Origin of the sequence: Brevibacillus laterosporus, assembly GCF_030489605.1 — a bacterium.
In the GTDB taxonomy this organism is placed as follows: domain Bacteria; phylum Bacillota; class Bacilli; order Brevibacillales; family Brevibacillaceae; genus Brevibacillus_B; species Brevibacillus_B laterosporus_E.
The window spans coordinates 1-54480 of sequence record NZ_JAUKFY010000026.1 but is presented as its reverse complement, the minus strand read 5'-3'; the positions used below and the strand labels follow the sequence as shown (position 1 = coordinate 54480).

At 42.8% G+C, this 54480-nt stretch carries 48 protein-coding genes and 3 tRNA genes; 10 read left to right on the top strand and 41 right to left on the bottom strand.

Features of this window, described 5'->3' with window-relative positions; translation table 11 throughout:
* Positions 1-45: 45 nt before the first annotated feature.
* From QZ995_RS20690 to QZ995_RS20680, 3 genes are all read right to left on the bottom strand, one after another.
* Positions 46-121, bottom strand: a tRNA-Lys gene (locus tag QZ995_RS20690).
* A gap of 6 nt (positions 122-127) precedes the next feature.
* Positions 128-203: transfer RNA gene (locus QZ995_RS20685), tRNA-Thr, on the bottom strand.
* 162 nt (positions 204-365) lie between these two features.
* Positions 366-442 (bottom strand) — tRNA-Glu (locus QZ995_RS20680).
* Positions 443-861: 419 nt separating this feature from the next.
* Here QZ995_RS20680 and QZ995_RS20675 point away from each other — a divergent pair.
* Positions 862-2163 (top strand): NCS2 family permease, encoded by a 1302-nt coding sequence (locus tag QZ995_RS20675; protein WP_301811197.1) that lies wholly within the window; start codon positions 862-864, stop codon positions 2161-2163.
* A 126-nt stretch (positions 2164-2289) separates the two neighbouring features.
* Here QZ995_RS20675 and bluB read toward each other — a convergent pair whose 3' ends face one another.
* The 3 genes from bluB to QZ995_RS20660 form a co-directional block, all read right to left on the bottom strand.
* Positions 2290-2943, bottom strand: a complete 654-nt coding sequence (bluB, locus tag QZ995_RS20670) for a 5,6-dimethylbenzimidazole synthase (RefSeq protein ID WP_301811196.1) — start codon at positions 2941-2943, stop codon at positions 2290-2292.
* A 155-nt stretch (positions 2944-3098) separates the two neighbouring features.
* Entirely contained in the window at positions 3099-4304 is a 1206-nt protein-coding gene (locus QZ995_RS20665; protein ID WP_301811193.1) for a DNA-binding protein, read from the bottom strand.
* A 19-nt stretch (positions 4305-4323) separates the two neighbouring features.
* Positions 4324-8892 (bottom strand): immunoglobulin-like domain-containing protein, encoded by a 4569-nt coding sequence (locus tag QZ995_RS20660; protein WP_301811191.1) that lies wholly within the window; start codon positions 8890-8892, stop codon positions 4324-4326.
* A gap of 781 nt (positions 8893-9673) precedes the next feature.
* Between QZ995_RS20660 and QZ995_RS20655 the strand changes: the two genes are divergently transcribed.
* Entirely contained in the window at positions 9674-10048 is a 375-nt protein-coding gene (locus QZ995_RS20655) for a hypothetical protein (RefSeq protein ID WP_301811188.1), read from the top strand.
* A 23-nt stretch (positions 10049-10071) separates the two neighbouring features.
* Here QZ995_RS20655 and QZ995_RS20650 read toward each other — a convergent pair whose 3' ends face one another.
* Positions 10072-10944: a hypothetical protein gene (locus QZ995_RS20650; RefSeq protein ID WP_301811185.1), complete on the bottom strand. Its 873-nt coding sequence runs from the start codon at positions 10942-10944 to the stop codon at positions 10072-10074.
* 84 nt (positions 10945-11028) lie between these two features.
* Positions 11029-15006 (bottom strand): S-layer homology domain-containing protein, encoded by a 3978-nt coding sequence (locus QZ995_RS20645; protein WP_301811182.1) that lies wholly within the window; start codon positions 15004-15006, stop codon positions 11029-11031.
* A 662-nt stretch (positions 15007-15668) separates the two neighbouring features.
* On the opposite strand from QZ995_RS20645, the gene QZ995_RS20640 reads away from it, so the two are divergent.
* Complete coding sequence (locus tag QZ995_RS20640; protein WP_301811179.1) at positions 15669-16151, top strand: small multi-drug export protein; 483 nt, start codon at positions 15669-15671, stop codon at positions 16149-16151.
* 75 nt (positions 16152-16226) lie between these two features.
* Here QZ995_RS20640 and QZ995_RS20635 read toward each other — a convergent pair whose 3' ends face one another.
* Together QZ995_RS20635 and QZ995_RS20630 are read right to left on the bottom strand one after the other, a co-directional pair.
* Positions 16227-16559, bottom strand: coding sequence for a DUF1904 family protein (locus QZ995_RS20635; RefSeq protein WP_301811177.1), 333 nt, complete (start codon positions 16557-16559; stop codon positions 16227-16229).
* Positions 16560-16634: 75 nt separating this feature from the next.
* On the bottom strand, positions 16635-17609 hold the full coding sequence (locus tag QZ995_RS20630; RefSeq protein WP_301811174.1) for an aldose 1-epimerase: 975 nt from the start codon (positions 17607-17609) through the stop codon (positions 16635-16637).
* Positions 17610-17835: 226 nt separating this feature from the next.
* Here QZ995_RS20630 and QZ995_RS20625 point away from each other — a divergent pair, with 226 nt between their 5' ends.
* Entirely contained in the window at positions 17836-19089 is a 1254-nt protein-coding gene (locus QZ995_RS20625) for a hypothetical protein (RefSeq protein WP_301811173.1), read from the top strand.
* A 51-nt stretch (positions 19090-19140) separates the two neighbouring features.
* Complete coding sequence (locus tag QZ995_RS20620) at positions 19141-19572, top strand: EamA family transporter (RefSeq protein WP_301811170.1); 432 nt, start codon at positions 19141-19143, stop codon at positions 19570-19572.
* Between the two features lie 149 nt (positions 19573-19721).
* Here QZ995_RS20620 and QZ995_RS20615 read toward each other — a convergent pair whose 3' ends face one another.
* Positions 19722-20075 carry a hypothetical protein gene (locus QZ995_RS20615; RefSeq protein WP_301811168.1) on the bottom strand — a complete coding sequence of 118 codons (354 nt, stop codon included), beginning with the start codon at positions 20073-20075 and terminating at the stop codon, positions 19722-19724.
* 114 nt (positions 20076-20189) lie between these two features.
* Here QZ995_RS20615 and QZ995_RS20610 point away from each other — a divergent pair, with 114 nt between their 5' ends.
* On the top strand, positions 20190-21404 hold the full coding sequence (locus QZ995_RS20610) for a helix-turn-helix domain-containing protein (protein ID WP_301811165.1): 1215 nt from the start codon (positions 20190-20192) through the stop codon (positions 21402-21404).
* Here the strand turns inward: QZ995_RS20610 and QZ995_RS20605 are convergent.
* The 13 genes from QZ995_RS20605 to QZ995_RS20545 form a co-directional block, all read right to left on the bottom strand.
* A complete protein-coding gene (locus QZ995_RS20605; RefSeq protein ID WP_301811164.1) occupies positions 21370-22932 on the bottom strand; it encodes a site-specific DNA-methyltransferase in 1563 nt (520 codons plus the stop codon). The two genes, QZ995_RS20610 and QZ995_RS20605, sit on opposite strands and share 35 nt — an antisense overlap.
* Positions 22933-23172: 240 nt before the next feature.
* Positions 23173-23931, bottom strand: coding sequence for a metallophosphoesterase family protein (locus QZ995_RS20600; protein WP_301811162.1), 759 nt, complete (start codon positions 23929-23931; stop codon positions 23173-23175).
* Between the two features lie 224 nt (positions 23932-24155).
* Entirely contained in the window at positions 24156-24950 is a 795-nt protein-coding gene (locus QZ995_RS20595) for a PIG-L deacetylase family protein (RefSeq protein WP_301811160.1), read from the bottom strand.
* 49 nt (positions 24951-24999) lie between these two features.
* Positions 25000-25986, bottom strand: a complete 987-nt coding sequence (locus QZ995_RS20590; RefSeq protein WP_301811158.1) for an N-acetylglucosamine kinase — start codon at positions 25984-25986, stop codon at positions 25000-25002.
* A complete protein-coding gene (argH, locus tag QZ995_RS20585) occupies positions 25983-27503 on the bottom strand; it encodes an argininosuccinate lyase (RefSeq protein WP_301811156.1) in 1521 nt (506 codons plus the stop codon). Before argH ends, QZ995_RS20590 begins: the two co-directional genes overlap by 4 nt.
* Positions 27504-27604: 101 nt before the next feature.
* A complete protein-coding gene (locus QZ995_RS20580) occupies positions 27605-30139 on the bottom strand; it encodes an NEW3 domain-containing protein (protein ID WP_437124758.1) in 2535 nt (844 codons plus the stop codon).
* 158 nt (positions 30140-30297) lie between these two features.
* A complete protein-coding gene (locus tag QZ995_RS20575; RefSeq protein WP_301811152.1) occupies positions 30298-32046 on the bottom strand; it encodes an ABC transporter permease in 1749 nt (582 codons plus the stop codon).
* An 85-nt stretch (positions 32047-32131) separates the two neighbouring features.
* Entirely contained in the window at positions 32132-33265 is a 1134-nt protein-coding gene (locus tag QZ995_RS20570; protein WP_301811149.1) for an ABC transporter ATP-binding protein, read from the bottom strand.
* 88 nt (positions 33266-33353) lie between these two features.
* Positions 33354-34463 (bottom strand): extracellular solute-binding protein, encoded by a 1110-nt coding sequence (locus QZ995_RS20565; protein WP_301811147.1) that lies wholly within the window; start codon positions 34461-34463, stop codon positions 33354-33356.
* A 368-nt stretch (positions 34464-34831) separates the two neighbouring features.
* Positions 34832-35758: a GyrI-like domain-containing protein gene (locus QZ995_RS20560; RefSeq protein ID WP_301811144.1), complete on the bottom strand. Its 927-nt coding sequence runs from the start codon at positions 35756-35758 to the stop codon at positions 34832-34834.
* A 32-nt stretch (positions 35759-35790) separates the two neighbouring features.
* Positions 35791-36894 carry a C45 family autoproteolytic acyltransferase/hydolase gene (locus tag QZ995_RS20555; protein WP_301811141.1) on the bottom strand — a complete coding sequence of 368 codons (1104 nt, stop codon included), beginning with the start codon at positions 36892-36894 and terminating at the stop codon, positions 35791-35793.
* A gap of 82 nt (positions 36895-36976) precedes the next feature.
* The gene (locus QZ995_RS20550) at positions 36977-37411 is read right to left on the bottom strand and encodes a GNAT family N-acetyltransferase (RefSeq protein WP_301811138.1); all 435 of its coding nucleotides are present in this window, start codon (positions 37409-37411) and stop codon (positions 36977-36979) included.
* A 40-nt stretch (positions 37412-37451) separates the two neighbouring features.
* Entirely contained in the window at positions 37452-37607 is a 156-nt protein-coding gene (locus tag QZ995_RS20545; RefSeq protein ID WP_003339682.1) for a hypothetical protein, read from the bottom strand.
* Positions 37608-37912: 305 nt separating this feature from the next.
* Between QZ995_RS20545 and QZ995_RS20540 the strand changes: the two genes are divergently transcribed.
* The 3 genes from QZ995_RS20540 to QZ995_RS20530 all read left to right on the top strand — a co-directional run bounded on the left by QZ995_RS20540 (position 37913) and on the right by QZ995_RS20530 (position 40532).
* Positions 37913-38461: a hemerythrin domain-containing protein gene (locus tag QZ995_RS20540; RefSeq protein ID WP_301811137.1), complete on the top strand. Its 549-nt coding sequence runs from the start codon at positions 37913-37915 to the stop codon at positions 38459-38461.
* Between the two features lie 272 nt (positions 38462-38733).
* Positions 38734-39669 (top strand): helix-turn-helix transcriptional regulator, encoded by a 936-nt coding sequence (locus tag QZ995_RS20535; RefSeq protein WP_301811135.1) that lies wholly within the window; start codon positions 38734-38736, stop codon positions 39667-39669.
* An 80-nt stretch (positions 39670-39749) separates the two neighbouring features.
* Positions 39750-40532 carry a zinc ribbon domain-containing protein gene (locus QZ995_RS20530; RefSeq protein WP_301811132.1) on the top strand — a complete coding sequence of 261 codons (783 nt, stop codon included), beginning with the start codon at positions 39750-39752 and terminating at the stop codon, positions 40530-40532.
* Positions 40533-40594: 62 nt separating this feature from the next.
* Here the strand turns inward: QZ995_RS20530 and QZ995_RS20525 are convergent, their stop codons facing one another.
* The 4 genes from QZ995_RS20525 to QZ995_RS20510 all read right to left on the bottom strand — a co-directional run bounded on the left by QZ995_RS20525 (position 40595) and on the right by QZ995_RS20510 (position 44695).
* On the bottom strand, positions 40595-40975 hold the full coding sequence (locus QZ995_RS20525) for a MaoC/PaaZ C-terminal domain-containing protein (protein WP_301811130.1): 381 nt from the start codon (positions 40973-40975) through the stop codon (positions 40595-40597).
* Positions 40972-41790: a TrmB family transcriptional regulator gene (locus QZ995_RS20520; protein WP_301811127.1), complete on the bottom strand. Its 819-nt coding sequence runs from the start codon at positions 41788-41790 to the stop codon at positions 40972-40974. The genes QZ995_RS20525 and QZ995_RS20520 overlap by 4 nt, the downstream gene beginning before the upstream one ends.
* Positions 41791-42378: 588 nt before the next feature.
* Positions 42379-44559 carry an acyltransferase family protein gene (locus QZ995_RS20515; protein WP_301811125.1) on the bottom strand — a complete coding sequence of 727 codons (2181 nt, stop codon included), beginning with the start codon at positions 44557-44559 and terminating at the stop codon, positions 42379-42381.
* Entirely contained in the window at positions 44552-44695 is a 144-nt protein-coding gene (locus QZ995_RS20510; RefSeq protein WP_301811123.1) for a hypothetical protein, read from the bottom strand. The genes QZ995_RS20515 and QZ995_RS20510 overlap by 8 nt, the downstream gene beginning before the upstream one ends.
* A gap of 1008 nt (positions 44696-45703) precedes the next feature.
* On the opposite strand from QZ995_RS20510, the gene QZ995_RS20505 reads away from it, so the two are divergent.
* Positions 45704-46270, top strand: coding sequence for a DNA-deoxyinosine glycosylase (locus QZ995_RS20505; protein WP_301811120.1), 567 nt, complete (start codon positions 45704-45706; stop codon positions 46268-46270).
* A 254-nt stretch (positions 46271-46524) separates the two neighbouring features.
* Here QZ995_RS20505 and QZ995_RS20500 read toward each other — a convergent pair whose 3' ends face one another.
* The 13 genes from QZ995_RS20500 to QZ995_RS20440 all read right to left on the bottom strand — a co-directional run bounded on the left by QZ995_RS20500 (position 46525) and on the right by QZ995_RS20440 (position 54403).
* Complete coding sequence (locus tag QZ995_RS20500) at positions 46525-46947, bottom strand: GNAT family N-acetyltransferase (RefSeq protein ID WP_301811117.1); 423 nt, start codon at positions 46945-46947, stop codon at positions 46525-46527.
* A 429-nt stretch (positions 46948-47376) separates the two neighbouring features.
* Positions 47377-48102 carry an N-acetylmuramoyl-L-alanine amidase gene (locus tag QZ995_RS20495; RefSeq protein ID WP_301811115.1) on the bottom strand — a complete coding sequence of 242 codons (726 nt, stop codon included), beginning with the start codon at positions 48100-48102 and terminating at the stop codon, positions 47377-47379.
* 16 nt (positions 48103-48118) lie between these two features.
* Positions 48119-48385, bottom strand: coding sequence for a BhlA/UviB family holin-like peptide (locus QZ995_RS20490; RefSeq protein WP_003336539.1), 267 nt, complete (start codon positions 48383-48385; stop codon positions 48119-48121).
* Positions 48386-48514: 129 nt separating this feature from the next.
* On the bottom strand, positions 48515-48643 hold the full coding sequence (locus QZ995_RS20485) for a CD1375 family protein (RefSeq protein WP_003336538.1): 129 nt from the start codon (positions 48641-48643) through the stop codon (positions 48515-48517).
* Positions 48644-48645: 2 nt separating this feature from the next.
* A complete protein-coding gene (locus QZ995_RS20480; RefSeq protein WP_301811112.1) occupies positions 48646-48807 on the bottom strand; it encodes a hypothetical protein in 162 nt (53 codons plus the stop codon).
* Positions 48804-50231: a hypothetical protein gene (locus QZ995_RS20475; protein WP_301811111.1), complete on the bottom strand. Its 1428-nt coding sequence runs from the start codon at positions 50229-50231 to the stop codon at positions 48804-48806. Before QZ995_RS20475 ends, QZ995_RS20480 begins: the two co-directional genes overlap by 4 nt.
* 63 nt (positions 50232-50294) lie before the next feature.
* A complete protein-coding gene (locus QZ995_RS20470) occupies positions 50295-50567 on the bottom strand; it encodes a hypothetical protein (protein WP_301811109.1) in 273 nt (90 codons plus the stop codon).
* Entirely contained in the window at positions 50567-50848 is a 282-nt protein-coding gene (locus QZ995_RS20465; RefSeq protein ID WP_301811107.1) for a hypothetical protein, read from the bottom strand. The genes QZ995_RS20470 and QZ995_RS20465 overlap by 1 nt, the downstream gene beginning before the upstream one ends.
* Positions 50848-51435 (bottom strand): putative phage tail protein, encoded by a 588-nt coding sequence (locus QZ995_RS20460; RefSeq protein ID WP_301811105.1) that lies wholly within the window; start codon positions 51433-51435, stop codon positions 50848-50850. The genes QZ995_RS20465 and QZ995_RS20460 overlap by 1 nt, the downstream gene beginning before the upstream one ends.
* Positions 51432-52259, bottom strand: coding sequence for a baseplate J/gp47 family protein (locus tag QZ995_RS20455; RefSeq protein WP_301811102.1), 828 nt, complete (start codon positions 52257-52259; stop codon positions 51432-51434). Before QZ995_RS20455 ends, QZ995_RS20460 begins: the two co-directional genes overlap by 4 nt.
* Positions 52260-52400: 141 nt before the next feature.
* On the bottom strand, positions 52401-52484 hold the full coding sequence (locus QZ995_RS20450) for a CD1375 family protein (RefSeq protein ID WP_301811199.1): 84 nt from the start codon (positions 52482-52484) through the stop codon (positions 52401-52403).
* A gap of 18 nt (positions 52485-52502) precedes the next feature.
* Positions 52503-52718 carry a hypothetical protein gene (locus tag QZ995_RS20445; RefSeq protein WP_258426148.1) on the bottom strand — a complete coding sequence of 72 codons (216 nt, stop codon included), beginning with the start codon at positions 52716-52718 and terminating at the stop codon, positions 52503-52505.
* On the bottom strand, positions 52718-54403 hold the full coding sequence (locus tag QZ995_RS20440; RefSeq protein WP_301811095.1) for an Ig-like domain-containing protein: 1686 nt from the start codon (positions 54401-54403) through the stop codon (positions 52718-52720). Before QZ995_RS20440 ends, QZ995_RS20445 begins: the two co-directional genes overlap by 1 nt.
* Between the last annotated feature and the right edge of the window lie 77 nt (positions 54404-54480).

Genomic DNA, 54480 nt, shown 5'->3' with positions numbered 1-54480 from the left:
AGCTGAGCTAAGGGCACATCAAAATTTTAATTTACACAGTAAAAATGGTGAGCCATGAAGGACTCGAACCTTCGACCCTCTGATTAAAAGTCAGATGCTCTACCAACTGAGCTAATGGCTCTCAAAATGGTGCCGGCGATAGGACTTGAACCCACAACCCCCTGATTACAAGTCAGGTGCTCTACCAATTGAGCTACACCGGCAAATTCGGAATATAAACTTATCAAAAACGATGACGGATCTGACGGCACTCGAACCCGCGACCTCCGCTGTGACAGACTGGCATGAACTCCAGCTTCACCCCAACTCCCTAAAACGCCTCTTCAAAATCACAAGAAACCATCCATATATCTCAATGAAAGAAATGGTGACCCGTAGGGGATTCGAACCCCTGTATGACAGCGTGAAAGGCTGCTGTGTTAAACCGCTTCACCAACGGGCCGTATACAATTTTTTATGTATTTCTTGGGAACGAAATTTAGTCTACCACATGTAATTCATTATAGTCAATAGTTTTTTAAAATTTTCTTTTAAGCAACTTGTACAAAGAATTACTCTCCATGCTATAAGCCACAAAAAACGTACTAAAAAAGAGCGACTTGAACCAGTCGCTCTAAGAATAATCCACAAAATCAATTGTTACACTACACTTATCATATAAATTTATCATTACAATTGCTAGCTCCAATTAATGGGTTCATTCATGGCTGTACAACAATTAACATCTAACTTCTATAGCAACTTGATTTATCCTAACATGGTTTTCGACAGAAGAATGCTCCCCATCTTGCGCAAATAACAAATTACGTATAATATCTATTTTATTCTTGTTTAATATTCGTGTTTAAGGAGCTGTTCTACTTGTTTCAACTAGAAAAGCATAACTCCTCTTTCAGAAAAGAGTTAACTGCAGGATTTACTACATTCTTTACAATGGCTTATATCATGGTTGTCAATCCGCTCATCTTATTAGATGCGGGCGTTCCCTTTCAACAAAGCTTCACGGCAACAGTTATAGCCGCCATGCTCGGTACACTTATCATGGGACTTTATGCAAACTATCCTATAGCAATTGCACCTGCTATGGGTTTGAATGCATATTTCGCTTACTCGGTTGTAAAAACGAATCAAGGGCTTGATTATCATATTGCGTTTTCAGCAGTATTTGTGGCAGGGATATTATTTGTTATTCTCTCCCTTACACCTCTGCGCTCAAAATTAATTGAGGCCATTCCAAATAATTTAAAGCACGCTATTACTGCCGGGATCGGGCTTTTCATTGCGTTCTTAGGATTACGTATGAGCGGCTTAATTATTGCCCATCCGAGCAATTTGGTTGCGTTAGGCGATTTGCATTCTCCTTCTGTTATATTAGCTCTAATTGGTCTTTTAATTACTCTGATATTTTACTCCCTAAATCTAAATGGCGCTTTATTTTTTGGAATGATCCTTACTGGTCTAATCGCCTTTCTAACCGGCCAGCTTCAATTTACAAACGGATTTGTCTCTATGCCGACTCTTCCTGAGGGAATCCTAGTCTCCAATCCTGTCACGGCCTTTAGAGATGTCGTTGAGTACGGTCTATATTCAGTAGTATTTTCTTTTTTACTAGTGACGCTATTTGATACGACTGGCACAGTCCTTGGCGTAGCTGAACAAGCAGGACTTATGAAAGATAACAAACTTCCGAGAGCTGAGCGTGCTCTACTATCAGATTCTGTCGCTACTCTATTCGGTTCCATGTTAGGAACATCGCCAACCTCTGCTTATGTAGAATCTGCGTCTGGTGTTGCTGCTGGCGGTCGCACCGGGCTTACTGCCGTATTTATTGCTCTGTTGCTAGGAATCGGCGCTTTTTTTGGTCCACTAATTAGCGCTGTATCAGGATTGTCTGCCATCACCGCTCCTTCACTCATTATCGTTGGCTCCTTGATGGTTGGCAGTGTCCGCCACATTAATTGGGAACTACCAGATGAAGCTTTTCCTGCTTTCTTGGTTTTGTTGAGCATGCCGCTTACCTCCAGTATCGCTACCGGGATCTCTCTAGGGTTTATTTCATACCCACTGATGAAAATTTTAAGAGGCAAATGGCGCCAGGTTCATCCATTAGTCTATCTATTTGGTGTTTTGTTTGCTATTCAACTGATCGCTGTTCCTCATTAATAGAAGCAAAAATAAATACAAAAAAGAAGTCAGGATTTCATTTCTGACTTCTTTTTTTGTCGACACCATCCTACAGCCTGTATAAGAGAGATTCAGCAGCCTAAGGACTTGGCAGCAACTGCGGTCTTATTTTTGTACGCCCCACTCGTTTTGAAAAATTAATTCCTGCAAATTACGGCGTTTCTCCCATTGAAGAATTTCCAATAGCGGACGATCAGGGTATTCATTTGTATATCCTAATGAAAGCAAGGCTACTGGTTCAATGTGCGGAGGTATTCCCAAGATTTCACGGACATCCGCTTTCTTATAAAAGCTAACCCATCCAAGGGCAATTCCTTCTGCGCAGCTAGCCAGCCACATATTTTGAATCGCGCATGCCACTGACAAGACATCTGTCTCTGGAATCGAATTGCGACCAAGGACATGGGCTCCTCCCCTGGTTGGATCATTTGTAATACAGATAGTCAGGGGCGCTTCTTTTAACCCTTGAACCTTGATCCCCATAAATTGATCACTGCGGTCTGTACCTTCATAATGAATAGCCAGCGCGCGTCGTTCTTTGTCTGCAGCATAAGCTAGCTTATCTTTTATTTCTTGATCTGTGACCATAATAAAATTCCATGGTTGCATAAAACCCACAGAAGGTGCATGATGCCCCGCTTCTAAAATTCGTTGAATAGCATCTTCAGGCAATGGTGTATCCAAAAAACTACGAATATCCCGTCTCCCTTCAATCGCTTTATATACGCCGTGTTTTTCTTGTTCAGTAAATTGAAGCATTTTGTTTATCTCCTTAGATGGTTTTTTGTTCAAGTTACTCATTGTTTAGAAAACAGTAGGAAGTCGAGCCTCATCAAGCGTTTTGAGTGTTTTACTCCTCTTCTAATCGTACAAAAAATCTCCCACCAACAGTAGGAGATTTTTTGTGACATTTTTTATTTTCCGTAAGAACCGTTAGCAAATGTGCTAGGGTCCCACCATTTATAACCAGCGGCTGGAGCTGCCCAAGGCTCTTTTTGCGGTTCGATTGTTTGGGCCGGAATTTCATTTTCTGGACCAGTTGTCAGGAGAGGAGTCACCGTATCCAGCTTTAAGCCTTGTACCTGCTGAAGGTTTTCGTAATTCTCTTGTTTTGCCAGCCAATTGATTAGGTTAATAAGTAGCACAGCATCGTCTTGTTCTTTGAATCCGTCATAGGTTTTCTTCTTTTGACCATTTTCCTCACGCAAATACTTCGGGGTAGCATCTTCTACCGGAGAAGAATCACCGATAAAAGCAGCCTTTCCTTTACCCAGCTTAGCAATAGCTACATACGGGCCTTCTTCTACTCCACCGCCTTTATATACACCTTTATCAACAGCATGGGCCCATTTTGCATTTGTTTTTGGCAAATAAACGATTCCCTTTGCTTTTTTCGGCTCAACAATCGCAAGTGTGCTACCCGCGTGCATTGCCACGCTAGACACGCCCTCTGTAATTCCCAATGCCTGAGCAGGACTCACAATGTTGGTTGCATTTATGTCTCCAAGCGCATTGTAGCGGAACCTGATACCAAAGTTTTCAGCCAGCCAATCAGAGCTTGCTACCCCTTGCATAGCTTCCGAGTTACGCTCCTCCTCGCTCATTCCCTTAGCTGGGTCAGCCCACGCTCCACGACGATATCCGTTCATGACTTCTGAGGCATCCCAACGATTCTTGTTACGATCTGCATTGTAGTGATCCCCGATAAAGAAGATGCTGCCGCCATTTTTTACAAATTCAATCATTGCTGCTTGCTCAGATACTTTATAAGGAATGTTGGCTTCCCCAATTACAAAAACGGCATATTCTTTCAGATCGTCATAAACAATCGGTGTTGATTTGCGTAATTCCTTCACATCATAGCCGGCTTGAGCAATCGCATTAGCAAAGTCAGAGAAGCCGCCATCAATAACCCAGTCTGCCGCTCCTGCTGTTTGTCCGTGCGTATTGTCAAATAACACCTTTTTACCCAAAGGGGTACCTTTGGCAGAGATAAACGGAGCGGGATCGTGAGGACCTTCAGCCCAGACTGAACTTGTGAATAACGTGGAAGCTGCTAGTGTTAAAACAAGAGCACTCTTGCAAAGCTTTTTAGCTAAAAAATAAGATGAACGAAACATCGTAGACCCCTCCTTATCCTTATGGCACAAGTTGAATATGTGTATAGGTGGCGATTCCTTTTTTGCTAAAATACGCTTTATCATGCAAAACACCGGTGATTTTCACTTTTTTACCGGCAGCATTTGCTGCGGCAAACGGTCCATTGCGGTCTGAATTAGCAAATTTTACGATAAGCGCATTTGTAGTTTCATCCCCTGGCTGATCAGCAAGATAAATACCATAGCCTGCAAATTGGGCATTTGGCTCTGCCGTCTGTACATAAGCTTCAGGTGTAATTGTCGTTCCTTGTGGCAGGGCTAGGGCTTGGGCTACTGTCAGTCCCGCTCCCTCCTTGGTTACCTCTAAGGTTAAACGTACTTTTTGCGCATACCCTTCGATTGTTCCCTCAAAGTTGAATGTACCTTCACTGCTTGTATCTGCTGCATTCGGATTCCAGCTATCTACCGGTACTTGCTGATTGGTACCATCACTCATTGAAGCCCATACAGTTGTGGGTAAGATGTAATTCGCTCCTTTCCTTACAGAAGCAGTAATATTGTCAACATGAATAATGCTCGGTGCTCCTGTTGATTCCGTTACCAACACATAGGCTGCTTCACTTTGGTAATGAGTTGTTGGATTGCTAGCAATGACTTCGAGTACAGTTCCTACTGACTGTGTTGGGATTTTCACACCGAAAGCTCCTGCATGATCTGCCTTGTCAGTCCCTACTAACTTCGATCCTGTACGAACATGAATGTCTGTCCCCGGCTTAGCTGTCCCTGTTATATGCGAGTTTGTCACTGAGATTGGATGAACAATAGGTACGTCTCCCAAAGGAAGCACTCTAATTGAAAACATTTTTTGCGATTGGGCAGAACCTAACTTAATTGAAGCGATTAGCACAACGTCAGTTACTTTGGAAACAGCCGATCTGTTTACATGCCCATTATCAAGCTCTACGATGGCTGAATGGGCTTGGTCCTGCAAGCTCCATTGGATTGCAACATGGTTTGCACCCATCCTTGGCAGAGACACGCTTGTAGCCGTACCATCATAGGTTACATTCAAGCTTGCTTTCACTGCCTCTACTGCTTCCTCATCCGTGATTGTTTGGGCAGGCACGGTGAGCAAGAACACTTTCGTATCTACGCTGGTTCCCTTTTTCAGAGTAGCTGTTAAGGTTACTTTTGCATCTGCTGAGCCTTTTGCTGGACGAATTACTTTTCCCTGCTCTGAGATAATAGTTGGTTGATCGGATACCCAGGTAATTGTCGAGCCATAAGCACCGTTGGCAGGCAAAGTCAGATCTGTCCGAGCTGTGCCGCTTCCATCCCCTATGGACAGAGATGCTTTATCGGCTGCTACCCGATCTGCATCGGTAAGTCCACTGCGTAAAATAACAATATCTTTTACAGATCGTGGATAAACCTGAGCCGAGCCTTTAAAAATAGAAGCAATTCCAGTTACATCCACCACATCTTTTTCACGTAATTCCGGCAAACGAACCCCATACTTCCCTAAAAAAACTTCAGTCGAACCAGTCGGGGTCCCCACTACAAGCTTACTAGGAGTGACCTGTGAAACAGTTGCTTCCGCCAAGCGAATAAGCATTCCTTGCTTCTTGATTAGCTGACTTGCCTCTACGGAAACAGCTTGAGGCTCAGCTGCCGTACCTGTGATCGAGAATTCGGCTTGCATAATTTCTACTTCTCCGTTGTACGTATCTTTCAAGCCTTTTGTAATGGTAACCACATCTCCTGGCTTCACCTGTGTTTGCGTTGCAGGTTGGAAGACCAGAATACCTGCTTTGTCATCTTGTACATAAAAGCTATTCCGACTGTCTGAGACCGTACTTACTACCCCTGTAGCTGTTACGATCGGGGTTTTGTCTGGCAATTGCCGTATTGCTGACAAGCCATGCTTTTCTTCATTTGGCGCTAACGTATAACCAGCTTGTTCAGCCTCTTGCGTGCTGTTAAAGAACAGACGATTCTCTACAGCAACCTTTTGAAAGTCGAGAGGCTGTACATAGAATTTTGTACTAGCATCCCCAACAGGACGGCTTAGTGCCTTTTTCTGCTCACGAGCACGGAATTCAAACGGCAATTCAATCAATGGATCTTGGGCATTCCAAATTCCAATTCCTGCTTGCTTTGCTTCCTTGACGGCTTTAGCGTATTGCTTAAATGTCTCATCCTTGACTGGCCAGATGATATACATGCTGGCATGTCCGTCCCTCACCATTTCCAAATTAACATTGCGGCCATCTGCAAGAATTACTTCTGCTAAAAGGCGGCCGTATGCATCAATAGGTGTGGAAGCTGGTTTAATCGTAATCGAGTCTCCTGGAGCTATTAGTTTTTTTACATGCTGTTTGGCACGTTCGCCATGAGCTTTTTGGTTTTTATCTTTACTGCCATTGTCAGAACCGTTGTATACCTTGGTATAGTCAAAATTAGGATCTTTTATATGGTAGGTTTCCGCCGTATCCAAATTGACAAATCGAACCGTACTTACCCCAAGTACCGGCTGAGACAAATGAATCGTATCGCCATCCACCACATCCTTCACAGTGGAAGGGTAAGCTTCTTTTGGCTGAGGGGTTGGCGGTTGATCCTGTAATAGGAGCAAATCCGTTTGTTTACGCGGAAGTATTTGATACAGATCATTATATTGCGCTAAAACACCCTCTACCTGATACCACTTACCTGACGTAAGCTGTGCTATGTCAAGGCTCTCTTTCATAACACGGACTGTCATGCCTTGGAAATGCTCATCGATCATCCGTAGGTTATAGCCACCGCCTGATTCACTGCTTGGAACAGATAGTAAGAATGCTTGCGAGGAGATCAGCATTCCTTCGTATTTTTCTGCCAGTGCTGCTTGATTTAATTGAGCTACTGTCAAGGACTTTGCTTGAGGCACTTGATTTCCCGTACTGACCACGACAATATCGTCTGATGTTTCCGGAATGATTTCTGTCAAATTTTTATAAACAACAATCTTCCCTGTTACTTGAACCGAATCCCCCTCTTTTAGATCTGGATAACTGGTCCATTTACTGGCAAACAAATTAATCCCTGCTGTCTCATCCTGTATATACGTGGACAGCTTTCCGCCGCCAAGCGAGGCGTTATCCGCCGTGACGATCCCTTGAAGCGTGACGACTTCATTTACTCGTTGTTTCAAGTCTGCAATCGAAGCGATACTAGCTGCTAATGACTCCGATACAACTGTCTCTGTTAACAGGTTGCCTGCTGTATTTTGAATCGAATTGGCTTGTAAACGTATCTTATTATCGTTTCCATGCAGACCTTGGGCCAATGTAACGATTAGTGACTGTCCTTCAATGGAAACAAGATCGCCTTCCTTAAGAGAAATGAAGTTACTGCCGTTCCTAGCTATTTGGACCGCCTCACGCAGTGCTTCTTCTGAAACCGCCGAGGCAATTTCGTCATCAAAACGTAAGGTAATTCGCTTATTGTCTTCAGCTAACTTCGCATCTAAATACACAGGAGCTTTCACGTTTTTGGAATCTTTGAAATTTATGGAAAATTCTGGTGAAATCAAATGAGAAAGAGCACCAAATACCATATCATGCTTCACGATTACGTACACATGATCAACGCTGTCTTTCGCCTCATGTTTCACTGCTTTACCCAAGAAAGTGATTCTAAGTCGATCCTCGCCCTCCAGCTTGGCTGTATAGCTGAGTCCCTCTGGCAATCCTTTGACTTGTACGCTTGATTTCAAAAACAGAGGCAAAAACTTGGCATGATGAAGCTCCACTAGAAGTGAATCAGAAATCCCCCCATCATTAGCATCTGATTCATGCAAGCCACTAGCGGACAGGCTTAGTGATGGTCCAGGCTTCTTTACAAGGACTGGGAACAGCGCTATTCGATGATCCACTTCCGCTTGAATAACGGCTAGCCCGATTGCCTTTGCCGTAACAACACCCTCCTCAGTCACTGTAGCGACTCTTCTATCAGAAGAACTCCAATTTACTGCTTTGCCTTCCACCTCTCTTCCGCGGATATCATATGCAACCGCTTTCAAAGTTAGGCTTCCATCTAAAGCAGAATCGATTTCTAGGATATTATCGTCTGCTAGGTTTTCTATCTTTACAGCAAACACCTTGCTAGAAGTAGCCTGTACCAAAAATGGCTTTGCTGTTTTTTTCGAGCCGTAACCCTCCACACGTACAGTCACCCGTTTATCCAGCTCTCCACCTTTTATTGGTTCAAAATGGATACGAGCGGTTTTGCTTGATTCATCCCAAGCGAAATCAGTTTCTTCTAGGGAAGACCATCCTTCTAATAGGCCGCCTTTGACTGAAAGCTGAAAATCCTCTGATTTTGGCGTATCCTCTGGAAGGTCAGACAACGTAATGGTTACCTCTCCATTGACTGCAGATACGTCCCTCACTTTTACCTTCTTTTGTTGTACACGTTCAATCGCGTCTTGCGGCGCTGATGCTTCTTGTACTTCCGATGTTTCTGCCGCTTGTACAACTACAGGCAGGCTAAATGAACATACCATACAGAGAATCATGAACACATTCAACCATTTTAGATACCTTTTTCGCTGCGACAACTCAGTCACTCCTTTTTAGATTCATTTTTTGAAAAAGAACGAAAATGAGACCTGCCAGTATATTCCCTATTTCAGAAAAATAGGAAAAAGTATTCTGGCATTTTCACTATATGGTAGAGTTTCATTTTTTACATGATCATTTAGTAGGATTTTTTCAAGAAATGCAACTTTTGTGATCATTCCCACTATTAGTATAAAATAATGATGTGAATTTTAGGCAAAGCTCGTATTAGTTAATTGTAAAAATATTCTAATTTATTTTTCATAAATTTTACAATTCGATCGGATAAGCAAAGCTAACTATAGGCCGTAAGAATTCAGACTGCCTCTTTGTTATAGAGTTTGCCTGTTTTTTTCATGGGTGTAAATTAAATCTGTTCTATGATGAACACAGAAAAGGAGTCTACGCTCTTTAACAGCCGGGTGATATAGTTAAAGGGACAGGGAATCCGTGCCTTACGTGACAATGATCTCTGATTAGTTTTAGCAGATAGACCTGATTCTCCTTACCGCTTTAAGGCAAAATTAGTTCATTTTAATCCCAGTTTATCTACAGCATGTACAAATAGTGTAGTATGAAGTCACTTTACATATAGCTCACCAGTAAACCAGGTTGTTTTCATTCAACATCAACTGGACCCATCAGTAAATGCATTCTAGTCAACATGGCGGTTTACTATACAAAGATATTATATTCTAGGCTTTGTGAAAGAAGCGGTTTCCCTCATAAAATAGACGTATGCGCGGAAAAATATGAAGCTTTTCCCGGGAAAGGATAATTGGTGCATCAATGAAAATCAACGTATATTACGACTACTTGGAAAATCGGTTAGCCCCCCTCTGGTATGTCATTACCTTTCGGGAAACCGAGCTTGATTGGAACAAGGAACGAGCTTATATACCGATCACAGCCCCTTTTCAAAGAAAGGATGCAGAAGACTTCGATCCAGACTTATTAGGGTTTACAGTCACGTTAGGAGAATTAATGGTTCATCCTGAAAAGCCCGGAAAGTTCGGGATTAATCTCAAAGCCTTGAAGGAACAGGCTGAACGGCATGGGGTTAATCATCAGGAGATTAGACAGTTCGTACTTCAGATCGGGGATATAGAAGAGGTGTTGCAAATGAGACTAATGCGTGATAAAAACAAAGGCACTTCTCGTTAAAAGAAGCGCCTTACCTTTGTTGCTTATTTATTTGATTTTCGAATCCATTCCAGTACGCTGTCTCGCAGGTTTTTCCCATATTTTTTGCCCGGTTTTTTAGCGTCAAATCCATTTAGATACTTAATGGCTTCATCAATATATTTATTGGCATCCTTTTCATAATCACGGATGTCTTCTAAATCGTCTTCATTAGAACTTTCCAGCCAATCCTCAAAAGTGCGTAACGATTTTTGTTTATATTTTACTGCATCATTTAGCAGTTCAATAACGTCATCCATTCTGCGTCTGTCACTTTTGCTTAATTTATCGCCCATTTCGTCAGACAAAGCCTCCATCCGATCTCTCATAATTTCGATCGGAACTGTAGCATACGTGTACGTCTGCTTTAGCATTCCCACATTAGGAGTGATATTTTGATTTAATTTACTGTAGATCGCTTTATTTAACGTATCCGTTGTCTTTTTCATCTGGGATGCTAGCGAGGCAATGTTCTGTATATCCTGAAGCATCATGCCTGAATGATAATTCTTTGATTCATAGGGAATGCTTTGCATTAAGGTGTTTAGAACATCTTTGTTCCCCATTACGCGTTGGGCTTCCTGAGTAAGAGCCGCGGAACCCCCTGCTCCTCCAAAGAACAGATGTGTTACAAAAGTGGCCTCGTCCTTCACATAAGCTAACTTGCGCAAATTTTGCAATGGTTCAACCGGAACATACACCTTGCCGTCTATTACAATTCCACGCTCGTTAATGGGGGAACGATCTACCGTCAAGGCTACCTTTTGGTAGTTTCCCTCTTGCCCATACGGACTCACTACTTGAGTTGCCGCAAAAACGGTTGTGCCTCCAACCGCAAGTAATGCGGCAGATAAGGCAATTAACTTCAATCCTTTCATACAACGTCCTCCCTGTGATTAGCAGAAAACCTTCCTTGCAACCAGAATGGCCAGGAAGGTTTTCGCTTTTGTTTCATCCAGTTCCTACTTGACTTCAGTAACAGCCGGAATCAGTTTTTGCATTGCCATGACACGAGCCATTAAGATCGCTGCATCACCGCGAAGCATGTTAGCTTTTGGCTCAAATATATAGCCTTGTTTCGGATCATTCAGATCTACTGGAGAACCGATGATCAATTTTTTCTTGGCGATTTCCACTACAGCAGGTGCTGCATATGGATCAACCATCGGAGCATCCTTGAACAATTTAGTTAAGTTTGCTTTGGTTTTTGCTGCATTGGTTTCCGTTTTTAATTTCAACGCACGCGCTAAAATAACGGCAACCTCTTCACGAGTAATTTTACTATTTGGTTCGAAAATCTTCGGTTCTTTACCGCGAACGATTCCCAAACGTGCTGCTGTTTCAATGTGACGGTAGTCGTACTTCTGAGTACCATTGTAATCAAACGGTACATCCACAAACGACTGGCTTGGCGGATTATCTACTAATGGAAGCTGCAAGGCACGCACGATCATCGCTGTAAATTCACCGCGTGTCGTTTCTGTATCTGGCTTAAATTCCACTTCGTTATCCGCTTTAATAACTCCTTTAGCAAACATTGCTTCTACTTGGTTGCGAGCATATTGATGAGTAACAACGTCTACAAAGGAATCGTTTAGCTTAGCTACTACATAATAGCCAAACTTATCAAATGGAACAGTGATGGTTTTCTTGCTTACATTCACCTTACCGCCAAGATTTTCCCAGAAGAACTTGTTCGGGTCATATCTCATTACGGTTAGATGATTAGCTGCATCCGAAACCACATTCGCATCGTATGCAAGCTCTAGCATACCGCGTTTGTTTGGTACAAGCACGCGATTTACAGGAACATCGTTGAAATTATACAGCTTCAGGCTGTCTGTTAACGCACGCGGCATGATTGGCAGCATACCATACGGATACGGATCGTAGTCTTCCTTTGTACCTGGATCATCAGCTAAACCTGCATCCATCCAGAATACATTCGATACTTTTACAAAATGTGTATCAAAGGAATGTTCGAAATCACGACCCAAGTCCTTAATCACATCATCAAAGTTTTTCGGTCTTTCTTGTAAATAATCAAAACGGTCAACAACGCCATCCTCTTTGTTAGCAATTCCGTACAGGATGTTATGGCCCTTGAAGACTTGACCTCTCAAATTCTCTGGTACGTTATAATCGTAGCGAACCAGATACGTATCTTTCGGGAATGTCAGGTTTAACTGCTTTTCGAAAATATTCGTTTTCGCAGTCATTGGTGCCATATATTGCGAGCCCGGGATGGTACTTAATGCATAGAATACCTCGAACGAGTCATTTACGACATCGCCGCTTGCACTCTTCACCGTAAAGTTAATTTTATTCGGCTTGTTAGGCTTCAGATCTGTAATGACCGCTCTAAAGGCGTTCGGGTAATCAATTTTCCCGTCCATATCGCTGTCATAGTCCACTTTTGTCGCAACATTATTTTTGCCGAATGTAATGCTGTCCGCACCCGGTGCATCAATGATTACTTCAACAAAGTTTTGATTCAGGGTAGCTTGACGCGGCAAAATAGGACGAACAATGTCGTACATTAAGCCCGGCGCGCGAACTTCCAAGCGAGAAGTTGATTTGGAAGAGCCGTTTACCCCGTTATTGTAAACGGTAAAGGTGTAAACTAGTTTTGAACCATCTTTAGGTAATTCAATGTTGGAAAGAATGAAGGTAAAGTATTTTTTGTCCTTCAAATACTTCACTTCCAAATTGTCGACTTCTTGGCTTCCCCAAGTGTCTTTTCCATCAATTAACAATTTGTTTTTGCCTAAAATCCATTTTTTATCATACTTATCATCAGAAGACTTGATTTCAAGAACATATTTTGGCTCATTACCAGCCTCAATGTCTTTCTTCATATCGTTAAGTCTGCCTTCGATAGCGTTAGTTGAATCTGGCAGATCAATAAAATCAAAGGTACCAAAGACATTCATTTTCTTTTCTTTGGTTGTATACACTCCGTCTTTTCCAGTAAAGCGGTTGTCTTTAGAAGGCTTCTCTGTTGCATAAGGATAAATTCCTTCTGTGCCGCCTTTTGGAATTTCAGGGTAGTTGTTGGATAGCAACGTAATTTTGTACGTTTTTTCGTACAGAACGTTACCTTTTTTGTATCTGAAGACCAAGGTGTTTTGACCTTCAATAAAACTAACCTTTGTACCGGCTTTCATTTTAAAGTTATAGTTGTTGCCGCCGATTGGTTCCAATGGAATATCGCTGTTATTCAACGTCAGCTTGACCATACCGTTTGTATAGCTAGCTGCATCAAGCTCCACGTTGCTAACAGTACCCTCAAATTCTTTCATGCTGGTAACAAGCTTCTTTTCGTAGTCAGAAATGGTTGGATCATAATCAAAAACCTGACCGTCTTTGATCTTGGCGAATTCTTGTACTGGTCCGGAAGCTGATGTAATTTGCAGGGAATAGTTATCTTTACCAGAGGAGCTTTCAACCTCAAACTCCAGTTTTTGTGTTCCATTAACCGGCAGTTCTCTAATGGTGAACCACAAACGCTCACCGCGAACCGTTCCCGTAGCAGGACTAATGGCAACAGGAACCTTGCCACCGCCTTGTCCAATCGCATGAACAGTGATTTTGCTTACAGTACCTGTATTTTTTGTTAGCAGAGCGATAGAGAATGGCAATTTATTGATGGTAGTATTCGCCTCAAATTTATTGCCTTCTTCATTTCCAGCCGGTATTTTGTCCGATTGGATATACTCTGCACCTGTAATTTGGAACTTGCTGTCATCCTTGATGGTGTAGCCAAATTCGCTGTTTGTATCGTATACGCTAGAAGACTCTTTATTTGACTGCACTGGATTAAATCCATCCATCGCCACCGTATAGCGTTTACCAATCTCAAATGGGATTTTTGCTGCTGTTGGTGGCTTTGGTGCTGTTGGATCATCAGGCGGATTTCCGTCAAGTAACTGATTACCTTTGAAGGTATAGCGGTAATGATGATACTCAGCCCCGTCTGGCTGCTTGGTTAATTCTCCATGCTTGAACGTGATATTCGCCATTGCAGTACCGGATAGGCTGCCTTCAAAAAAGCGAACCTTCATGAGTTCTGCTGTGCTTGCAGTTGGAGTAAAGCTACTGTCCACAGGTATCATCAAATCACCTTTGAAGGTAAAGTCAGCAGGATTTGGTGTACCTTTAGACAAGAGCATTGGAAAATCTTTTAAATCATACTCAGTTGCTATGCCATTGACGGATACCTTTGTATCAAAAAAAGTAGCCGTTCCATCAAAGTAGATCACTTCTCGTTTGGATTCAATAACCTGATCTTTATTGGTCAATTTGAATGTGAGGACGTTCTTTCCTTTTTTCAAATTTAACTGACTGATAATAAAGTAGTTATCTGCTGATTCATTTACAAATGCTGAACGTGACTCTCCGTCGCTTTCCACGATTACCTTTGTAACGTTAGGAGCGTTCCCCTCAATTGTAAAGATGCCTTTACCAGTTGTAAAACGCTGTGTTACAACCGTTGCACTTTGTTCGTTCAAAGGCAGCTTTTGCGCACCTGATTTGAACTGTAGGTTATACAAAAGCGGCGTATCAATATAAGTCACTTTAATAGCAGAAGTTATCTCGGAAGCACCATTCTTCCCGCGAAACGTAATTGTATTTTCACCTGGGAACAATTCAATGTTTGCAACACGAATCCGTCTTCCGTCATCTGAAACGATAACTCCCGTTGTCTTCTGTGGACCTTCTTTTCCGTTTTTCGGTGTTACCGTGTAACTAATGCCTATGGGAGAAACCTGATTTAATGATCCCTCAAGAGATAGATATTTGTAATTAACAATCTCAGGGAGATTTTCAAATATAAAGTTATTCCCGCTACTAGCTGCACCTACGCCCATCGGATAAAACGGAATCACGGTCAGCATCATGACTAACGCCAACAGTGCGTGCAATATCCTTCTGGTCATTCGTTCCCCTCCTCTAGTTTTACTGTGTGTTTCTCCTCAAAGAAAAACATACCCATTTCTTTATATCGGTAAGAACGTTGTAAATATTAAGGTTTTTAGCTTTATTTTTCTGCAAAGAAAAACTTTTATCTTCCAGATTTATTCCAATAACAGCATTCAAACATAGAAGGCAAACCTTTGCTGCCTGCATTCATACCGCACCAGCATGAAAGCATTCATCGTAAAATGTAGTACGTCTCATGCGTATCAAATCCCGTTCCTTTTAGGCGGATATCTGACTTCTATGACAAGAAAGCTAACCAATCTGTAACTGATCGTTGACATAATGCAATGGATTATTTACTTTAAACATAAGATTTCAAACAGAAGTGATTTTCTGAATGTTGAAACAGAGGGTGCAAGGACATCAGGCTTGTCTGAGACGGTCCCAGCAGGATTCGGCTGTTGTCATGTTTTATGTCGGTCGTATTAGCACAGCCCCGTAATATCTGCTTGCGTGGTTGTCATAGATCTGGTACTCCCCTCGCTTACCCTAGTGCATTCAGCACTTCTTCTTAAAAATGCTAGCCGAAGCAAAAATGAAGCCTTGTCGGTATTTTTGTTAAGATCAGACAAAGCACGAAACATCAGATGATGAACAAACTCAGGAGGAACTCTCAACTATGAATCTACTTTGGCCTTATTTCATCATTTTCCTGTTTGCCGCTACTCCCATGTTTGAGCTTATAGCAATGATTCCAATTGGAATTTTTGCTGGGCTGAACCCGATTTTAGTTTCCTTGGTGGCGCTAGTGGGTAATGGAATTACTGTTTTTCTACTTATTTTACTAATGGAAAAAGTACAAAAATGGTTGCAGAAAAAACGCGGTGACAAGGAACCAAGCAAACGTCAGCAGCGTGCGAAGCAGCTCTTTAAAAAGTATGGATTGCCTGGGCTAAGCATTCTAGGCCCTGCTCTAGTCGGAAGTCATCTTACTGCGGTAATGGGAATGTCTTTTGGGGCAACCCGACAAAAAATGTTGTTGTGGATTGGGATTAGTCTTGTTGCATGGACGGGGCTCGCTATGGTCATTGGATACTTCGGGGCTGATCTTATGAATATAGGCGAACAAAATGGATTTTTGATGCGCATCCTACAGAAATAGTTCGTTGCATAACAAATGCTCGACAAAACAAAAGCCTGTCGGATATCATATTCCGCAGGCTTTTGACTAGATAGCTTAATCAAAGCATCTTTTTGCATTTACATAATAGCTATTCGTCTCAAACACACTAAAAGCTATCTCTACTTCCGCTATACCCTGTGCCAAAACGTGTCTGGACACACATTCTGCAAAACGATCCCTTACCTCTGTTCCCCGCTCAAACCAGTACACATGGATAAAGGGATAGGTCTCTACTTGTTTTCCTTCAAAGATAGAGATTGTCGGTATGCACTCCATGATAAAATTATCGGTTCCACAATCACAAATCTCTGCCAACTCGCTAAGCAAAGCCTCGCTCATGTTACATGCCTGTTCGGTAGAAATTCCACGCAATAATAATTGAGGCATGTTTATTCCCCCTTTTTGATGTTGCTTCCCGTCCGCTATAAAAGCAAGGAAGCCTGTGTTATCGATATTTTCCGCTTACAGCTTTTCTACACGGAAAGTATGTGTAAAGACAAATTGTTCCCCCGGCTCTAGACCACGAGCACCCGTCTGCTCTGCTGCTACATCTAAATTAAAGGCATCTGTAACAGCCGTGTATGGCTCAAGAGACACACTGTTATTCCAGCTTGGTTGGAAGACTAGCATGAATGGGAATTGATCTCCAAATTCATAAACAATTTTATGACTTTCTTGCTGGTCAATCAGTTGGCAACTGGTAGTCCCATCCTCTACTGTAACAAAAGCATGATCTCGTCCTTTTGGCATGTCAGGATAGGATAGCCCCTTGGTTAACTGCTGACACAAATCAGTTGGGACCGGCGAACCATCTACGAACCCTTCCTCATTTACAGGCCACTCTAGTTTTGAAGGAACCTGCATGATTGTTTGCCGTTCGTGCCCCTGCTTCACATGGAAATAGGGATGGAAGCCTAACATAAACGGAGCCGCTGCTTCGCTCTCGTTCTTCACTTCCCCTTCCAAACGTAGAATGCCATCTTGCAAAACATAAGTAAAGCGAAACACCAGACGTGCCTGAAATGCCTCTAATAAATCAGGATGATCGGCAAAGTCAAACTCGGATACGACGAACGCACCACGATCAGCTTTTGCACCGCGATCTACCACATTCCATGCGCGTACTCGTAATTCTCCGTGAGAATGATGCTCCCCTTTGTTTAATCCTAGTTGATATTTCTTCCCGTTAAAAGAAAAGCTTCCATGTCTAATTTTATTAGGCGGAAACAAAATCGGATTTCCAAAACGGGCAGAAGCATCCCTGATCATAGATATTTTTTCAGGAGATACAAATACTTCTTGATTATTCACTGAAAAACGAAATAAGTTATTTCCAAGCCCTGGCACTAGATGAGCTTCCGCCGGATATTCTGCATCAGTCAGGACATATGTTATGTAATCGTCTACTTTTCGTTCCGCTAATTGATATCTTGTCATGACAATCTCCTTTCCCTCTTAACGCATCATAGTTGAGTAATCTCTCATTTACAGGATTAATGGATGCTTTCATTTTGTAGTGTAACGCAATCCGAATTTGAAACACAAGCAAAAGCGCTTAATGAACCCATTGTCTAAAAGGGATTGTTAGCTGGAAACCACCTGATTTCATATGGTACGATTTCCGATAGAGAACTTGTGTATAAAGACAGGGGGGAATGACGGCATGGGTTACACTACTTGTGCCACATTGCTTTATCAGATAGATAAAGATCATGTGCAAACGATTTTAAAGCAACATAACATTAAATCCTACCTTTATCCAATAAACCAAAATTGGACCGCAGTCATGCTGGCTGAGGAAGAAGACGGAAGTGATGAATTCGCTGCTTATATCTCGGAAATTACGGGGCAGCTCAGTATCTATGCAGTTCATTTGCCCGAACAGGCTTGGGGGTTTTCCTGCTATGTGAACGGTGAAGCTTTGGTTTCTTTGTTCGTTCATTATAATGATTCCACTCCTGAGAGACATTTGGAAGGTACCTTATCGGCTTTGTCTGATTGGGTAGTATGCCCGTCAAGCTTTGAGCGGTTTATGAATTACATGCTCTTAAATGAACAAGAGCAGAAAACACATGAAAAAGCTAGGGCACTCTTTCTTCGAGCCTTCGATATAGCTGGTGTTGAAGGCTGTTCCTACGCATATTTATCTAAACAAACAGCTCAATTTCTGCAACAGCATCGCATCCTTGTAAATAAGTGTCGGCGCTCACCTGTTCGAGTAAATAAAATGGTCAGGGCTTGCCTGCAGGAGCAATTGCTCAAAGCTGGTTTTGTTCTGTCCGAAGCGGTCTTTCTTCCAACCGAAGCGGCTGAAAAACCGGGTAGAAAATCCCTTAAACAGTTTGCTTTTTATGGTGCAACTCCAGCAATCACGAATACCGGCCTGCTGTTATCGTTTCACAAAAGGCAACGGAGGTTCACTGCTTCATTGCAGCATGGAAGCTACGGCAGTATTGATTTATGGACCTGGTCTGAAGGAAAATGGGGTCGCACACACGGTGTAGCCCAATGGAAAAGCTATGCAGATGAACAAGAGCTGTCGGAATATTTATATGAGGTGCTCCATTTATTTTTGGAATATGGCCCCGCTTTCTTCCAGCAAATCGATGGCAATCTGGAGTTATTTTCATCCCGTGATCTCTTGGCCGAGATTGCCGATCCACCTCTGACAGCTCGCGGATTCGTATGTGAATCAACAAAGGAACAAACCCGTTATGCAAATGATCAATATGAAATATCATTTATGCATGCATCCTACCCGCGTCAGCTATTTGGACGCTTTCGCCATGTATCGGAGCCAACAGTTTGGCACAATCTTCATCCATTTTGGCTCGATCAATGCTATTATTGTAAAAAAGCAGAATTTATTCACCTTTTAGAGCAGATGCTTCAGACCTTTGAGCGTCAAACAACCTAGTGCTATCTATAAGTAATACACATTTCTTACATAACAAAGGTGGTTCTTTTTATGCAGGCTTGGTTGATTTTTGCATTATTATCTGCCCTGATGGCAGCATTGGTATCTATTTTCGGAAAAATTGGGTTAGGTCAAGTCGATGCAAATACAGCAACTGCTATTCGAGCTGTTATTATGGCCTTATTTTTACTTGGCGTGGTACTTTTTGAAGGAAAATGGAATGCCTTTGGCGAAGTTATTGCCAATAAAAAAGCTCTTTCCTTCATCGTGCTAAGCGGTGTAGCTGGAGCATTATCATGGTTATTTTACTTTGTGGCCTTAAAATATGGAAAGGTCGCTCAGGTTGGGCCCATTGATAAATTAAGTGTCGTGCTGGCTGTTGGTTTAGCTTTTGTATTTCTCGGCGAACGCGTTAGCCTCATTGGCGGTATCGGCATTGGACTAATTGCCGTTGGAACTTTATTAGTGGCTTTTGGTTCGTAGCCATAACTTGTTATTGCCTGATGTTTGTCAGGCCTTTCTTTTATCGCCTATAAGAACATATATTCCCGTCCCCTTTCACAATGAAAAAAGCGATCTTGGCAGGCTAGCACAAGATCGCTACCGGGTGCTAAGCGCCCCGGTTTTTTAGCTCATACTTTCTCCACGCGGCCACTGCGAATAAGCCACAGATGCAAGAAATACTCGGTTAGACCGAAAAAAACAGCGAAAAAGAAAATACCATCCATACCTATCTTTGTTCCACTGAAAATAAATTTAGTAAAGAAGACGGCAACCAAACACATGATCATATCAAGAAAAGTCGTTAACCATAATGTACCTGGCTGCAAAAACATTACTTCCATTAACTGACCAAGGAGTGCTACCACTACACCTGCTACTACAGGTTGCCACCAATAAGGATAATAAATGCCACCATACACATTATCTAGTAGCAGGAATAAAAAAGGAGTCAGAACTAGCTTTATCCAGAATCCACTCAACATTTTCATACCTCCTCTAACTACTTTCATAGCCTTGTTATAAACAAATTTACGGATTGTATACCTTATTTGGGCTACTTTTTGGTAAAAATCTGTGAGGAAAGAAGGGGTCAACACATGGGCACTTTATTTCAAGATAGTATGTATTACGTCACTATCGGCGAAATCATTCGCAATTATCGGCAACAAGCCAACCTTTCAATCACACAGCTTGCCCACATGACTGGGATTAGTAAGGGCGTCATCTCCAAAATTGAAAACGCTGATACGAAGCGTCCGGAATTAAAAACATTAAAGCCCCTCGTCGAACACCTGCACATTCCCTATCCAGAAATTATCGAGGCCTATTTATCGGTGGAACCACGGCTTGAAATAGTAGAGGAGCTGTTGGAGGATGCCCTCCTCATTGGCAATATACAGCTCGTACGCAAAGTTGCACTTAGTTATTTAAAGTCTCCTCAGGAAGAGACCGACCGCCTGCTCAATAGGTTATATGAACAAACTCAACAAGTAAAAGACATTGTGTTAAAACAAACGCTGTACGATCTCATGGCTCAGTATGCGAGAGACCACGGTTTGCTCCAGCATTTGGCTCAGCTTTTTCTCCAGTTATATTTGATGGCGCAACAAAAAGAAGCGGACTTCGAATCCGCCTTTTACCTAGGAAAAAATGTTTTATTTTATGCAGATCTCCTGCCTGTCGAGCAACAAATCCAGCTATACCGGCATATTAGCATGCATGCCTATCTATTGTGCCGCTACGACGAATCCATCTTGTATAGTAAGGAGCTATTGCAGATTGCTCAACGCAAGCCTGCTGACACCATAGATGCTTACCGCACCTTATTTTACTCATCGTATGCATTGGAGGATTTTCAGGGAGCAAAAGAGGCTTTTATGTGCTATAGTCAAATCTCCCGTACCTCCTCCTCTGAGCATTACAGACTAATGAGAGCATTGCTTGAGTATCGAATAGGTAATAAGGCAACCGCTATTCGGCAGTTTAAAAAATGTCTAACGCTTGCTAGTCGCAAAACCATTCTCGCAGTGGTCAATCAACTCATGGAAATATACTTAGATTATGGCCACATTTCGAATATTTCCTCTTTACTTGAGGATAAAGATCTTTGGGGCATCCAACCCGAAACTTATCTCGAAAAAAGAAGCTACGGTCATTTTTATCGTTTAGTAGGTCAATATTATCAGCAGGCAGGTAAATTTCGGCAAGCGGAACAAAGTTATTTGCACAGTCTCATCTGCTATGGCGATTACCATCCGCAGGGCAAGCAAGAGTCCCTTAATCGACTGCTGTATCTCTACCAGCACCGCTAAGCGTAATGACGCGAAATCCATAATCAGTCTGCTGGCTTCCTGTTTCCTCCAAAATTTGTTCTCCCGCTCGTCTGATTCGTTCCTGGCCAAGCTCACAAATGGTTCGGTAGCCTTGATGGTAGGCTGTGGAAGTAGCTGGTATGGCTTCTGGCAGCTGAATCATGATAAATTTACGTTTTCCCCCGTCTTCTGCATTAAGCTGCATAACAGCATGTGCCGTAGTGGAAGAGCCTGCAAAAAAATCCAATACAATGGATTCTTTATGAGTGACAATCTCCAGCATCTTTTTCATTAAGCGTTCGTCCTTGGGAAAGGGAAAGAGTTGACCATCCATGAGCTTTCGCAAGCGTTTCATCGCCCTTCTGCCATCGTGATAAAAAACGCTGTATGGAACCTGATATTCTGTGTCATGGAGATATCGCTTTATACAGGGGATCGTAGTTTCATCTATACCAAAATGGATCAAATCTGCCTGTAGGAATTCTTTCATGCGTTGTTGGGTATAAGCCCAGCCTCTCGATGGAACCTTGACAGGCTTTTTGGTAATTGGATGCAAGACATCATAGACAGGTCCCCCACCGCCCGGCCAAGAGATGTCTCCCGGAAAGTAAACTCCTTTCGCATCAATTGCGGCATAATGGCTGTGCTGCTTAGAGGGGTGATTATCTGGCAATGTGCGAAACCATTTTTTTAATTCCCGACTCGCCTCACGATACTGTCCCTTATATTTTTTGGCAAGATGCTTACCCTGCTTGTAAATTTCCGCCAAGCCCGTTTTTTTCTCACGCCAAACTTTTCGATGTTGTTGCAGATAGCTTACATTTTTTGCATATACCAAAATAAATTCATGCGAGATTGATATAAACTTGGCGTCATTTTTTCTGCCCCCGCTCCAAACAAACTCACCTACATAATTTTGCTCACCATAAAGCTCATCACAGATAAGGCGCAGATTTGCAAATTCCTTTGAATCAATACTGATGAGAATAACGCCATCCTCTGTCAAGAGCTGACGTGCAATTGCCAAGCGGGGATACATCATGGTAAGCCAATCGTTATGCATATTTTCTCGCCATTGCTGATCAAATGCGGAAGAGTGTTTATGAAGGATTTTGCTCTTCATTTTACTGTGGTAGTTATCTTTATAAATGAAGTTTTTACCGGTATTATAAGGGGGGTCTATGTAGATGCATTGTATTTTACCTGTATGTGTGCTGCATAGAAGTCGCAATCCATCTAAATTGTCCCCTTCTATATACAGATTTTCTGTTTCGCTGGTATTTTTAGAGCATGCCACATTAAGCGTGGGAGTGGGGAAAGCCGGTTTCAGTGATGCCTCCTGTATGGCAGTCCTCTTGCCTGGCCAAAGCAACCCGTATCTATCATTGCGTAAGGTATCCTCGCCAAACAGCTTTAACCATTCGCTCCTTACCAGAATCCCTTGATGAAACAAGCTCGGGAAATGCTCTTGGAGCTTTTGGCGATTCTCTCTTTGCCACTCAAGTAGGTCTTGCTTTCGTTCCTCCAATTACTCGACACCTCCACTGTAATAGGAAACCTACTTCTATTACATTCTCTGGATACTTATTCGTCATTTTCAAATTTTTTCCTTTCTTTGAAGCCGTCTAAAGAAGAAGCTAGACTAAGAGGCATTAGAATAAATTACTGCATTAAATTGATTGCGGAAGCTGATAATTCGAGGGCTTTTCATCAAAAAAAGGCTGCTCTCCCGCTTAGGAAAACAGCCTCTCTATTGTCATGGGAACGATTAGATCGTATGAACCTTTCGACTTGGCAGCTCCAGACAGTGTAATTTACCTCCGTAAACACAGCCTCCATCAATGCCGATAATCCTATTTTTACCAAAATAAACATCTGTACTGCCATCTGCATGTAAATAGTTTGTAGATGTATGTCCAAAAATGACAGTCTTTTCTCCCCCATATCCATTATGAAATTCTTCACGTATCCAGAGCATTTCCTGCTCGTCCATTTCGTCCAAAGATTTATCTGGATGCACCCCTGCATGAATGAAGATGTATTCCTCTGTCTCATAGTAGAGCGGTAATTGTTCTAAAAAGCGAATGTCCTCTAGTAGCTGGTCGGGTAATTCCAGCTTAATCCCAGGCGCATCCTTCTTAGGCAATATTTTGGGCGGTTCATTTGAGCCTATTACTGGTCTGATCACCTGTTGCAAGGCTTCTTCTTCTGTTAAAGGCAATTCAAATCCGTAGAGGCGCAATGTGGTAGGCGCATTGTTACGCATCCACCTGCCCATCCAAAATTCATTGGCAATGGTTAAGGCCTTGATCATCATATCCTCATGATTTCCTTTTAAGGCAATAGCTCCTGCCTGAGTTAATTCCTTTACCTTTGCGATAACTCCCTTAGAATTGGGGCCGCGATCTACGTAATCGCCTAACAAGATGAGCTGATCCTTATCTGCATGGTAATTCGCTTTCGCTAATAATTGTTCCATTTTATCCAATTCTCCATGAATATCGCTCATTACCAGAGTACGTTTCATGCTGTCTCACTTCCTTTATCTGTCTACGGTATGGGGAGTTTTTGTTTTCCATTGTATTACCTTACATGAGCTAGAAGTAGGGTGACAAGGTTTATTCAGAAAAAAGGTAACTTTCAAAAACAAAAATACAACCAAAGAGGCATGCATAAAAAAATACAACCAAAGAGGCATGCATAAGATGAATCTTTTTATATGTCATCCCAGATTGCAATAGTAGCACCGGCTTACTCTATCCCTTCTAAAAAGCAAAAAGTCGGAATATTTTTTGTCTGTAGCTTGTGACCATAATCATCTTGAAGCTCATTTCGTCCCCTTGAACGTACCCGTGTGTAATATTCATAAGGCTTTATTACGGAAAAATCACCCTGTAGCACTCCAGGGAATGCTTTATTGACTGAATATTCCTGGCTTTTGTAGGCCTGCAATGCCTTCCCCTTGTGATTTTTATATTTTGAAATATCAACTTTTGCTGTTATTGGGAACGTCGCTTGTGGAGGACGTTCCATACAATGATCGTAATAATGAGGAATGGAGACATAATACAAATCGGGATATTCCTGTTGGGGCAGTTGTTCTTCATAATGCTTCACCGCTGTTTCTACCGCATGAGAAAGTGCAATATGATCGGGATGACCTGTAACGCCATCTGGTGGAAAGGTGATGATGATCTGAGGGTTAATAGACAGGAGCGTCTGAAGTACGCGTTCGGTTAGCACGCTTTGATCCATCTGGGCGAGCCCGCCGTCCGGAAAGCGATATAACAGCAATTCGGCCACTCCCAAGACGCCGAGGGCACTGCTTAATTCGTGCTCACGCAAGACAGCTAGCTGCTTTTGGCAGGTGATGGAATATGGTCCGCACTTTCCTTTATCTCCTGATGTAGCCGTCACCAGATAAATTTGCTGTCCTAATTCGCTGTATTTTGCCATGGTTCCTGCGCAGGCAAACGATTCATCATCGGGATGCGGAAAAAGAAACAGCAGGCGCCTTACTTGAGCATTCTCGCTAACTTTCCCCATGCTACTTCCTCCCTTTATACCCTGACTTTATTAGATAGACAGTAGAAGCTTAGGGACTACTCACGGCAAAAAGCCCCATAGCAATTACTCCCTTAATGGGTTCTTGCTCATTATCGTCCACGATTGCTTGTGGAGCATACTCACTAATCGATTGAATAAGTCTTTGTCTTACGAGTGGCTCATGCTTCAGCACGCCTCCTTGTAAAATAACCTGACAAGCTTGCTCCTGTAAGTCAAGCTGATCCATGACTGTTTTTATACCTGCAAACAATTCATCTGCAGCTTTTTCTAAAATCCTGTGCGCCGTCTGATCGCCTTTGTACGCTGCTCTACTTACAAGGCGGGACAGTTCGCCTACTCTGTCCACTGAATACGTCTTCTCATTATAGACCCAGTGAAAAAGCTGTTCGATGTCTTCTATTTGCAAATAGGTAAGGACTTCCTCTGTAAGCAATGTAGCATAAGAGCGGCCATCTGATGCTCGAAATATAGCCGTTAACGCTTGTTTGCCGATCCAATATCCGCTGCCTTCATCACCTACTAGATGCCCCCAGCCGCCAACTCTGCTTCTCTTCCCATCCTTGCCTATCCCACAAACAATGGACCCCGTGCCGGCAATGGCCAATATACCAGGCTTACCACGTGCGGCGCCTATAAGAGCAGCAACACAATCGTTTTCAACGATCAGTTTCTTTATTTGAATGTTCAAATCAATAAGCACTTGGTTCACTAGCTTCATTATGATAGCCCGATCATAGGAAGTATCTAGACCAGCCATGCCAAAAACGGCGCAGTCTACTTGCAGCGGAGCGTTTATTTGAGAGTGATTCTGTACCTGTGTAGGCATGGCTTCATTGATAGCTCTTTGGATCGCCATTTTCAACTCATATGTAGCTGACTCCACTCCTTTTCCATGATAGTTACATGATCCAGCCACTCCTGTTCCTAATACCTGCTGGTTGTAAGTAACGAACATCGCCAAGCTTTTTGTGCCTCCTCCATCTACCGCTAGAAGAGGAATATGCCATTGGTTCATGTGTTATCACTCCATGTTGACAAGATTTCATCCAATTGTGACAAGGCGGATTGACAACGCAATGCTGCTGTCTGCCACCAGTTGTGCATCAGCTTCTGTGTTGTTTTTCGCGCTTCAATCATGCGCATCATTTCTCTAGGGGCAGGACCACCCGGTAAAGAACGGATGGCGACAAAGTGTACAGGATCAAGCGCTTCAGCAAGCTCTGCCTCAGTTAGTACCACTTCTCTCTTAATCACATGTTGGGCTGCCTCATTTACCATGTGAAGTGTTATTTGATCGGCTGTTATTTTCTGCTTGATCGCCTGTTGCACGGCATAGCTGACAATACGGTGCGAGGTTCTAAAAGATAGCTTATCTGTACGCACTAATGTATCCGCTAATTCTGTCACTGTAGCAAAGCTTCCTTTAACGCGCGCCGAGAGTACCTCTTTATTGATTTGCATTGTTGTCATAACAGCTATAAGTAAATGATACATGTTATCCAAAATGGACAAGCTTTTCCATGCGTACGGCTGCATGTCATCTTCTGTATCCACAATATCACCAAACGGTGTGTTATGCATCATCGAAAGCACTGTATTAGTCGTGCCTACGCAACTGGATAATAAGGAACGCATATGCTCCAAGGAAACGGGATTGCGCTTTTGCGGCATAATGGAGCTGACCTGCACATATGGATCGGCCACTCTTACAGCGCTAAATTCTTGCGTGCACCACAGCAGAAAATCCTGCACCGGTCGCCCAAGATTGATCGCCGCTAATTGAACTGCCAGCATCGCCTCGCCAAGATAATCTGCACCGCTAATGGCATCGTAGGAATTTTCCACCATTTCATTAAAGCCTAATAATTCTTGCATATGAGTACGACTGATTGTAAAGCCCGAGGTGGTCAGGGCCGCCGCGCCCATTGGACTTCGATTACAATTTTCATAAGCAGAACGTAGTCGCCGCAGATCGCGTTCCAAGGAATCTGCCATCGCCATTACGTAGTGAGCAAGGGTGGTTGGTTGTGCCTGCTGGGTATGTGTATAACCAAGCATGATAGTATCAATGTGCTCTTCGGCAACTTGCAGTAAATATTCATGCAGAATCACTCCAGTTGAATAAGTCGCAAGGAGCTTCTCCCTTAGCACCATCCGATACATGCAGATGCCCATATCATTACGGCTACGAGCCAGATGTAAATTGCCGGCAATGTCACCTGCTAGCTCTAGCAATTGATTTTCTACCTGAAAAAATAAATCCTCATATTCACCTGTGTATTCAGATTGCCGCAAAGTGTCTACGTCTAGCTTCTGTAATGCATCTGCGATTTGTCTTGCTTCCTCCATAGAAAGCAATTCCTGCTCTTTTAACATGATTAAGTGAGCCTTATTGATAGCCATCATGGGAGCTAACAGGTGGGCCTTTGCCTCTTTATAGGCTGGCTCCAGAACCACCTTGGCATAGGTTTTCCCTGGGAAGCTTGTTCCTTCCTGATTGTACATTTTCGCTTGTCGAGTTTGAAATTTCATGCGGGCTGCCTCCTTGTCTATTTTTATGAACCTTGCCTTCCATACATCCGTGGGTCTCGTTTAGACGGAGACCCACGACGGATGTATCTAAATAGACTGCCTTATTGCTTCAAACTGATCATATTAACAAACATGCGAATGGCTCCTGGTACTAAATGAGGTATTTGTCGATACCAGACCAAGGAGCTGTACGTGTAGGTTCCTTTGCCATATTTGGCAGTTAAATAGGTACCTGTGAACTCCTTCTCGTTAGGATCACCATTGCTTATCAGCTCTGTGTACTCTTTCCCCCAAGCAGACGGATTGTAGGCAGAACGATCCTGAACCCAGTCCTTCCAGTCCTGCGCAGTTATTTTGTTGGGCGTTGTAAATAAAGGGTGTGTTGGTTGCAGCATGGTCACCTTGGAATTTTCATCAGTGACACGCCACTTTATCAGCGGGTGCCCAATAGTAATGGGATAAGGAGCCAGATCAGGCGTCCATTTATCCTCTGGTTTATGGTACTGAACGATTAGATTACCGCCATTTTCAACGTATTGGAGTAGACGCTTGTTACTTGGGATCAGCTCTGGCCGGAATCCGTAAGCGCGTATCCCCAGCACAATTGTGTCATATTGCTGTAAATCACCTGATTCTACTGCCTTTGCATCCAAATTAACCACGTTTATCCCTAATTGCCGCAGATATTGGTCGATTTGATCAAAGCCACTAGAAATATATCCTACCTTTCTATTTTGTTCTAGCTTTAGGTCAAAAGCTTGAATGGCAAGGGTAGCAGGATGGATGTAATAGGTGGTTCCAATGTGCGGATATGTAATGACCTGCACGTTGTCATTACTCTGTAATCCTGTTGCAGTAGCTTTTGCTGTAATCTCGTACGTACCGTTTTTTACATTTGGGGACGGGGTTACGAGAAACGAAATGCTTTTGGTTTCCCCTTTCTGAGCAAAGGTGAGTTTACTTGAAGCTGGCTTAACAGTCCAGCCAACTGGCAACATAAGCGAAATCGTTGGCTCGCAAGCACCTGGCGCATAGTTTTTTACCGTAACATGAATGGAAATCTCTTGGTTTTGCTGTAGAGTGTTTAACACCGTAGCATTCGGATTAAGCGTTAGGGAAAATGGCGGCAAAATCCCCACTGTAGCTTGCGGTACAGCATGTAATGTCGCGTCCTCTCCAAACGCATTATAGGTTATATCGCTAGAGAGGATGGGTAAGCGGTACGGATGGAATTTGTCCGCATCTTTTGGAATATGTACGTCATAAGTCACTGATACTCTCTGATTGTAGCTCACCTGTCCAAACGTTGTAGGTCCCGCGGGTTTTACCTTCCATCCATCTGGTGTTTTCAGCGTTATCCTTACATTTTTAACAGCGACCTGACTGCCATTATATGCTGTGACTATTACTTTAGCTGTTTGCCCTGGAATCAGTTCATTGCCAGAGGATGTTACTTTACCTACGAGTGACAGGGCCTTTGCACTCGCTTTATCTAATTGATGCTCTTTTATCTGTAGTCGATGAAGCACATCCACCCTGCTTTCTGCAGCTAGATCAGCGGTCTTAGCCTCCCTGATCGTGTCTGTTACATCCCGTTTCATACGATGAATGCTCTTAGCTACCTGTAAGAAATCTGGGTACGCATGGAGAATCTGTGCTGCATCATTTTGCAGCCGATTGATTTTTTTTGATAAACGACCCGCTTGCTTCTGCTCAGCCAGCTCTTTTGACCACTCCTTAAATGTAGTGGAGATTCCCTCAAACAGGTCTGCTTCCTTTTGCTTGATGGGCCTAACTGATTTTGCAAGCTTGTAGTACACAAAGTCCGGCCCTTCTTCATAATGTCGACCCATTCCCTGGCTTTTGTGCATGAAACGGGATTCTTCTCCCAATTGCTTGTAAGAAGCTCCGTATCGTTGATCGTAATCACCGATTGGAATTCGAACCGTATAATCCTTAGCATTTGCTGGTAAATATAGTTTTTTCACCTGCCAGGGTGATAATCCTGCTTTTATTTGTTCAGGGAATACAGATGGGTTGGCGGCATCTTCAAACGCTCTCACTGTAATCACATTAATCGCCCGATGATGACCGTGAGTTGACTCTTCATTGAGAAAAGCAGGGATCACTATGTCTGGACGCACTTGGCGGATATGGCGAATCAAGCGTTCATAGGTATTTTGTTCACCCCATTTTTCTAAGGTTTCATCAGGACTTTTAGAGAAGCCAAAGTCATAAATAGGATCATTGATTTGTTCACTGAGATTGATTAGATTTACGTTGCTGATTTTGGATGCCTCTTGTAATTCCCGCGTGCGAATGATTCCTAACGAATTGCCAAGCTCGTCGCCAATCTCATTTTGCCCGCCTTCTCCACGATTAGCGATTAGACTGGTTGTCTCCATTCCTCTGCCTAAACTAAGATAGGCAAGAGTCGCACTGTGCTCGTCATCTGGATGTGCGCCAGTATTCATCGCACTGGCCACTGTAGTCAACGGCAGAATTGCTTTCCATAAATCAACAATCCCCCGATCGGCATGGACGGTCTGTACAGCAGACAGCATTACGAATGAGGTCATCAGAGCTAGACTGGTGAGTCCTGCACACCATGTACCGAACGTTCGATGAGATAGCATTCTTTTTTTCACTGGATTTCCCCCTTATATGAGGTTGTTCTTATTGGAAGAACACGCTAAGGATACTTGATGCTTTTTTCATGGAAGCCGATGTGGACTTCAATTCTTCAAAACTGCTACCTATTGGCTATTATTGCTTCTCATCCGTCTCCTTAGCCCTAAACTGCTGAGCCAGCTTGATCCTTCGTCCATTTTGCAGTAAGAAACAAAACGATGATAATTAACACGATCTGCAGAACACCATATGCGCAAGCTGTACCAAATTCAAAAGAATACATGCGCTTATATATCTCTACAGAAATTGGCGTGCTGTTGGTGGTGAACAGCAGGATAGAAGCCACAAATTCCCCGATTCCTTGCACAAAAGCAAGTAACGTCCCTGCTAAAATACCACGTAACGCCATGGGAAATACGACACGTCGAAAGCTATACCACCAGGAAGCCCCCAGATTACGTGCCGCTTCCTCTACCGAATGATCAGTCTGCATCAATGTAGCTGAAGTAGATCGAAAGACTAACGGCAGGTGACGAACAAAATAAGCCAAGGGTAAAATCCAGATCGTTCCCACCAAAACCTGATTAAACCCAAATAGATGCGGCTGGCTAAAAGCAGCCAGCAGGTTAACACCCACAACGGTGCCAGGCAATGCCCATGGAAGCATAATCAGGATATCAAGCAAGGCTTTCCCTCTGAATTGCAGACGGATCATAGCATAAGCTGCCGCTACTCCAAAGATTGCATTGCCAAGAGTAGCAAGGAAACTCATCTCAAAGCTAGTAAAAATCGGCCTCCATGTCTTACTATCTGTAAACAAGTCAAGATAATGAGAGAACGTATAAGCTGGCGGTAAAATCTGCACTGTCCAGCTAGCATCTACTGAGAAGGATAAGAGCACAAGAACAAGGATCGGCAGCAGGAGAATAACAACACCAATCGTAGAGAGCACCATTGCTGTATACCGACCTGCCTTGCTTGTGACCTCTGTACGATGTACGCTAATTCCTTTGCTCTGATTCTGATAATTACGCACACCTTGATACCAGCGCATCAATATTAAAAATAAGATTGAGACGATCGATAATATCGTAGATTGTGTTGCTGCCATCTCCAGATTGCCGTTGGTGCGAGATAAATAGATTTGCATCGTCATAGTGCGATCAATTCCAAAGATAAGCGGAGCCGTATAAGAGGCCATCGCAATCATGAATACCAGCAAGGATGACGCTACAATGGCTGGCGTTAGCATAGGCAAAATGACACGCTTCCAGACGACGAATCGAGTAGCGCCAAGATTGGCTGCTGCTTCTTCAAGAGAAGGATCTAATCCTTTCAGTGCTGCCGTGATTGTCATGTAAAAATACGTGTACATAGTAAAAGTATGAACAATCAGTACGCCCCAAATGCCTTTTAGTGAAAAAGGCACCTGCTGAAGCTGAAATAATTCTTGTAAGCCTCGGGGAATAATTCCACTTTCTCCATATAAAAAAGTAAAGGAAAGCACCCCAATCAAAGGGGGTAATGCCATCGGAACCATAGCTAGTACAGACAGAATTTTACGTCCTGGAAAGTCATAGCGTTCTAATAGAAATGCTAGGCTTACTCCTACGATGCCGCATGCAATCACACTAAGCACCGAGATGTATAAGCTGGTCCATAAAGCTTCCAGATTTGCCGTATGCTCCAAGCTAAAAAAATGCGCATAATTAGCAAGTGTAAACTGTTTATCTATTCTCATACTTTGCAGAAAGGTCTGCCCTAGCGGATAAATAACATAGGCAAGCAGGATAAGAAATAAAGGAGCAACCAGCACATAGACAAAAGAGCTGGAGTTCAAAAGCTTAAGGCGGCGATGTGCAGTGGTTTGGGGTACATGCTCAGTTTGCGATGCTTTCGGTCGAGTATCCATCTAGTACCTCCCCTATCCGTCAAGAAAAAACTAGGTGAAAAGCTAAACCGCTTGCTCGCGGAGCCTTTAAAACGGCACGAATCCGTTAGTCAGGCTCTCTTTTAGAAATAAAATAAACATTGGCTTTCGGAATAAATAAGGTAACCATTTCTTTTGGCTGTTTGATTGGATTGCCCGCATGGATAGACAAAACTTTCAAACTTTGTTTGTCACCGACTTTGCAAACATATGTCACACTAGCCCCGGTAAATTCAGAGAGGCTGATTTGGCCATGCAATTGGTTCGGTTCGCAGACATGCCGTTGTTCAAGATTGATATCCCGAGCTCTTTGCTGATCATTTACAATCTGTACAGCTTCTGGACGAATACAGAGAGATACCTTGGCACCCTTTTTAATACTCTCGCTATTTGATGCATAATCACGATACCCTGTTACAAGTAAACCAGGCTCTACTTGCACAGTAGCTTCCTTTCCATTTATCTGTACAACCTCGCCTTCCCAAATATTTGTTTCTCCGATAAAAGAAGCCACAAATGGAGTAGACGGTCGATTATAAATATCTTCCGGCGCACCAATCTGTTGCACTTCTCCATCTTGCATCACCATGATGCGATCGGACATCGCCATTGCTTCAGCCTGATCATGGGTCACATAGATGGTGGTAATACCCAGTTCCAATTGCAGCCGTTTTATCTCGATACGTGTCTCTTCTCGCAACTTCGCATCCAGGTTGGACAATGGTTCGTCTAATAATAGGATTGAGGGTTCGATAACCAAAGCTCTTGCCAGAGCCACACGCTGTTGTTGTCCCCCGGACAATTGATCCATTCGCCTATTTCCATAACCGTCCAAGCGCAGGAGTCTCTGTGCCTGCTCTACTTTTTCTTTCATTTGTGCTTTAGCAAGCTTGCGCACCTGCAAACCAAAGGCTATATTTTCAAACACTGTCATATGAGGGAAAAGAGCATAATTTTGAAACACCATGCCTGTATTTCGTTTGTGTGACGGGACGTATGTCATATCAGCATTCCTAAATAAAATACGCCCCTTGGTGGGATAGTAAAAACCCGCAATCATGCGTAAAATAGTAGTTTTCCCGCATCCGCTTGGTCCAAGAAATGTGAAAAATTCCCCCTGTTTAATCTCAATGTGAACGTTTTCGACTCCTTTTGCGCTACCAAATGATTTCGTTACATGCTCTAATGTGACCCCACTCAACTCTGTTCCTCCTCTCGTGTCATACAGCATGCAGAACAAAAGGCCGTCACTCATTTCTTGTTACTCATTTCTGTATTGCTCCTAGTGACTATTTGCAGCCCTTTCCCTTTATATTTTCATCCCAATATTGCATCCACTCTTTTTCTTGATCTGCTAGAACCTGCCAATCAATCTCCAATGGTTTTACCTCAACAGCTTGTAGCCAGGTCGGAAGCTTTTCTTTGCTAATAGTTGAGAGGGCGGGAATTTGATAGAACTTCTCCGCCATTTCAATTCGGATTTTTTCATCAAATAAGAAGTCGTAGAATTTCTTAGCCGGGTCTATATTTTTCGCACCCTTTACAATCGCCACCCCGTCTACTAGAATGGGTGCGCCGCTAGCTGGATAAATGTAGTCAAACGGTAGCTTTTTCGTTTCCTTTTGAATCATGATATCCTGTAAGTTCCATAAAGAAATGGCTCCCTCTTGTCGGGCTAGCTTTATATATAAGCTGGTAGGGTCTTGTGCGTATTCCTTTGTATTGGCATCTAATTTCGCCAGCCATTCATAACCCTTTTCCGGAGCTGCTGCACCCTGTCGATACATCATAGCCGAATAGATTGTGCGCATTGTACCTGATTGTAAAACGCCGCGAATAATAATTTTATCCTTATATTTCGGATCAAGCAGATCGTCCCAATCCTTTGGCACCTCTGCTTTTGGGAGCATCTGTGGATTGTACATAATGACCTCAGGCAATAGCATTTCCCCATACCAGCGATCTTGTGCATCTTTATACATGGCTGGAATCTGGTCACCGAAGGAAGGTTTGTAGCTCTCCAGCAATCCTTCCAAAGCGGCAGCCCGTAAGCTCGATTGTGTGCCTCCCCACCAAAAATCGGCCTGTGGATTGCTCTTTTCTCCTCGGATTCGCTCAAGGATTTCCTGCGCCCCAATTGTTAAAACATCCACTTTTATATCAGGATGAGCAGCTTCAAATTTCGGAATAATGAATTCTACAACGCTCTTGTCCCGCCCCGTGTAAATCACTAGCTGCTGTTGGGAGCCCTGCTTTGTCACCGACCCGCTTGATGGAGCCGAAGCATCTGTCCCTGCTTGAGAAGAACAGCCTGCAAGCGAGATTAGTACCGCTCCCATCAGAATAAGCTTTTTCCAGCTTTTGCTTCTATCCGCTACCCATTTTTTGATTTTTAGCATGCGATCCGCTCCTTTCACCACCTGAAATTTTAGAACCTCCTCTTTCATTGCCCAAGCAGGTTCAGATATTTTCCCTGTTCTAAATTACCTTGCAAGTCTGTTCATATTTATACATTATCACCTAACAGACTGTCTATTCTGACATTTTAAACTAACTTGCCTGTTTCGAAAATCATGCTGCCTTATTGTCTGATAATTCATCATGATTACTAACAAATTATGGATGGAGCAGGTGAATTATGCTTTATTTTTAATAAAATGCAATGAATTTCATTTTGCGTAAAACTAGTAAAACACTCCATCATTCTGTCGTCTCTAGTTTTTTCCCAACAAAAAAATCGCAAGCAACTGCCTGCGATTTCCATCATTTATCGTTTCTTCTTCGGACATATGGGACTCCATCTTTTTCTAATAGGAATATAAATCAAAATGATAGAGTCTTTGTCTTCTATATGAGTGAATTTTGTGCCATACACCTCAAAATTGTCTCGTGCATCAAGCTCATAGTCAACACTGGGAAACCATGTCCCCCAGATATAGTCGTAGGTGGTTCTAAGCTCACTGCCGGTCCCTTGATGACGAAAAACAGCATACTCCCCAGGCTGAATCCTGTGAGCAACCATCCCTTTTGGAACTTCCACAATCTCCTTTACCTCTATAGCCGCTATTCCATAAAAATCAGTTAGCTCTGTCAGCTGATGAAGAGAAAGGGGCATCTCTTGTGTACAAATTCCGTATCTTACATCGGGATTACAAATCATTTGTTTTTCCCCTATCTCTCTTTCTCGTTGGAAATAGCGTTGCCATATTTGTTTAAACTGATTTTGATGCAAATTATTAATATCCTTCACACCAATAACCACTCGCTCTGTCTCAACTCGTTCAAAGCTGGGCTGTAGGCTGATCTGCTGCAGGCGATGCTTTAAGCGCTTATCGACAAGTGGCATTTTTTGTAGGGAAATCGGCTGTCGCCTTTGTTTACGAAAAAAATACGGTGACACACCAAACTGCTTCTTAAAGGAACGACTAAACGAAGCCTGGGAATCAAACTGGTAGTCTAGTGAAATTTCGAAAATGGATCGCTCTGTTTGTAATAGGCAGATGGCCGCTTCTGTAAGTCTTCGCTTCCGAATATAATTACCGATGGTCTCGCCCGTGCATTCGTAAAAAATTCGATGAAAGTGATAGTAAGAGAAGTTTACTAGGCAGGCCACCTCATCTGCCTGCAGGGGCTTATCGAGATGCTGTTCTATGTAGTCAATTGCCGTTTCAATTTCTTTGCCATAGGATGCCAAGCCTCGTTCTCCTCTCTGTCATATTGTTTTTTCTACCAAAAATGAGCGGGAACAACCCCTTGCGGAAGAGCTACCTCAATATCTGGAAAAGCAAGCTTTTCCCCCACAGACAACGTATGCCAGTCGTTATGAAGCGGGGAGCCGTAGCAGACCTCTATCGTTTTTGCTGTTACGTCAAAGAGCATGGATCGTAGTGTCCCAAAATACTCCTGATAGTAATGCGTGCTTAAGCCCTGTGGATATTCCTGATTCATTAAAGCAAGCAAATCAGCTTTCTCCAACAGCTCATCGCCTTGAAGCACACTCTCTAATAGCTGTTGACGAATGAGCGAGTTGTGCATGCGGTGTGTAGATAGATGCTCCAATTCAGAAAATAACACATGGTTGGTAGCAATCAGGTAAGGAGTATCGCTTTTCTTTCCTATTTTCTTACAGGCGATTTCACCATCCATGATTTCGACTAAAGCTGCGTCTTCACTGGAATCTGCTACTAACAGGTTCACGTTTGATACGATGGGCATTTCACGCAATCGCTGTAACGCTTCGTCTACATTCCGACAGTGCTCCAATATGGTTCGAATCGCCGTCCAGAATTGCAGACCCTCTCCCTTTGGAGAGCGCAAGCCTGGATGAATGCCTACTGGCAGACCGCAGGATGACATGGTGATGCAGAGTCCCTGATCGTTCATACCTTCATGTCGTCCAAATGACAAGCCGCTAAAGCCCGTATGTGCATACGTTCCCTGTACGCGAGTTGAGCATAGTGTCATGTCGTCTAAGTCAGGGGTAAATTCGTAATTTCGCAATACATACAGATGGCCATCCCGCATCTTATTAGGAAGGACGACAGAGTGACTGCATCCCGACACAATACAGCTTTCATGTAGATAGCGCAAACGATTCATCGGCATTTTAGCTTGGCTGCAAAAGGCTTCAAGCTCCTCCCAAATGCCCGGGGAATACTGCTGAAGCATCTGCTGCAAAGCCCAGAGGCGCTGATCTGAAATCGCATCTGTCTCCTCTACAAAATAAACCTGATACAAGTAGGGGATATGGCGCAGAATTTCAGCTTGCTGCTCACCAACCTCTTTATTTGTACCTTCTAGATACGTGAAGTAGCCTTTTCTGGTTTTCATAACATTTCCTCCTCATATGTAACATGTGATGTATTGTCATTATAGCGAGGAGAAAATAAAAAAATTTGATACTTTTTGCTGTTTACTTTAAGCTCATAATCACATTGCGTTCCTGAAATCCAAGCTTTTCATAAAGCGATTTTGCTTGATTAGCTACATAGACATTTAGTCTGATCTCAGCATATCCCTGTTCTTTTAGCCTCTGAATGGCCGCTTCCATTAGTGGTTTCGCATATCCCTTTCCACGCGACTGGGGCATGACATATAGCTCGAAAATATAGCCGAGCTCTTTATTAGTAAACTGCTCGGTGATGCTGCCCGCTAGCACCCAACCAACGATTTGCTCGTTCTGCTTGCCTACCAGATACCAAGCCCCTTTCTCCAGCAATTTGCGAATGGGTTCCTCGATGCTTTCGAAATCCACGTTAATGTAGCCCAGAGTTCCTTCCTGTAAAGCCTGCGGTGTCTTTTCATATAAGAACTTCATATCCTCCTTTGATGCCATTCTGATTTCCATGTTAGCCGTCTCCCTTGCTTTTCAGTAAATGATGCATGCCTTATTCTTTGGGTAAAACAACTAGAATGAATGTAGCAATCGGCCCTCCTAACAGGGACAAGAGAAACCAGATAAGCCCCGATCGATTTTTCCCTTGTGCAAGCCCAGCATTAATGAGAGCGAGCGTTCCCCACCCTACTATGTACTCGTTATTCATGCGATTCAGCCTCCTTTCCCTCGATTAAAATCTTGCTCACTTATAAATCCGAATCTGTAAACATTTTTATTGTAACAAATTTTCTGCAAATAATAAAAAAACAGCGTTACTTGTGTAAAAAACAGGTTATTTACAGAAACAACAGATCTAGTTCCGGCTACTATTTCTGTGTGACTTACCACTTGGGGGACGTTAGCTTCTCGAATTTTTTGAAAAATACGTGATCTGAATCACACCTTTCGCTCCATTGTTTCGATAGATTTACTATTGTAGGAAATCAGAACGAAAGATGAGTTGATACGCTTATGACTACTCCTATTTACAAACCACAGTTGGACATGACAGATTGGACTAAATCAGATCAGGATAAATACAACAAGCTGACCTCGATTATCGATCCACATCTACACTCTTTTGTTGCTGAGCATGCCATGCTGGAAAATCTGATGGATAAGGTACGAGAAGGTTACGATTTAGAAGTATATCGCCTAGCTCTACAAGAGATAAAAGAGGAACTGGAGCATCATTTTTTATATGAGGAAACATTCATTTTAGGCAAGCTACAGAACCATATCGCTGAAACAGAAGTAGGCCCAATTGCAAAACTAGTACAGGACCATGTGATCATTCGTAAGCATTATAACGAAGCGAAGGAGCTGTTTGAGCAAGAGCAAGCGAAGGAATGCAGTGAATTGTTACTGCAAAAAATGAACTTCTTAGCTTACCTATTGAAAAAGCATATTGAGAAAGAAGATCATTATATTTTTCCATTAGTAAGCCTTGTGCTATCAGAGGAAGAAAAAAGAGCAATAGCCGAAGAAGTGCGTCTTGCTGATTTACAAAGACAAATCTAGCTAGGTATCATTTCTTTTGGTACGAAAGATGAAATAATCTCTATATGAAAAAGCATGTTCACTCTTAAAACGTAAGCTGTGAGCATGCTTTTTCCTCTTCATACGGCACTATGGTAAGCTTATTAGAGGAAAAAGCTATAGGGAAAAGCAATTCCTGCATACCGAACATGATTAAGAACTCAATTGGCTACGAAGTATTTCTCTTCCTCAGACAGTACACATAACTTTTTTCCACCTATCATTTTTTGCAGAAATGGAGAATGTACATTGAGATGAAAATAGACCGCTTACTTTCCATCATTATTATTTTGCTAAACCGTAATCTCGTACAAGCGAAGGACTTAGCTGAGCAGTTTGAGGTGTCTATTCGGACCATTTATCGCGATATTGAAACGATTAATCAAGCGGGTATCCCTATCGTTACCTATCAGGGTGCAAACGGAGGTATCGGTCTTGCTGAAGGGTATCGACTCGATCGTCAATTGCTGACGAATAATGAACTCGCCACGATCGTCACCTCGTTACAAAGCATCTCGACCATGGATAAAAGCGAGAGTCATCAGTTTTTGGTGGAAAAAATCAACAGCATTATTCCGCATGCTCAAAAGGAACAATTTCATTGGAAAACGCAGCAATTTCTCGTTGATCTCTCACCTTGGGGGCAAAATGAAAGATTGGAGGAATCCATATTAACGGTTAAACAGGCGATTGAAGCAAGTAAGTTGCTGCGCTTCGTCTATTCGAATGCACGAGGGGAACAGAGTGACCGAATTGTTGAGCCTCATATTCTGCTTGTAAAGGGGCGTTCCTGGTACTTGTACGGATTTTGTCAAAACAAGCTTAATTTTCGCTTGTTTAAACTATATCGCATGAAGAAGCTTACTGTGCTTGATACAACTTTTATCAGGCGAAATATTCAAGCTGACGAGCTCCCATGGGTACAGAAATGGAAGGAATCTGCTACGATGGTTCACCTCGTCTTACGTTTTGCCCCGGATTCTCGTCATTTAGCGGAAGAGTGGTTTGGTGTAGAGGAATTGTTTGAGCAAGAGGGAGGATATGTAACCGTATCCGCCAGTTTTCCCGAGGATAATTGGCTTTACGGCTTTATTCTTAGTTTTGGGCCCTCTGTAGAGGTAATAGAGCCCGAGTCCATTAAAGCTAAAATAAAAACATTAGCAGCCTCCATTGTTGAAAAATATGTATAAAAATGATTCATGGAAACCTGACAGAGAGTTGTCAGGTTTTGCTTCTTATAATGTTAATAAACCAAGAAGGAGTGATAGAAATGACAATTACCTTTTGCCAAAGCTGCAGCATGCCACTTCATGAAGAAGTGCTGGGTACAGAGAAGGACAACAGCAAATCACAGGAATATTGCTCATACTGCTATGATCAGGGAGTGTTTACTGCACCAGACTGCACTATGGAGCAAATGATTGAAATATGTATTCCTCACATGGCAGGAGATGGAATGAGTGAACAACAAGCCCGTACCATGTTAACAGGGCTATTCCCTCAATTAAAGCGTTGGGCACAGGAAAATCACACAGCTAGTTCTCAGCAACCTCTCGAGGAACCTAGACTCGTTCATCTAGAAGAGTTCACGATTGCGGGAATCTCTGCCCGTACAACCAATGCTCGTGAACTCTCTGGAAATGGTATGATCAGTGGGCTATGGAATCGGTATTTCTCTGAAAATATAGCAAAACAGCTAGCTCGGCATAGTCTATCTCAGGCGATCTATAGTGTATATGCAGAGTATGAGAATGGAGCCATTGGGGAATATACCAGTTTAATTGGGAATAGAGTAGCAGAAAAGTCGGCGATTGCTAGTCCAAGCATCACCACAATCACGCTACCTGCCGCTCAATACGCTGTCTTTACTTCCAGACGCGGTCCTTTATCTGAGGTTGTCACAGAGGCTTGGCAATTCATCTGGGCGTGGTCTAAGAATAGTGAGTTTTCCCGTACATTCACAGGCGATTTTGAACACTACGATGAGCGAGCTAGCAATCCGAATGACGCCATTGTTGAAATATATGTAGCAGTTGAGGCTCCTAACCAATAAAAACTCAAGCAGACACGTGAGTAGCTTTTCTTCTCATTCGTGCCTGCTTTTTTACTTTGGCCTCATTCTGCTTCCTTTCGAATAATGCCGTGACTGGTTCCGATTAATACTTCTTTCCCCGCTTGATTGTAATAGGCAAACGATAGCGCCACCTTATCAAAGCCCTCCATGGGCGTAACCTCTTTAATTGTTACCTCACAGGTGATCGTATCCCCAGTAAACACCGGACGCAAAAATTCGTGGTTAAACTTTCTCGCAATGTAATGGAGATCGCCGCCTATTTTGGTTCCAATACTTGCTGTTAATAAACCATGCACCATAAGTCTGCCTTGTTCATCACGCTCCATATGATGCCTGCCTTTATCCCCCGTAATCTCTGCAAAATGGAGCGTTTCTTCCTCTGTAAAGGTTCTTGTCCATGTTAATATATCTCCCGGTTTCATAGTCTACCTCCCCCTTTATAGCCTGTTACTACATGAGATAGGTCAGGCCGATTACGCCAGAGCCGCTCTACCTTATCAGCTCCGTATTCTCGTGTAACCTCTTCAATCATGATGTCGTGTCTTACATATTCGGTGGCTACGAGTACAAGTGCTGGGTTCCTTGTTTTAATAGCCCATGGCACACCACGTTCATTAAAGTTGGCTATAATAACCTCTTCTCCATCTCTTGCTGCAATCGTTAATTGTCCTCCCATTCGCTCTTGTACAACCTCTGGTGACATATAGTTATGGGGAAAAGTGTAGCCAAGACTAACTCCCTCAGCCCCAAACACGATCGAAAATACCGAAATATTCCGATTGACTGCCTGTTGAATTTGCTCATATAATTCGCCTACCTGTGGCTCCCAAATGGATAACCACAGCTCACTTTTCGCCTGATATATGGTATCTGACAGCTCTTGTATCACGTGATCATATCCACTCAGATGCATAATCACATCAATAGCAGGGTCTTTCTCCAATGTTTCTAGCGAATGCTCCAGATAATGAATCGTTTCCTCCATATTGTTTCTCAAACGCTCCAGCATCTGTTTAGCAGGAACAGGCGCATATTTAACTGGGTCAGTCGGCACCAAATAAGCAGCTCCTCTATCGATCAATTTACCTAACACCTCATAAATCATCGAACGAGGAACTCCTGAACGTTTGCTCACTTCATACCCAGTAGCCGGCGCTTGCTGTATCAAACTAACGTATGCCTTGCTTTCATATTGGGAAAATCCCAGCTTGTGTAGCTGACTATAGATCGTCTCCACTGCTTCGCCTCCCTTTGCGCAAAGGTAAAAGTGATAGTCACAATACTTATTAGAAGTCAAAACCTTTTTTTCCTGTTTAAAAGGATAAAAAATAGATCTACCGGCATAAAAGATTACATCTATTTTAGTAGAAAAGCGGACAAAATCTCCTTGTTGGGGGAATAATATTAGCTCCCCTTCTTTTTGGAAGATTCCTTCATTCTATACACTACATGCAGGATTTGTCCTGATCGTATAAGAGCCTCCTAATCATAGAACGTTTTTTCTGATCGTATAAAAGCTTTTCTAATCATAAAAGCTTTTTGTGATTGTACAAAAGCCTGCCTAACCACAGAAAGTTTTTTTCAATTATACAAAAGCCCCCTAACCACGGAAAGCTTTTTCCAATTATACAAAAGCCCCCCTGATCATGGAAAGCTTTTTCCAGTTGTGCAAAAGCCAGCCTGACCACGGAAAGTTTTTTCCGATCGTGCAACACTCCTCATGCTCATGCAAAATTCTGATGGAACAAAAAAAGCCCCTTTTATCTACCGGCACCAACTGTTTGATTTCCGTTTAGAAAAAGAGGCTTTTTTGCCTTATAAAGATTTATTTGAGTACATTGGAAAGTAAAGCGGCAAATGCCTTTGCTCCCTCTGGTTCCAAATGAACACCATCTCGTGAGAAATAAGAGTCTTTCCCAGCGCTGGCCGTGTACCAATCTACTAGTAGAGTATTGGGATGACTGTTCGCTACCTCTGCCAGTGTAGCGTTTACTACGCTCTCCCACGGACGTGGAACGCGAGTATTGACAAGAATAATCTGTTTTTCATCTCCAAGCGATTTTAATAAGCTCTCCAATTGTTTCTTAGTGAACGCTCCGTTTGTACCAAGCTCAAGAACAACCCGACTTCCAAGCTTCCCTCTCTTTTTATATTGGGCTACTAGCTCAGGAGTCTGGCGCATTTGTCTACCAACTTTGGCATCAATCGTAATCCCCGGCAGTAGCTTTTGCAGGTGTGGAGCTACGTCTAGCATAATGGAATCTCCAAACACAGTGATGCCTTTACCTGCTTTTGTAGAAGGAGTAGCCTTTTCTTCTGTATCTGCCTTAGAAGGCTTCTCTGCTTTTGAGCTGTTTTCTTTCGATTGATGAGCAGTAGAATCATCTTTATCTGTTTCTCGAGCAGAGGAGGCGCTTTCGTTTTCCTTAGAGGATATTGCTTGCTCAGCTTCCTCGTCCTCTTTTGTGGTTTCAGATTGTTTTTCCTCCGTCTTTTTTGCCGGCTTCTGCTCGCCATCAGCAGCAGATTGTGTAGCACTATGCTCTCCGCTTGTGTCTCGTTTTGCCGGCTCCTGCTGTGAAGGGTTATTTTTTTGTGTTGGTGTTGATGTTGTCTTTGTTTTGTCTGCTTCTTTTATCTTTTCCTCAGTTCTATCAGGCGTTTCTCCTAAAGCCGCATCTTCTTTTTTCGGTATAAACAAATTCGCCTCCTCAGCATTCGGTTGTTCAGTTTGCTGAATCGACTCAGTATTTGCCGTACTAGCTGCTGGAATAGAGCTGGCTGTCACATTCCCTCCCCATCCTGCTATCGCAATGCAAGTGGAGCTAAAAACCAAAATAGCAACCATAGAAACAACCCAACGACCAAACAAAACAAATCTCCAGCGCCCATCTTGCATTCTGCGATATTTCGCAGGCTTTGCAAATGAACCGCGGCGAATTGGTTCCTCAACCAAGCGCAAGGATAAACCAGCAAGCGCTATGGTTGCTCCTATTTGAAATATGGCCTTAGGAATGTCAGTTCCATTGGTATGTATGGCGGGCGTACTCAGGACAATAATCGGGTAGTGCCATAAATACATTCCATACGAACGAACACCGATCCAACGCAACGGCTTAGCTCCCATCAGCTTGCCAAAGCTACTCGCTGGATGAGCAATCACTGCTACGACTACCGCTGTAGCAACCGACAACAATACAAGACCGCCCTGATACAAAAAGTCCTCATATTGATTGGTATACCAAATCATCCAAAGAATGGTTGCCAGTCCTCCTGTCCCTAAAACCTCAAGGGTAATGCGTGCAGGGAGTGACACCGTTTCAGAAAGCCTAGAGCTGGGCCATATCATTGCAAGTGCCGCTCCAATCAATAACCCAAACGCTCTTGTATCTGTTCCATAATAAATACGACTCGGGTCAACACCTGGCTCATATAATAGAGCCATTGCGAAAGCGGATACAACCACTCCAGCTAACGTTAAACCTAGCAGCTTGCCTCGACGCGGCGTATTGCGCAGACCCAAAAGTAATAATAAAGGCCAAATGAGGTAAAATTGCTCCTCAACTGCCAAAGACCAGAAATGGCCAAAAGGTGAAGCTGGACCAAAGCTTTCAAAGTAAGACACCTCGTGAAAAACCAACCACCAGTTGCTCACATAAAGAAGCGCTGCTACAATTTCGCCTCGCAGTGCCTGTAGCTGAGCACGATCAAATAAAGCTAACCAAACCACTACTGCTATCAGCATGACTAGCATAGCCGGTAGCAATCGCTTCGCTCGACGAATCCAAAAATCCTTTAAATCAATTCTACCTCTCAGTTTCCACTGTGATATCAATATATCCGTAATCAGGTATCCAGATAGTACGAAAAAAACTCCAACACCCAGCAAGCCTCCTGGTGCCCAATTGACATTGAGGTGATAAAGAATGACAGCAAATACGGCAAGGGCACGTAATCCATCTAGTCCCGGCATATAACGGCCATGACCTTGAAGCGGTTTAGACATTGCGTTCACCCCCAGTGCCGTACTGTTTTTCCTTCATTGCGGATGCGTTGTATTTTGTTGTTTTTGGCGTTATGTTATTCGCTTTTTCTATCCACTCTCTACTTCTGTCTACAATCTTACCTGTCCAGATGCCCATGATGCACACTACCCTTTCACTATCCAAATCAAACTGGTTTCTGATCTCTTACTTCATTTCGTTCGTTGTATTCGGCGTCTTCATTCGCCATATGTAGACAAAAACACCACTCATATGCAGACAAATAAACAGCCAAAAACCAACAAAATCTGTAAAAAGTATGGTTATCTATGTTATGGGCCTACGCTATTCTGATGCCCTATTCCCTCCTGATCAAACAACAATAACTACCATGATTATAAGACGCTCTTACCAGTAAATCGTTACAAAAAATTTACGATTTTACAGTTTTATAATTACAGTGTTTTTTCCTCAAAGCGGAAATAAAAACAGAATATTCCCCTAACAATTCGACAAGTGACACGAAACCCCAAGAATTGATTATGTAGATTTTTTCTTCACTTGTAAATATTTGTTTATTGGAGATTTTATTTGCATAAAAATTAATTTTATCCTTTTGTGGAATTTAAATACTTTTGACGCTTTTAGAATTTTTTATGTTATTTTTTCTCCTCCTAATGCTCATTGTGTCATCTCCTTGTAGATTGTAAAAAAGCCGTCCAGGGTACTCCTTCTTCAGAACTAGAAACTAGAAATTAAAAACTGGAAACCTTCAGATTAGCAACTGTTTGAACAAAGCAGCATTGATCTGGCTTATCCCATTTATCAACTTGGATTCTTAGATAAAAGCTCTCCATGAATCCACAGCCGATCGATGTACCTTCTTAATCGACAGAGGAATCTAGCATGACTATTTGATCTTTATATTCAACAGTACTTTGCTGATCGGTTACTTATTAATTCGATCATTCTGAACAACCCGACTTTTTCCGATATAGTTTTTCTATGTAAAGCAATAATCTTGGTAGGAAAACAATTATTTCGGTACTTTTCATTTACAATTTAAAAATCGAGATTCTTGTCTCTTAGGAGTTGGAGTCCTGAATTAATTTATATATAGTAGAAAGAAATTGATCTTTTACATTCCTACAGAAAGGATTTTGTCTCATGCTTCAATCATTTCCACCAGTTATTAATAAGTACTGTACACTCTTAATCCTTGGCAGTATGCCTGGCGCCGTCTCATTACGTAAACATGAGTATTACGGAAATACACGTAACCATTTTTGGCCCATTATGTACGAACTATTTCATGAGCCTATTGCAGAATCATATGAACAACGTCTAGCATTTTTATTAAATAAAAGGATTGCCCTCTGGGATGTTATACAAAATTGCGAGCGGGAAGGCAGTCTCGACTCAGCGATCAAATATGAGAAGATTAATGATTTTGACAGCTTATATGAACAATATCCAGCTATCCAAGCTGTTTTATTTAATGGAACAAAAGCATATCAAAGCTATAAAAAATATCGTGGATTTTCTGACGGTCGTCTTTATTTGACATTGCCTTCAACAAGCCCCACACCTAGTCGTTACATAAAAAACATGCAGGACAAGCTTGGAAAGTGGCAAATCGTACTGGAGCTGTTGGGTGAAAAAAAGACGAGTAGAAACGAAGAAATAATTTGTGTGTCTTCATGTAGTCTAAAATTGGAAGGTAAAGGAACATAACTTTGCTATTGCAGTTATCGAATTGCGGATTGACTGGTGGAATGACTCGTATAGTCGCTTAGAACATTCTTCGCGAAAAGGATGAGGAAATAGGCGGTAGCTGTGACTGCCATCAAGCATGGCAAATAAGTCTCGGCATTTTCCTGAATGAACCTGTCCTAATTCTTCTTTCGGTATAAAGTTAGGGAGCAGTTATACAAGAAATCTACAGTGATAAAACATGGACAAGCAGAGTGCTTTAGCATCCCTATCTGTTATCGGTCTCCCACGCTCCACTTCCAACGGTTACAGTCTTTAAACTGACCTATGTGCTGCCAGCCTGTCTTAGAAAAGTAGGTATTTAAACCGGCATGAATTGGACAAAGCACCTCGGCAGGATACTCACCAAGGTGTTGTAGCATGGTATACAATACTCCCTTGCCCCGATAGTTCCTGGCCACTGCAAATTGATAAAGTGAGATGGTTTGTGTTGACTTTTTAGGATAAAATCGAAGTGCTGCTACAATCATATCTCCATCAAGCGCCACAAGTATTTGATTTCTTCGGACTGCTGCTCTAGTACCATCTGTACAGATGTATTCACGATTAGCAATTGAATCGGAATTTTCTGTAATATATTCTTGAAAGAATTGTATAATCTCTTGAGTCATTAAGGGATGTGCTCGTCTTATGTGCATAAATACCTCTCATTAGTAGATAATACGATAAAACAGAATGTATGTTCTTGTTTTTATTTTACAAAAGATAAAGCATAGATGCAAGTTTTTCAGGGCTAACTTCTATCGTCCTGAAAAAATATTATTACTTTTCGTACTAATTATACCTGTAGCAAAACAATAAAGCCTCCCAGCTTACAAAATTGCTGGAAGGCTTAGGTCAATTCATGATGATAAAAAAATTATGATAGAGTGCATAAATACTATTGTTGCTTTGCTTGTCTGTTATTTAAAAGCACGGCAATGATAGTCACAACAGCCGAAACTCCGTTCGCAATGGCATTCACCTGATCGTCTGTAATGATTTGGTAGCCTAGTGTATCGGCTAGTAGCTTTATGGAACCGATTATTCCAGCAACTAGCAGGTGATATATTTCCCTGTTCCTTCACTCACGCACCTGCTTTCAGATATTTTGCCATATTTTTAATCAGTTGGGCAGCATACTCGCCAGCCACTGTTCTAGTAGAGACGGCATTCTGTTTCCAATAGTCAGGAGAGGTAATGATCTTTGCCTGGACAAGAGCATCCACAGCTAATTCAAAATCGTCGTCAGGCGCTTCTACAGCAGGAGAGTACGGATGGCCAATATGACCGCAAAAAGCCTTGATCACTGCTTCTGCATAGCGTTTCCAATTATTTTTTAGTTTTTGGGCATCTAAAGCATGATCAATAAATCCATATTCCATAATGATCGTGTCTACTGCACCTGTTTCACGATGCATAAAATAATAATCTCGCCCATCAGCGCCTACTCGTGTGTAGACTCTACGGAATTTTTGCCCCTCGGCAGCTACGGCTTGTGCTAGAGAATTTGCTAGCCTATTGGTAGTAAAGATAGAATGAATCGCTTCCACACCTTCCCCACCGCCTGAGTTGATGTGGTTGGAAATACAGTAGGTGGCCCCGCTTTGTTTGACGAGCGTAGTACGTTGAGACGGGGTAAGTGTGGTATCTGTCGTCCGAGTGATAGCAACAGGAAGGTTTAACTCTCTGCACCTTTGTAGCTGGTACAAGCTAATTTGTAGCGTCAGAGCCTTCTCCTGCATCTGATTCCCAATGGCTCCCGGATCAGTTCCACCATGCCCTGCATCAATGATTAAAATCGGCTTTGCCATATGCATATCCTCCTTTTTATTCTACCTTTTCTTTTAATTCTTGCAGTTCCATTTCCAATCCAGACAGACTTCGTTCAATCTGCTGTAGGGTTGACGTATTTCGCTCCAATTGAATCACCATTCGTTCATTGTGTTCCATCAGCTTTGCTTCCCGTGTTTGAGCTTGTTTAACCAAAAGAGCCTCGCGATCTCTCCCCTCTTTTTTGGTAGAGAATAACAGCCAGACAAACAGAGCAGCAAACGGACCTTGCTGAAGCAACGCGTTCATTACGCTCTCTTCCATGCCATTTTTCCCTCCTTGGCAGGTTTTGTGAAAAATAAGGGCACCTCATTATTGAAGATACCCGGACTGTGTGAGATTATCTAAGTGGTGAAAACAAAAACGCCTCACTCAACATGAGCAGGCGTTCCTTTATTCCTCGTTTTGTTTCGCTAGATACTCGGCTACAGGAATTTGATAATCTTTTGGGAGCGAATCGATGGTACGTCGTTTCGCTTTGACAAGCAATCCATAAACGGGAATCATGTATTCTCTGACCATTCCTATTCACCCCCTTTCCATTCTTCGAGCGTTTGCTCAAGAGCAGTCATTTTTTCATAAAGCTGTGCAATCGCTTCATAGGCTACTACCAGCTCTAAGGACATTCCCTTTTGCTCACGGTCAGCCTGAATCTGAGATAATGCTTTAGGTTTAGTCAGGATCAATCGAATGCACCTCCAAACCCTTTTACAATAATAGGCTCTGTTGCTGTTCCTTTAGTGAAAGAAAAACGTAAACTAACGCCCCATTTTTCTGCTGTTTTTTCCTTGTTGGTGAAGATGAAACCTCGGTTGAATTTGACATGGTTGGTCGCGTCTTCCCATGTCGGCAACTCGTCGAACGCGTTGTTACACACCTCGACTTTATAATCTGCACCGGCAGGAACCGCCGCGTCAATTGTCACCAGGATTCGTTTGGCAGCTATGTCGGTACCGAATGGTTTCCCTAGAGCAAACGCTATCTTGTCGGCTGATCGCCGGAAGGTATACGATCGAGTCGAGGCCATCCCTTTGCTGTCGGTTGCCTCAATGGTAAAGGTGTGTACCGCTGTCAAGGAAAGGCGTAACCATGTGTCCAATGGGATTGTTGCGGTGTTTTCCTTGCTGTTAGTTCCAGCGAACGTGCGGATCACCTTGCCGTTGATTTTTTCTGTGATGGTAAACGTGTCACCCTCTGGCTCTGTGACGGTGTATGTTTTCGACGGAATGGTGCTTAACACGCCAAGGTCTACGTTTTGACCGCTGATAACAGGAGGGCGATTGTGGACAACTCGAAACTTGCGAATCACCTCGGCTGATTTGCCGCCTTGGTCGTCTTCTGCCCAGATGGTTAGGGTATGGTCGGTGTTTTCGGCTAAATCAGAGCCTGCGAGATCAGTGGTGCCGTCATAGAGACGTTTGGCTCGGAATGTTAGCGTTTTGGCAAAAGAAATAGGCATGCTACCGTTGGATACTCCGGATTGCAACGCCCTTGTGGTGCCGTTGTTGATGCGGTATTTTATTGTGACTACGTTGTCCTTGTCGGTGTCGGAGGCGGTGCCTTCAATCGCCATACTATTTCCTTCGACCAAGACGAGATTGTCGAAAGGCTTTTTGATGTTTATCGTAGGTAGTGAGTTAGCCAGGTAATCAACTGTAGCTGTATAAGCATAGAAGTAGTCGTACGTCCTAGTATCAACTGCTGGCTTTGTTACTGTTCCTGAGTAGTTCTGTGTAAAGTGCCAAGCACCCGGCAAAGGTTCAATTGTGACAACACCGCCTGATTTATAAAGAGTTCCACTGTACCCACCTTGACTATAAGGAATACTTGATGGAAATGAAGGGGGTGTTGGGCTTGTATTTGATACTCCATATCTGGCATCAGTTTCTGTTTTTGATTGAGAAGGTGTATAACTTCCCCCAGTTTGCACTACCCTGTCATAAGGTCTGCCACTTAGATTGAATGTGATTTCGTCGCCGTTGACTGAAAAAGACACGTTCCCTTTATCTACCTTTACACCTCTCACCTGTACAAGTTTAGGAATCGTAAGTCTATGTGTTTGTGTTGAATGATTTCTAACCTCGGGAAATGCATGTGTTAATTGAGCCACAAATAATCCTCCTTTCTAATATTGCCGTTATCCGAAGTCATCCATAGAGATTTCCAAACAACACTACACTACCAACCTTTTATTAGCCTCGTCATACCAGCCTTCTGTTAACGTGATATCTTCCAGTGTTGCAAAATTCTCAAAAAAAACATTGTCCGTAAAGTTGTTAAACACCGCATCTTTTATCGTCTTCACATCAATCTGCAAGGCCGAAATAGCCACTGTGTGCTGTTCCAGTAGCTTGTGGGCATCGTCTATTCCTTTTTCCCACCTATTGATATCCGTTTCCGTGACGGGATCGTCATAGTTCCAATCTAGCTTAGGATTATAGGGCATCAGTCGTTGGCTCCTCTCACTTCAAATTCAAACCGAAATTCTAATGATTGATCACTTAACACATCTACTTTAGCCATTCTTTCCGTAATAAGATTGCCTGCCTCATCTAGTAGTTTTAAGGAAGATACGTTCGTTATTCCGCTCACCGGCTCCGTTATGACTACAAGCTTTCTTTCCTCTCTTTTGGCAGACCTCAATTGAACAGTTTGATTGTTTACGATCAAACTTGCGGCACGAGTTGCTAAGTCCTCCGCAACTCGTGCCAAATAAGCTTTATCCATCAAATCACCACCTCGTCTTGATCTTTAAGAGGAGTCATCCCAGCTCGAAACTCATGTACCCTGTGGTAACGTTTCTGATTGATTGTAATTCTTTCATGAATCACAATCTCGTCTGACGCTGCCAACTGCGGCATAAACACATGCGGAACTCTCTTTCGCTTATGAATATCATGCACCCACGAGGCTACGTCATAAATTGACCATAGGGGAACCGAGATATAGAAATAGCCTGTATCCGGGTTTTCCTCTATGAGAACGTGCTCAGCTGCCTGTTCTTTGATAAAAAGTCTGGTAATACTCTCTGCCAACGCTGGCGTAAAGGGTAAACGCTCCCGATACTTTGCCATGACACGTGCACGTCGTGTCTCATAAGAATCACCTTGCTTGGGGGTAACCCGAAACATATCCTCCCAATAGGGCAGTCCCCATGTAGCCGTTGTGATCATCATTTGCCGCTCTAAGTCTAGTTTGCGAGCCTGTTGGTGCTCTCTCTCAGCTTCTCCTGCCTCAAAATGATGCACTGCTGCCAGATTCTCATACCAATAGGGTGGCAGCATCGTCCGATATTTTTCTGGAATCATCGTCATGGCGTACTCACCGTCACATTTTTCACAATCGGTATGGTTGAAAAGGTGAAATCAATATTTTCCTGAGCATTATTTAGCAAAACATTCCGATAATCAATCACACCGGCTACCTTAAACAAGCGATAGATTTCAGAATAAAGAATCTTTTCGCTCTGCTTATTGATGTATTCCACAATCTCAGCTTGTATTTGCTGTTTTATTTCGTCCACAGATGCAGAGGACTCCCACTCGAGCAATTCTCCGCTGACAGTCACTTCCAATGCTTTTGCTGCCTGAACCACTAGCTTGTCGTTTAAACTATGCTTATTTGGCTGTGCTAGATGCTTTGTTACTTCTTCTACTAAAGCTTCATCGGCTGGTTGCCCTGTTTGGTCGGTTAACGCAATATGCACTGTGTTTGGTGCCTCACCCCAGATAAACAGCTCTCCTACATTGGGCACTTCCTTTACCCAGCGCCTGTAATCGTACTCAGCCCCTGATCCCTCCTCTTCCCCCGCTTTAGCAATCAAGCGTTGGCGATACAGCTCATCGGGCTCAGCCGTTTTTCTCTTCACACCTAAAAACACTCCCCACGCGTCCAAAAATTCCCCGTCTGCCCAAGGTAGATACCATTGCAAAAAGCGATATTCGTCCAATTGTTGTTGCTCAGATATTTCTAATGCGAGTGGATAGTGAAAATCGTAAAAAATTTCTCCTTCTTCTGGGGAAGGTGGCGTCTCACCACGGGCCTTAGCAAGTTCACTCGCCCGATTATACATCCGTTGGTAAATCTCTTCGGCTGTTTCGCGTAACAGCGGCATGTCTGGTTTTTTTACTTCTGGCATCTCTGTCACCTCCTTTGTAATGGGAGAGCCGTATAGTCCGGCTCTCCCATGAAAAAACGCCTACTCATCTACACGAGACGCGATTCCTACTTCTTATTAACTTGATCTGCTAAGAATTCTGCAACTGGCAGTCTGTATGCTTCAGGGAGAATTTTTTTTTGCGTTTTTCACCGTTTCTATTGTCCATTCGCCTGATTTTACTAGGTATGCATAGACAGGGATCATGTATGGTTTTACCATGTTTTATTTGTCTCCTTTCATTGATTTCCCTTCGTCTTCTAAAGCTAAAATTCGATCATTTAGCTGTTTTATTGTCTCTTGTGACGATACGTTCTGCTTGTCCAACTGTACAATTGCTTCCAAAATAGATATCAATTCCTCCGGTAATAGAATTTGATGCCCTGGAGTTTCTACAACCTTGCCAAGCTTTCCGTCCGGGTTTCTTTTTATATATTCCACTAGCTAAGCACCCCCACTAACAAAACAGCGGATTCATTTGTGCTTGTATTGGTCCTGCTCAATGTAAGCTTGAACATAATGTCAGATTTTGCTGTAGCTACAGCTCCAAGCAATTCGTCCTCTGAAATTGAAGAAGTAAGATCAACACTTTCCTTGGTCATTGCTGTATATTGCTCAGGCAGTCCTTTATCTACAAAGGATGCCTCAGCATCAACGACTAGATTGCCTTTTTCCCTCTTTAGCCAAGCAAGTATTTCTCTAGCTGATCCTTTCGGTGCGAAGATTTTATAACGGGCAACAGCTTTCTTTAAGGGTGTTTCTGTTACAGCGTTATTGATGTTAAATGTCTTTACTGTGTAGGCTCCGAATTGGTCTGTTGCCGTTATGGTTATGGTGTTAGAACCATCTTTAAGGTCACTCACTTTACACGTATAAGACCAGTTACCACTTGTAACACCATTAAATAACGTTTGTTCTTTACCGCTGTTAAGCTTACCTTTTACCGTGAGGGTATTTCCGTCAGGATCGGATGAAGTACCTGAGAGAGTAATAGAATCTGGTGGTATCAGACCGGATTGAACAGCAGGAAAAGTACCAATAGTAATAATAGGAGCCTTATTGTGCTTAACGGTAAAAGTACGGGTGACGACATCAGATTTACCACCTTGGTCATCTTCTGCCCAGAGCGACAACGTGTGTTTACTTCCTTCGTCCAGTAACCCTGATACATCCAAGCTACCATCGAACAGTCTACCGCCTCGGTAGGTTAGTGTCTTGGCAAAAGAAATAGGCGTGCTACCGTTGGATATTCCGGATTGCAACGCCCTTGTGCTGCCGTTGTTGATTTGACATTTGAATACAAGAATATCCCCGTTGTTTAAATCTGATGCAGTTCCTTGGATGTTTAACGTAGAGTTTTCGGTTAGGGTTTGGTTGTCGGATGGAGACGCGAGTGCTAGAGTAGGTGCTTGATTTAAAACTTCAAGGACAGGCCGCCAGCCTATATGTTTATATTTTTTTAATCCATATGGGGAAGCAAAACCATTCGCGGATGTTCCTTCAGAGTAATCCCCACCCCGTGCAGAATAGGATTTAGCTCCTTCACTAACAAGTTCTTGACACCAAGATACCATGGAATACCAATTCCAAGTTTTATTATGTTCACTCTGCACATTCTCGATGGTACCTTGGTTTGGATTATTGATATCATATTTATTTGGTTTTGCCAGTCCAACGATATTACTTTCGTTTATTACGATACGGTCCCACTCGTTTGATGTGGGAATACCCCCAAAAGGTTTATTGCTAATTATGCCACGCTCACTTATACCCCCGCTTAAAATTCTACATTTATATTTTTCTCCATCTATTGTTACTATTTTCCCTTTAACCAATCCTAGTTCATCTAAGGTCCCCCATGATATATTAGCGATCAGGACCCTGTCACATATAAAAAGGATCTTCCCATTATCATTTATCTTATGCCATTTGACACGTTTAGAGGGAGATGTTGAAGTATTATTGAAATTAATTGTGTAACCGTCTCGGTAATCTGGTATATTTCCACCATAAAAAGCTCCGGGCGGGATAACATCCGATGGATAGGGTCTTGTAGGAATATCAATTTCTGTTCCGTTAAAAGATAGGGTACCTAATTCAACTAAACCTAGGTAAGTCACTGCCATTTTACATCCGTCTCCCTTAGAGTGTTATTCGAGGTCATTTTGTAATTCATCCCCATTTATCCCAATGAAATCGTAAT

What these genes read in the sequence shown, in the direction of transcription:
- bluB (WP_301811196.1), bottom strand. Translation starts at nt 2,943, where the DNA reads ATGCTTCAATTTACTGAACAAGAAAAACACGGCGTATATAAAGCGATT.
- QZ995_RS20665 (WP_301811193.1), bottom strand. Translation starts at nt 4,304, where the DNA reads ATGTTTCGTTCATCTTATTTTTTAGCTAAAAAGCTTTGCAAGAGTGCT.
- QZ995_RS20655 (WP_301811188.1), top strand. Translation starts at nt 9,674, where the DNA reads ATGAAAATCAACGTATATTACGACTACTTGGAAAATCGGTTAGCCCCC.
- QZ995_RS20650 (WP_301811185.1), bottom strand. Translation starts at nt 10,944, where the DNA reads ATGAAAGGATTGAAGTTAATTGCCTTATCTGCCGCATTACTTGCGGTT.
- QZ995_RS20645 (WP_301811182.1), bottom strand. Translation starts at nt 15,006, where the DNA reads ATGACCAGAAGGATATTGCACGCACTGTTGGCGTTAGTCATGATGCTG.
- QZ995_RS20640 (WP_301811179.1), top strand. Translation starts at nt 15,669, where the DNA reads ATGAATCTACTTTGGCCTTATTTCATCATTTTCCTGTTTGCCGCTACT.
- QZ995_RS20635 (WP_301811177.1), bottom strand. Translation starts at nt 16,559, where the DNA reads ATGCCTCAATTATTATTGCGTGGAATTTCTACCGAACAGGCATGTAAC.
- QZ995_RS20630 (WP_301811174.1), bottom strand. Translation starts at nt 17,609, where the DNA reads ATGACAAGATATCAATTAGCGGAACGAAAAGTAGACGATTACATAACA.
- QZ995_RS20625 (WP_301811173.1), top strand. Translation starts at nt 17,836, where the DNA reads ATGGGTTACACTACTTGTGCCACATTGCTTTATCAGATAGATAAAGAT.
- QZ995_RS20620 (WP_301811170.1), top strand. Translation starts at nt 19,141, where the DNA reads ATGCAGGCTTGGTTGATTTTTGCATTATTATCTGCCCTGATGGCAGCA.
- QZ995_RS20615 (WP_301811168.1), bottom strand. Translation starts at nt 20,075, where the DNA reads ATGTTGAGTGGATTCTGGATAAAGCTAGTTCTGACTCCTTTTTTATTC.
- QZ995_RS20610 (WP_301811165.1), top strand. Translation starts at nt 20,190, where the DNA reads ATGGGCACTTTATTTCAAGATAGTATGTATTACGTCACTATCGGCGAA.
- QZ995_RS20600 (WP_301811162.1), bottom strand. Translation starts at nt 23,931, where the DNA reads ATGAAACGTACTCTGGTAATGAGCGATATTCATGGAGAATTGGATAAA.
- QZ995_RS20595 (WP_301811160.1), bottom strand. Translation starts at nt 24,950, where the DNA reads ATGGGGAAAGTTAGCGAGAATGCTCAAGTAAGGCGCCTGCTGTTTCTT.
- QZ995_RS20590 (WP_301811158.1), bottom strand. Translation starts at nt 25,986, where the DNA reads ATGAACCAATGGCATATTCCTCTTCTAGCGGTAGATGGAGGAGGCACA.
- argH (WP_301811156.1), bottom strand. Translation starts at nt 27,503, where the DNA reads ATGAAATTTCAAACTCGACAAGCGAAAATGTACAATCAGGAAGGAACA.
- QZ995_RS20580 (WP_437124758.1), bottom strand. Translation starts at nt 30,139, where the DNA reads ATGCTATCTCATCGAACGTTCGGTACATGGTGTGCAGGACTCACCAGT.
- QZ995_RS20575 (WP_301811152.1), bottom strand. Translation starts at nt 32,046, where the DNA reads ATGGATACTCGACCGAAAGCATCGCAAACTGAGCATGTACCCCAAACC.
- QZ995_RS20565 (WP_301811147.1), bottom strand. Translation starts at nt 34,463, where the DNA reads ATGCTAAAAATCAAAAAATGGGTAGCGGATAGAAGCAAAAGCTGGAAA.
- QZ995_RS20555 (WP_301811141.1), bottom strand. Translation starts at nt 36,894, where the DNA reads ATGAAAACCAGAAAAGGCTACTTCACGTATCTAGAAGGTACAAATAAA.
- QZ995_RS20550 (WP_301811138.1), bottom strand. Translation starts at nt 37,411, where the DNA reads ATGGAAATCAGAATGGCATCAAAGGAGGATATGAAGTTCTTATATGAA.
- QZ995_RS20545 (WP_003339682.1), bottom strand. Translation starts at nt 37,607, where the DNA reads ATGAATAACGAGTACATAGTAGGGTGGGGAACGCTCGCTCTCATTAAT.
- QZ995_RS20540 (WP_301811137.1), top strand. Translation starts at nt 37,913, where the DNA reads ATGACTACTCCTATTTACAAACCACAGTTGGACATGACAGATTGGACT.
- QZ995_RS20535 (WP_301811135.1), top strand. Translation starts at nt 38,734, where the DNA reads ATGAAAATAGACCGCTTACTTTCCATCATTATTATTTTGCTAAACCGT.
- QZ995_RS20530 (WP_301811132.1), top strand. Translation starts at nt 39,750, where the DNA reads ATGACAATTACCTTTTGCCAAAGCTGCAGCATGCCACTTCATGAAGAA.
- QZ995_RS20525 (WP_301811130.1), bottom strand. Translation starts at nt 40,975, where the DNA reads ATGAAACCGGGAGATATATTAACATGGACAAGAACCTTTACAGAGGAA.
- QZ995_RS20515 (WP_301811125.1), bottom strand. Translation starts at nt 44,559, where the DNA reads ATGTCTAAACCGCTTCAAGGTCATGGCCGTTATATGCCGGGACTAGAT.
- QZ995_RS20510 (WP_301811123.1), bottom strand. Translation starts at nt 44,695, where the DNA reads ATGGGCATCTGGACAGGTAAGATTGTAGACAGAAGTAGAGAGTGGATA.
- QZ995_RS20505 (WP_301811120.1), top strand. Translation starts at nt 45,704, where the DNA reads ATGCTTCAATCATTTCCACCAGTTATTAATAAGTACTGTACACTCTTA.
- QZ995_RS20500 (WP_301811117.1), bottom strand. Translation starts at nt 46,947, where the DNA reads ATGCACATAAGACGAGCACATCCCTTAATGACTCAAGAGATTATACAA.
- QZ995_RS20495 (WP_301811115.1), bottom strand. Translation starts at nt 48,102, where the DNA reads ATGGCAAAGCCGATTTTAATCATTGATGCAGGGCATGGTGGAACTGAT.
- QZ995_RS20490 (WP_003336539.1), bottom strand. Translation starts at nt 48,385, where the DNA reads ATGGAAGAGAGCGTAATGAACGCGTTGCTTCAGCAAGGTCCGTTTGCT.
- QZ995_RS20485 (WP_003336538.1), bottom strand. Translation starts at nt 48,643, where the DNA reads ATGGTCAGAGAATACATGATTCCCGTTTATGGATTGCTTGTCAAAGCG.
- QZ995_RS20470 (WP_301811109.1), bottom strand. Translation starts at nt 50,567, where the DNA reads ATGCCCTATAATCCTAAGCTAGATTGGAACTATGACGATCCCGTCACG.
- QZ995_RS20465 (WP_301811107.1), bottom strand. Translation starts at nt 50,848, where the DNA reads ATGGATAAAGCTTATTTGGCACGAGTTGCGGAGGACTTAGCAACTCGT.
- QZ995_RS20460 (WP_301811105.1), bottom strand. Translation starts at nt 51,435, where the DNA reads ATGACGATGATTCCAGAAAAATATCGGACGATGCTGCCACCCTATTGG.
- QZ995_RS20455 (WP_301811102.1), bottom strand. Translation starts at nt 52,259, where the DNA reads ATGCCAGAAGTAAAAAAACCAGACATGCCGCTGTTACGCGAAACAGCC.
- QZ995_RS20450 (WP_301811199.1), bottom strand. Translation starts at nt 52,484, where the DNA reads ATGATCCCTGTCTATGCATACCTAGTAAAATCAGGCGAATGGACAATA.
- QZ995_RS20440 (WP_301811095.1), bottom strand. Translation starts at nt 54,403, where the DNA reads ATGGCAGTGACTTACCTAGGTTTAGTTGAATTAGGTACCCTATCTTTT.